General features: G+C 27.7%; 51 protein-coding genes and 1 tRNA gene (2 of these 52 cut by a window edge). 40 read left to right on the top strand and 12 right to left on the bottom strand.

Annotation, left to right across the window (positions count from 1 at the left end):
- From QMG63_RS00480 to QMG63_RS00465, 4 genes are all read left to right on the top strand, one after another.
- A protein-coding gene (locus QMG63_RS00480) for a type ISP restriction/modification enzyme (RefSeq protein WP_281860769.1) crosses the window boundary here: on the top strand, window positions 1-2,369 show its 3' portion. Its footprint begins 772 nt before the window's first position; the window shows 2,369 of its 3,141 coding nt (coding positions 773-3,141); its start codon lies off the left edge, out of view; the stop codon is at window positions 2,367-2,369.
- A gap of 53 nt (window positions 2,370-2,422) precedes the next feature.
- The gene (locus QMG63_RS00475; RefSeq protein WP_281860767.1) at window positions 2,423-5,569 is read left to right on the top strand and encodes a type ISP restriction/modification enzyme; all 3,147 of its coding nucleotides are present in this window, start codon (window positions 2,423-2,425) and stop codon (window positions 5,567-5,569) included.
- 221 nt (window positions 5,570-5,790) lie between these two features.
- Window positions 5,791-6,360: a tyrosine-type recombinase/integrase gene (locus tag QMG63_RS00470; RefSeq protein WP_281860765.1), complete on the top strand. Its 570-nt coding sequence runs from the start codon at window positions 5,791-5,793 to the stop codon at window positions 6,358-6,360.
- Between the two features lie 469 nt (window positions 6,361-6,829).
- A complete protein-coding gene (locus QMG63_RS00465) occupies window positions 6,830-7,381 on the top strand; it encodes a hypothetical protein (protein WP_345741244.1) in 552 nt (183 codons plus the stop codon).
- A gap of 310 nt (window positions 7,382-7,691) precedes the next feature.
- On the opposite strand, the gene QMG63_RS00460 is transcribed toward QMG63_RS00465, so the two are convergent.
- From QMG63_RS00460 to flgF, 9 genes are all read right to left on the bottom strand, one after another.
- Window positions 7,692-8,486 (bottom strand): PfkB family carbohydrate kinase, encoded by a 795-nt coding sequence (locus tag QMG63_RS00460; protein WP_281860763.1) that lies wholly within the window; start codon window positions 8,484-8,486, stop codon window positions 7,692-7,694.
- Window positions 8,483-9,499 carry a tRNA (adenosine(37)-N6)-threonylcarbamoyltransferase complex transferase subunit TsaD gene (gene tsaD, locus QMG63_RS00455; RefSeq protein ID WP_281860761.1) on the bottom strand — a complete coding sequence of 339 codons (1,017 nt, stop codon included), beginning with the start codon at window positions 9,497-9,499 and terminating at the stop codon, window positions 8,483-8,485. Before tsaD ends, QMG63_RS00460 begins: the two co-directional genes overlap by 4 nt.
- Window positions 9,465-10,376, bottom strand: coding sequence for a divergent polysaccharide deacetylase family protein (locus tag QMG63_RS00450; RefSeq protein ID WP_281860760.1), 912 nt, complete (start codon window positions 10,374-10,376; stop codon window positions 9,465-9,467). Before QMG63_RS00450 ends, tsaD begins: the two co-directional genes overlap by 35 nt.
- A 46-nt stretch (window positions 10,377-10,422) precedes the next feature.
- Window positions 10,423-11,226: a sigma-70 family RNA polymerase sigma factor gene (locus QMG63_RS00445; protein ID WP_281860758.1), complete on the bottom strand. Its 804-nt coding sequence runs from the start codon at window positions 11,224-11,226 to the stop codon at window positions 10,423-10,425.
- 112 nt (window positions 11,227-11,338) lie between these two features.
- Complete coding sequence (locus QMG63_RS00440; protein WP_281860756.1) at window positions 11,339-11,680, bottom strand: rod-binding protein; 342 nt, start codon at window positions 11,678-11,680, stop codon at window positions 11,339-11,341.
- A gap of 2 nt (window positions 11,681-11,682) precedes the next feature.
- The gene (locus tag QMG63_RS00435) at window positions 11,683-12,678 is read right to left on the bottom strand and encodes a flagellar basal body P-ring protein FlgI (protein WP_281860755.1); all 996 of its coding nucleotides are present in this window, start codon (window positions 12,676-12,678) and stop codon (window positions 11,683-11,685) included.
- Window positions 12,679-12,889: 211 nt separating this feature from the next.
- Window positions 12,890-13,528 carry a hypothetical protein gene (locus QMG63_RS00430; protein ID WP_281860754.1) on the bottom strand — a complete coding sequence of 213 codons (639 nt, stop codon included), beginning with the start codon at window positions 13,526-13,528 and terminating at the stop codon, window positions 12,890-12,892.
- Window positions 13,528-14,322 (bottom strand): flagellar basal-body rod protein FlgG, encoded by a 795-nt coding sequence (gene flgG, locus QMG63_RS00425; protein ID WP_281860752.1) that lies wholly within the window; start codon window positions 14,320-14,322, stop codon window positions 13,528-13,530. Before flgG ends, QMG63_RS00430 begins: the two co-directional genes overlap by 1 nt.
- A 12-nt stretch (window positions 14,323-14,334) precedes the next feature.
- Window positions 14,335-15,183 carry a flagellar basal-body rod protein FlgF gene (gene flgF / locus QMG63_RS00420; RefSeq protein WP_281860750.1) on the bottom strand — a complete coding sequence of 283 codons (849 nt, stop codon included), beginning with the start codon at window positions 15,181-15,183 and terminating at the stop codon, window positions 14,335-14,337.
- 261 nt (window positions 15,184-15,444) lie between these two features.
- Between flgF and QMG63_RS00415 the strand changes: the two genes are divergently transcribed.
- The 18 genes from QMG63_RS00415 to QMG63_RS00330 all read left to right on the top strand — a co-directional run bounded on the left by QMG63_RS00415 (window position 15,445) and on the right by QMG63_RS00330 (window position 29,938).
- Window positions 15,445-15,981 (top strand): DUF2147 domain-containing protein, encoded by a 537-nt coding sequence (locus tag QMG63_RS00415; protein WP_281860748.1) that lies wholly within the window; start codon window positions 15,445-15,447, stop codon window positions 15,979-15,981.
- 32 nt (window positions 15,982-16,013) lie between these two features.
- On the top strand, window positions 16,014-16,544 hold the full coding sequence (locus QMG63_RS00410; RefSeq protein ID WP_281860747.1) for an adenine phosphoribosyltransferase: 531 nt from the start codon (window positions 16,014-16,016) through the stop codon (window positions 16,542-16,544).
- A 126-nt stretch (window positions 16,545-16,670) separates the two neighbouring features.
- On the top strand, window positions 16,671-16,985 hold the full coding sequence (gene rplU / locus QMG63_RS00405) for a 50S ribosomal protein L21 (RefSeq protein WP_281860745.1): 315 nt from the start codon (window positions 16,671-16,673) through the stop codon (window positions 16,983-16,985).
- Window positions 16,985-17,317: a ribosomal-processing cysteine protease Prp gene (locus QMG63_RS00400; RefSeq protein ID WP_281860743.1), complete on the top strand. Its 333-nt coding sequence runs from the start codon at window positions 16,985-16,987 to the stop codon at window positions 17,315-17,317. Before rplU ends, QMG63_RS00400 begins: the two co-directional genes overlap by 1 nt.
- The gene (rpmA, locus tag QMG63_RS00395; RefSeq protein WP_281860741.1) at window positions 17,304-17,549 is read left to right on the top strand and encodes a 50S ribosomal protein L27; all 246 of its coding nucleotides are present in this window, start codon (window positions 17,304-17,306) and stop codon (window positions 17,547-17,549) included. Before QMG63_RS00400 ends, rpmA begins: the two co-directional genes overlap by 14 nt.
- Before the next feature lie 22 nt (window positions 17,550-17,571).
- A complete protein-coding gene (gene obgE / locus QMG63_RS00390; RefSeq protein WP_281860739.1) occupies window positions 17,572-18,555 on the top strand; it encodes a GTPase ObgE in 984 nt (327 codons plus the stop codon).
- Between the two features lie 85 nt (window positions 18,556-18,640).
- The gene (nadD, locus tag QMG63_RS00385; RefSeq protein ID WP_281860737.1) at window positions 18,641-19,213 is read left to right on the top strand and encodes a nicotinate (nicotinamide) nucleotide adenylyltransferase; all 573 of its coding nucleotides are present in this window, start codon (window positions 18,641-18,643) and stop codon (window positions 19,211-19,213) included.
- On the top strand, window positions 19,214-20,398 hold the full coding sequence (locus tag QMG63_RS00380; protein WP_281860735.1) for an LCP family protein: 1,185 nt from the start codon (window positions 19,214-19,216) through the stop codon (window positions 20,396-20,398). It begins immediately after the preceding gene.
- Complete coding sequence (gene rsfS, locus QMG63_RS00375; RefSeq protein ID WP_281860734.1) at window positions 20,373-20,723, top strand: ribosome silencing factor; 351 nt, start codon at window positions 20,373-20,375, stop codon at window positions 20,721-20,723. Before QMG63_RS00380 ends, rsfS begins: the two co-directional genes overlap by 26 nt.
- Window positions 20,724-20,832: 109 nt before the next feature.
- Window positions 20,833-21,123, top strand: coding sequence for a septation regulator SpoVG (gene spoVG, locus QMG63_RS00370; protein ID WP_281860733.1), 291 nt, complete (start codon window positions 20,833-20,835; stop codon window positions 21,121-21,123).
- 63 nt (window positions 21,124-21,186) lie between these two features.
- Window positions 21,187-21,258 (top strand) — tRNA-Gln (locus tag QMG63_RS00365).
- A gap of 28 nt (window positions 21,259-21,286) precedes the next feature.
- Window positions 21,287-21,835: a 50S ribosomal protein L25/general stress protein Ctc gene (locus QMG63_RS00360; protein ID WP_281860732.1), complete on the top strand. Its 549-nt coding sequence runs from the start codon at window positions 21,287-21,289 to the stop codon at window positions 21,833-21,835.
- An 11-nt stretch (window positions 21,836-21,846) separates the two neighbouring features.
- Window positions 21,847-22,413: an aminoacyl-tRNA hydrolase gene (gene pth, locus QMG63_RS00355; RefSeq protein ID WP_281860729.1), complete on the top strand. Its 567-nt coding sequence runs from the start codon at window positions 21,847-21,849 to the stop codon at window positions 22,411-22,413.
- A complete protein-coding gene (tilS, locus tag QMG63_RS00350; RefSeq protein WP_281860727.1) occupies window positions 22,413-23,729 on the top strand; it encodes a tRNA lysidine(34) synthetase TilS in 1,317 nt (438 codons plus the stop codon). Before pth ends, tilS begins: the two co-directional genes overlap by 1 nt.
- Entirely contained in the window at window positions 23,726-25,633 is a 1,908-nt protein-coding gene (ftsH, locus tag QMG63_RS00345; RefSeq protein WP_281860726.1) for an ATP-dependent zinc metalloprotease FtsH, read from the top strand. The genes tilS and ftsH overlap by 4 nt, the downstream gene beginning before the upstream one ends.
- 21 nt (window positions 25,634-25,654) lie before the next feature.
- A complete protein-coding gene (locus QMG63_RS00340) occupies window positions 25,655-27,145 on the top strand; it encodes a hypothetical protein (protein WP_281860724.1) in 1,491 nt (496 codons plus the stop codon).
- A 16-nt stretch (window positions 27,146-27,161) separates the two neighbouring features.
- Window positions 27,162-28,799, top strand: coding sequence for a S1C family serine protease (locus tag QMG63_RS00335; RefSeq protein WP_281860722.1), 1,638 nt, complete (start codon window positions 27,162-27,164; stop codon window positions 28,797-28,799).
- Window positions 28,800-28,831: 32 nt separating this feature from the next.
- Window positions 28,832-29,938, top strand: coding sequence for a thymidine kinase (locus tag QMG63_RS00330; protein WP_281860720.1), 1,107 nt, complete (start codon window positions 28,832-28,834; stop codon window positions 29,936-29,938).
- 7 nt (window positions 29,939-29,945) lie between these two features.
- Here QMG63_RS00330 and QMG63_RS00325 read toward each other — a convergent pair whose 3' ends face one another.
- The gene (locus tag QMG63_RS00325; RefSeq protein ID WP_281860718.1) at window positions 29,946-30,560 is read right to left on the bottom strand and encodes a hypothetical protein; all 615 of its coding nucleotides are present in this window, start codon (window positions 30,558-30,560) and stop codon (window positions 29,946-29,948) included.
- Between the two features lie 37 nt (window positions 30,561-30,597).
- The gene (gene tmk / locus QMG63_RS00320) at window positions 30,598-31,206 is read right to left on the bottom strand and encodes a dTMP kinase (protein ID WP_281860716.1); all 609 of its coding nucleotides are present in this window, start codon (window positions 31,204-31,206) and stop codon (window positions 30,598-30,600) included.
- Between the two features lie 72 nt (window positions 31,207-31,278).
- On the opposite strand from tmk, the gene QMG63_RS00315 reads away from it, so the two are divergent.
- From QMG63_RS00315 to QMG63_RS00305, 3 genes are read left to right on the top strand one after another with little or no spacing between them, the layout of a single operon-like run.
- On the top strand, window positions 31,279-35,667 hold the full coding sequence (locus tag QMG63_RS00315; protein WP_281860713.1) for a translocation/assembly module TamB domain-containing protein: 4,389 nt from the start codon (window positions 31,279-31,281) through the stop codon (window positions 35,665-35,667).
- Window positions 35,668-35,714: 47 nt separating this feature from the next.
- Window positions 35,715-38,147 carry an outer membrane protein assembly factor BamA gene (bamA, locus tag QMG63_RS00310; RefSeq protein WP_281862052.1) on the top strand — a complete coding sequence of 811 codons (2,433 nt, stop codon included), beginning with the start codon at window positions 35,715-35,717 and terminating at the stop codon, window positions 38,145-38,147.
- A gap of 35 nt (window positions 38,148-38,182) precedes the next feature.
- The gene (locus QMG63_RS00305) at window positions 38,183-38,701 is read left to right on the top strand and encodes an OmpH/Skp family outer membrane protein (protein WP_281860712.1); all 519 of its coding nucleotides are present in this window, start codon (window positions 38,183-38,185) and stop codon (window positions 38,699-38,701) included.
- A gap of 20 nt (window positions 38,702-38,721) precedes the next feature.
- Here QMG63_RS00305 and QMG63_RS00300 read toward each other — a convergent pair whose 3' ends face one another.
- Window positions 38,722-39,231: an STAS domain-containing protein gene (locus QMG63_RS00300; protein WP_281860710.1), complete on the bottom strand. Its 510-nt coding sequence runs from the start codon at window positions 39,229-39,231 to the stop codon at window positions 38,722-38,724.
- A 75-nt stretch (window positions 39,232-39,306) separates the two neighbouring features.
- Between QMG63_RS00300 and mutS the strand changes: the two genes are divergently transcribed.
- The 15 genes from mutS to QMG63_RS00225 all read left to right on the top strand — a co-directional run.
- Window positions 39,307-41,889, top strand: a complete 2,583-nt coding sequence (gene mutS, locus QMG63_RS00295; RefSeq protein ID WP_281860709.1) for a DNA mismatch repair protein MutS — start codon at window positions 39,307-39,309, stop codon at window positions 41,887-41,889.
- Between the two features lie 10 nt (window positions 41,890-41,899).
- A complete protein-coding gene (locus QMG63_RS00290) occupies window positions 41,900-42,505 on the top strand; it encodes a type I phosphoribosyltransferase (RefSeq protein ID WP_281860707.1) in 606 nt (201 codons plus the stop codon).
- 113 nt (window positions 42,506-42,618) lie between these two features.
- Window positions 42,619-43,050 carry a ribosome maturation factor RimP gene (gene rimP / locus QMG63_RS00285; RefSeq protein WP_281860705.1) on the top strand — a complete coding sequence of 144 codons (432 nt, stop codon included), beginning with the start codon at window positions 42,619-42,621 and terminating at the stop codon, window positions 43,048-43,050.
- A gap of 13 nt (window positions 43,051-43,063) precedes the next feature.
- Window positions 43,064-44,509, top strand: coding sequence for a transcription termination factor NusA (gene nusA / locus QMG63_RS00280; RefSeq protein ID WP_281860703.1), 1,446 nt, complete (start codon window positions 43,064-43,066; stop codon window positions 44,507-44,509).
- Between the two features lie 4 nt (window positions 44,510-44,513).
- The gene (infB, locus tag QMG63_RS00275; RefSeq protein ID WP_281860701.1) at window positions 44,514-47,072 is read left to right on the top strand and encodes a translation initiation factor IF-2; all 2,559 of its coding nucleotides are present in this window, start codon (window positions 44,514-44,516) and stop codon (window positions 47,070-47,072) included.
- A 24-nt stretch (window positions 47,073-47,096) separates the two neighbouring features.
- Window positions 47,097-47,459 carry a 30S ribosome-binding factor RbfA gene (gene rbfA / locus QMG63_RS00270; RefSeq protein ID WP_281860700.1) on the top strand — a complete coding sequence of 121 codons (363 nt, stop codon included), beginning with the start codon at window positions 47,097-47,099 and terminating at the stop codon, window positions 47,457-47,459.
- 6 nt (window positions 47,460-47,465) lie between these two features.
- On the top strand, window positions 47,466-48,311 hold the full coding sequence (truB, locus tag QMG63_RS00265) for a tRNA pseudouridine(55) synthase TruB (RefSeq protein ID WP_281860697.1): 846 nt from the start codon (window positions 47,466-47,468) through the stop codon (window positions 48,309-48,311).
- Window positions 48,312-48,617: 306 nt separating this feature from the next.
- The gene (gene rpsO, locus QMG63_RS00260) at window positions 48,618-48,884 is read left to right on the top strand and encodes a 30S ribosomal protein S15 (protein WP_281860696.1); all 267 of its coding nucleotides are present in this window, start codon (window positions 48,618-48,620) and stop codon (window positions 48,882-48,884) included.
- Between the two features lie 13 nt (window positions 48,885-48,897).
- Window positions 48,898-51,051 carry a polyribonucleotide nucleotidyltransferase gene (gene pnp / locus QMG63_RS00255; RefSeq protein ID WP_281860694.1) on the top strand — a complete coding sequence of 718 codons (2,154 nt, stop codon included), beginning with the start codon at window positions 48,898-48,900 and terminating at the stop codon, window positions 51,049-51,051.
- 8 nt (window positions 51,052-51,059) lie between these two features.
- The gene (locus tag QMG63_RS00250; RefSeq protein ID WP_281860692.1) at window positions 51,060-52,577 is read left to right on the top strand and encodes a hypothetical protein; all 1,518 of its coding nucleotides are present in this window, start codon (window positions 51,060-51,062) and stop codon (window positions 52,575-52,577) included.
- The gene (locus QMG63_RS00245; RefSeq protein WP_281860691.1) at window positions 52,552-53,841 is read left to right on the top strand and encodes an LptF/LptG family permease; all 1,290 of its coding nucleotides are present in this window, start codon (window positions 52,552-52,554) and stop codon (window positions 53,839-53,841) included. The genes QMG63_RS00250 and QMG63_RS00245 overlap by 26 nt, the downstream gene beginning before the upstream one ends.
- On the top strand, window positions 53,838-54,905 hold the full coding sequence (locus tag QMG63_RS00240) for an LptF/LptG family permease (protein ID WP_281860689.1): 1,068 nt from the start codon (window positions 53,838-53,840) through the stop codon (window positions 54,903-54,905). The genes QMG63_RS00245 and QMG63_RS00240 overlap by 4 nt, the downstream gene beginning before the upstream one ends.
- An 18-nt stretch (window positions 54,906-54,923) precedes the next feature.
- On the top strand, window positions 54,924-56,051 hold the full coding sequence (tgt, locus tag QMG63_RS00235) for a tRNA guanosine(34) transglycosylase Tgt (RefSeq protein ID WP_281860687.1): 1,128 nt from the start codon (window positions 54,924-54,926) through the stop codon (window positions 56,049-56,051).
- A complete protein-coding gene (murJ, locus tag QMG63_RS00230; protein ID WP_281860684.1) occupies window positions 56,044-57,567 on the top strand; it encodes a murein biosynthesis integral membrane protein MurJ in 1,524 nt (507 codons plus the stop codon). The genes tgt and murJ overlap by 8 nt, the downstream gene beginning before the upstream one ends.
- Window positions 57,564-57,671, top strand: the 5' portion of a protein-coding gene (locus QMG63_RS00225; RefSeq protein WP_281860682.1) for a HEAT repeat domain-containing protein. The gene runs 1,314 nt beyond the window's last position; only the first 108 of its 1,422 coding nucleotides appear in the window; it begins with the start codon at window positions 57,564-57,566; the stop codon falls past the right edge of the window. Before murJ ends, QMG63_RS00225 begins: the two co-directional genes overlap by 4 nt.

Genomic DNA, 57,671 nt, shown 5'->3' with positions numbered 1-57,671 from the left:
TTCCAAATAATTTTAGTTTAATAACAAGTATTTTAAGACTAATTGAAGATATTTCTATTGATTTTGAATATATAGATATTAAATGGATTTTAAATGAGCTTCTTAACATTATAAATTGTATTGACAGTAAATCGATCTTTAAAAGATTTTCTTTTATACAAAATGAAACAAAATCTTTTAAAGATCCTTATTTATACTTTTATGAAGATTTTTTAATTAAATATGATAAAGATCTTAGAAAAGGTAAAGGAGTTTACTACACACCTCATGCTGTAGTGGAATTTATTGTAAAAAGTTTGCATTTTATATTAAAAACTGAATTTAATTTATCAACTGGCTTTGCTAATAAAGATAAGGTGAGTGTATTGGATTTTGCAACGGGTACGGGCACTTTTTTACTTGAAACTATTAAATGCATTCTTAAAGAACTTAATAATACAAGTAAAGAACATTTCTACATAGAAAATCATATTCTTAAAAACTTGTATGGTTTTGAATATTTGATGACTCCTTATACAGTTGCTAATTTAAAAATAAGTCAATATTTAAAAGAAGTTTGTAATTTTAATTTAGATAATGAGAATAAGTTGAAAATTGTATTAACGAATACACTTGATAATACAATAAAGTCTCAACAACAAGTTATTCATGGCATTTTCAAAGCAATTAGTAAAGAAAATGAACTTGCAAATGAAATAAAAAATAAAAATATTTTAGTAATTTTAGGCAATCCTCCTTATAATTCAAAATCAAAAAATAATAATGAATTTATAAGACATTTATTAAATGACTATAAAAAAATAGATAATGAAACTTTAAATGAAAAAGCAATTACTTCATTAAATGATGATTATGTTAAATTTATTAGATATTCTGAATATAAAATTGAAACTTCTAATCAAGGTTTGCTTGGTTTTATTACTAATAATGCTTATCTAGATAATGTCACTTTTAGATTCATGAGATGGCATTTACTAAGAACTTTTGAAAAGATATATATACTAAATTTAAATGGTAATTTAAGAAAAAAAGATAGATTTGATAATGAAACTGATGAGAATGTATTTGATATACAAACCGGAGTTGCTATTGCGATCTTTATAAAAACAAAACAAAAAACAAATCCTAATGAACTTGCTACTGTACTGTATAAAAGCATAAAAAATACAAGAGAATATAAATATTCTTATCTAGAATTGAATGATATCGACACAATTGATTTTGAAACATTAAAACCAAGTCCTCCTTATTATTTCTTTGTTAAAAAAGATTTTAAAAATGAAAGTCTTTACAATAATGAAAATTCCATTTCATTAAAAGATATTTTTATTGAATATAGTATTAGCGTTCAGACTCATAAAGATAAGATAGCAATTGATTTTACCAAAAGCGAACTTTTAGATAAATTAAGAGATTTTGCTTATTTAAATGAAAACGATGCTCGTGTTAAATATGATATTCAAAAAGATTCAAAAGATTGGAAGTTAACAAAAGTACAACAATTCTTACAAAATACTAATATAGATTCTAAATATGTAAAAAGAATAACTTACAAGCCGTTTGATACTAGATTTGTTTACTATTCTGTAATCAAAGGCGGAGTTATTTCACGTCCTAGATATAACATAATGAAACATATTTTAGAAATTGATAATAACATTGCATTGATAACAAGTAGATTATTACACATTGATTTTAAACATGCTTTTATATCTAATATTCTGGTAGACATACATTCAATTTCTGATGCTTATTTATTTCCTTTGTATATAAAAAATAACAACACAATTATAAATAATGAGATTAAAGAAAATTTTAAAGACACATTTAGAAATTTTATAAATAACAAATACTGCAAAGCATACAATCCAAATGAAATATTAGGTTATATTTATGCAATTCTTTATTCAAATATCTATAGAAATAAATTTATTGAATTCTTAAAAATAGACTATCCAAAAATCATTTTTGTTAATGAAGTTGAAACATTTGAAAAACTAAGCAATTTAGGTTGCAAGCTGATTGATATGCATTTACTAAAAAATATTGACATACAAGCTAATGATATTGGATTACATTTTTCACAAGATAACAATAAACAAAATTTTAATATAAAGAAAATTAACTATAACAATGAAACTCAAGAGCTCTTTTATAATGAAAACAATGGTTTTAAAGGAGTGTCTAAAGAAGTTTTTGAATATACTATCGGTTCTTCTCAAGTAATTAAAAGTTATCTTAAATATAGAATGAAAAGAAGTTTAGATATTAATGAAATAGAAACTCTTGAAAAAACAATCAAAGCCTTACATTATACGATTGAAATACAAAATGAAATTGATACTATTCTTGTATCAAAGATCAATTAAGCTGGACGTTATAATCAAGAGTATAGGGGAATTCAGAATAAACAATGAATTATATGCAAGTTACTAAAGAATCAATGTTAAATGCGGTTTTTAATGAATATATAAAATCTTTAAAAGAGATTCCAAAAGAAAGTAAAACTGAGCATACTGATCGTTCTCATTTAGAAAAACTACTTAATGAACTTAAAGAAAATAAAGATATAAAAATACAACACGAGCCTAGAAGAGATAAGTCAGGGCTAGGAGCTCCTGATTTTCTTATTAAGTTAAATGATATTAATATAGGTTATGTTGAAGTCAAGAAAACCAATCAAAACTTAAATGAAACCTTGGCAAGCAAACAAATAGAAAAATATAAAGAACTTTCAAATAACATTTTATTAACAAATTATCTTGAGTTTATTTTAATAAAAAATGGCATTGTTACTTTAAGAGAGATTTTACTTTATGATATTGAATTAAGTAAAACTAGCAAATTGGATAGTATTAGAGTAGCTAAAGTTGATTTTATTATAAAAGAATTCTTAAGAAATTCTTATGAAAGAATTACTAATATTGAAAGTTTGGCAAGCTTACTAGCCATAAGAACTAAAACATTAAAGGATCTTATTAATGAAAAATTAGACATTTCTCTTAAAAAAAATAATCAAAATAGTTTAGTAAGTTCTTATCAATTCATTAAGACTGAACTTTATTGTGATACTTTAAATACCAGTGAATTCAGTGATTCTATATCTCAAACTATAACTTTTGGTCTTTTTTTATCAAAATTAAATGATCCAAATGATGCTGTTTTTATTGATTTTAATAATATAAAACAGTTCATTCCAAATAATTTTAGTTTAATAACAAGTATTTTAAGACTAATTGAAGATATTTCTATTGATTTTGAATATATAGATATTAAATGGATTTTAAATGAGCTTCTTAACATTATAAATTGTATTGACAGTAAATCGATATTTGAAAGATTTTCTTTTATACAAAATGAAACAAAATCTTTTAAAGATCCTTATTTATACTTTTATGAAGATTTTTTAATTAAATATGATAAAGATCTTAGAAAAGGTAAAGGGGTTTACTACACACCTCATGCTGTAGTGGAATTTATTGTAAAAAGTTTGCATTTTATATTAAAAACTGAATTTAATTTATCAACTGGCTTTGCTAATAAAGATAAGGTGAGTGTATTGGATTTTGCAACGGGTACGGGCACTTTTCTACTTGAAACTATTAAATGCATCCTTAAAGAGCTTAATAATACAAGTAAAGAACATTTCTACATAGAAAATCATATTCTTAAAAACTTGTATGGTTTTGAATATTTGATGACTCCTTATACAGTTGCTAATTTAAAAATAAGTCAATATTTAAAAGAAGTTTGTAATTTTAATTTAGATAATGAGAATAAGTTGAAAATTGTATTAACGAATACACTTGATAATACAATAAAGTCTCAACAACAAGTTATTCATGGCATTTTCAAAGCAATTAGTAAAGAAAATGAACTTGCAAATGAAATAAAAAATAAAAATATTTTAGTAATTTTAGGTAATCCTCCTTATAATTCAAAATCAAAAAATAATAATGAATTTATAAGACATTTATTAAATGACTATAAAAAAATAGATAATGAAACTTTAAATGAAAAAACAATTACTTCATTAAATGATGATTATGTTAAATTTATTAGATATTCTGAATATAAAATTGAAACTTCTAATCAAGGTTTGCTTGGTTTTATTACTAATAATGCTTATCTAGATAATGTCACTTTTAGATTCATGAGATGGCATTTGTTAAGAACTTTTGAAAAAATATATATTTTGAATTTAAATGGTAATTTAAGAAAAAAAGATAGATTTGATAATGAAACTGATGAGAATGTATTTGATATACAAACCGGCGTTGCTATTGCGATCTTTATAAAAACAAAACAAAAAACAAATCCTAATGAACTTGCTACTGTACTGTATAAAAGCATAAAAAATACAAAAGAATATAAATATTCTTATTTAGAATTGAATGATATCGACACAATTGATTTTGAAACATTAAAACCAAGTCCTCCTTATTATTTTTTTGTTAAGAAAGATTTTAAAAATGAAAGTCTTTACAATAATGAAAATTCCATTTCATTAAAAGATATTTTTATTGAATATAGTATTAGCGTTCAGACTAATAAAGATAAGATAGCAATTGATTTTACCAAAAGCGAACTTTTAGATAAATTAAGAGATTTTGCTTATTTAAATGAAAACGATGCTCGTGTTAAATATGATATTCAAAAAGATTCAAAAGATTGGAAGTTAACAAAAGTACAACAATTCTTACAAAATACTAATATAGATTCTAAATATGTAAAAAGAATAACTTACAAGCCGTTTGATACTAGATTTGTTTACTATTCTGTAATCAAAGGCGGAGTTGTTTCACGTCCTGTTTATAACATAATGAAACATATTTTAGAAATTGATAACAATATTGCATTGATAAGCAGTAGAATGTTGCCAAGTAATAACTTTAAACACGCTTTTGTATCAAATGAAATTATAGATAGACATTCTATAGGAGGAGAATCATATTGTATGCCCTTATATATAAAAGATAATAATATAATTACAAATAATGAGATTAAAGAAAACTTTAAAGATACATTTAGAAATTTTATAAATAACAAATACTGCAAAGCATACAATCCAAATGAAATATTAGGTTATATTTATGCAATTCTTTATTCAAATATCTATAGAAATAAATTTATTGAATTCTTAAAAATAGACTATCCAAAAATCATTTTTGTTAATGAAGTTGAAATATTTGAAACACTAAGCAATTTAGGTTGCAAGCTGATTGATATGCATTTACTAAAAAATATTGACATACAAGCTAATGATATTGGATTACATTTTTCACAAGATAACAATAAACAAAATTTTAATATAAAGAAAATTAACTATAACAATGAAACTCAAGAGCTCTTTTATAATGAAAACAATGGTTTTAAAGGAGTGTCTAAAGAAGTTTTTGAATATACTATCGGTTCTTCTCAAGTAATTAAAAGTTATCTTAAATATAGAATGAAAAGAAGTTTAGATATTAATGAAATAGAAACTCTTGAAAAAACAATCAAAGCCCTCAATTATACAATTGAAATCCAAAATGAAATTGATACTATTTTAAAAGATATTCTTCAATAAGATATAGAAAAGATCTAAAATCAAAGAAATAAGGATTTTTATAAGAGATTAATAGCTAGAAGAATTATGATAAATGCGAGTGCTGTTTTTTATATCATAAGACTCATATATCCAAAATCCTCCAACCCAAAAGATTCACATTATATATTTTTTTAAGATCAAAACTTTACACTACCTTAGTCTTTATTTTAAATTATTAATTATAACAAGGGGTTTATTATATGAGTAACGAGGTAAAAACCATAAAAAAGAAATATACAAGAAAAATTCCTAATATTTTAGAAAAAGATGAAATTAATCTATTATTAGATTCTTTCAAGATAACAAGTCGTATCCAATATAGAAATAAATTGCTTATAAAATTGATTTTGTCAACGGGGCTTAAAATCTCAGAAGCTATTAATCTTAAATGGATCGATGTTAATCAAAATTCGGGGAGAATTCGTGTTAAAAAAGAAAAGTTAAGCCAAAATAGAACACTTAGAATCAATCCTAAGTTTTTTGCTGAACTTAATGAAATGTATGCAAAATTCAAAATAGCTAAAAATATTTACTTATTTGAAAATAATAATGGCAAACAGCTTTGTATGAGAGTTATAAACAAAATGTTAAGAAATAAATCCATAAAACTAGGTTTTGAAAAACGGATTTATTTTGACCTTCTTAGATACACTTATTTAACTAATGTGTATAAAAAAACCCAAAATCTTAGAACTGTACAAAATATAGCGGGATATTCCAGCATTATGACAAGTACTATATATGCAAATATAAAATCTAAAAACTTATAATGATTGTTTGAATTTTTATTACAAAAAAAGATCAATTTAGTTGCACTTGTCCCCAAAAAGAGCTACAATTACTAAACATGAATACATTTAAAATAATCACAGAAAAGGAGAAGAGATTGTTTTGCATCCCTAGCAAGTTGCTAAAAGTAACAACCTACTAAGGGCATACAAAGCAATTCATTTAACCGTATGAAGATAATAAATGATAATTTAAATAAAATCAATCCCCTAAAAAAAACAAAATGCACTTCAATATCAAGGTCTTGATAATTTAATTAATAGTAAGAAAATAAAGCTGATTTTAATATCAAAAGAAAAAAGATTAAAAAAGCTATTTAGCATTGTTAAACATGAATCTACAAAACTACAAAATAAATTCAATTCATTAAATATTAAAGATATTAAGTATCTTACTGATGATCAAATAACAAAATTAAAGGTTGCAAAACAAAAAGATATTCTAAATATATTGAATTCTTTCTTAAGAAAGGAAGGTTATAAAGAAACTACAATAAATACCATAAAAAAAGATTTGCAATTATTTGTAAAACTAAATATCTTCAGTGTTAAAAGACTTTACCACACAAATGCAAGTAATAAGTATAAAGGTAGTATTGTTATATATCATTACAAACAAGATTCTTATGACCTATTAAAAGAATATATTAAAAATAATAAACTAAAAAAAGTTATTACAATCAAGAATGCATTTAATGAACTTGAAAAAAATAATGAAAACGAATATGACATTAAAGAAAAATTAAAAAATGCCCCTCGAAATGCCCCTGTTATAATAAGTAATTATAATAATAACAAGAATTCTATAGAGAACTCATTTACAAATAAATTATCAAAAAATACTATAACCACCAAGTCTAATATAGACTTGCAAGTCAATAAAAACCATGAAAGTCAATTTACTACCCAATTAACTAATAAAAGAAACAAAACAGCATGTATAAAAAGATTGTCAGTCTTTAATGAACTTGAAAAGCGGAACTTTAAGGAACTATCTAGATAATATAACTAGCAAGTTAATTAATGACCATAAAGTCCCTATAGAAGAAATAATCAAATTAAAACAACACTTTGTCGGTGTTAAAAATGGCTTTCAAAGTTTAAAAAACCACTTGCTAAATTGCAAAGACTTTCTTGATGATACCAATGATCAGGATAGATCAATACAAGAAAAAACATCATATTACTTTTACAGTGACCTTTTTAAATTTTATTGAATTTAAAAAAATATTAGGAGTTAATTTATATCAAATTGTGTTTTTTAAAAAATCACGGTTTGACTGTATTAAGAGAGAATCTTATATTGAAATAGGTTAGAAAATATTTTTTAAAAATTGCTCAATTTGAATACCTTTATTTTTAAGACTGCTATTTTCAATAGAATATTTGATTATTGAATGAATTACTTTAGTTGTTTTTTCTAGAGCATCTTCTATCTCTAATTTTTCCAGATATCCTATTAGTAGACTTGCAAATAAATCGCCTGTTCCACCGAAGTTTTTTTCTAATTTTTCTAAAAAGATTTCTGAATATTCTTTTGTTTTTGTATTATAAATAACATTTCCTATAAGATTTTCCTTTTCTACACTTGTAACTATGATTATTCCGTTTATTTCAAGATTTAATATTGCTTTTATTATTTCATCCTTATTGTTTATCTTTTCACTTTTAGCTAACATTTTCAATTCTGTGATATTAGGTGTTATGATGTTTGCATGTTTTATTAGGCTTCTAAATCCATTTACTATTTTTTCATCAAAAGTAGGGTAGAGTACACCATTGTCTGCAAATACAGGATCAATTATTATTTTTTCAAAATTGAGTAGTTTGAACATCTTTTCTATTATTTTTTGCTGGGTATTGCTTCCAAGAAATCCACTATAGAATATATCAAAGTTTTCGTTTTGATTTTTCCAAGATAAAATAAATTTTTTTAATTTATTTGTTAAATCTATTATTTCAAATTTTTTGTAATCTGTTGTTGCTGAGAGAACTGCAGTTACAAATGGACAAACTTGCATATTAAATGATGATATGACTGGTATGCATATTGTAAGTGATGCTCTACCTATAGTTGAAATGTCATGCATGGCTAATACGCGTTTCATACTGTCTTTCCTTTTGTATGTTTATAGTTTTCTATTCTTGAGTTTGCATCAATTTCAATTGGACTTGCCCCGTATTTTAAATACATAAGGTACCCAATTCCTGCAATCATTGCTCCGTTATCTGTGCAAAGTTCAATGGGGGGATAGTATGTTTCTATTTCAAGGTTTTTGATCTTTTCTCTTAAATAAAGATTGCTTGCAACTCCTCCAGCTATTATTAATTTTTTTATATTGGTATCTTTTATTGCTCTTTTAATTGGAATAATTAAATTTTCAAAAGCTATTCTTTGGAAGCTTGCAGCAATATTATTTTTTGTTATGTTTTCATTTTTGTTTTTAAACTTTTCAAGTTGATGTATACATGCTGTTTTAAGGCCTGAATATGAAAAATTATACCTATTTTCTTTTTTGTCAAAAATTGTAATTGGAAAATTAAATGCATATTGGTTACCGCTTTTGGCTAATTTTTCTATATTTGGTCCACCTGGGAATCCCATTTTATAGTATTTTGCTACTTTGTCAAATGCTTCTCCACAAGCATCGTCAAGCGTTCGTCCAAGTATTTCAATGTCATCGAAGTTATTTTGTTTTGCAAGTATTGTGTGTCCCCCACTTAATATTAGAGATAAAAATGGATATTCTATCTTTTTAATCATTAAAGGAGCATAAAGATGACCTAAAATATGATCAATGCAAATTAGAGGCTTTTTAAGGGCAATTGATAAACCTTTAGCAAAGTTTACGCCAACAATTAAGGAACCAATAAGACCAGGTTTAGATGTGACTGCTATTAAATCAATTTCTGATGTATGTATTTTAGCATTTGTTATCGCCTTTTGACAAACAGACATGATAAATTCCGTGTGTAGCCTTGAGGCAATCTCTGGCACTACACCATAATATTTTTTGTGTTCTTTTTGACTAAGTTTGATATTACTTAAAATCTTAACACCATTTTCTACTATAGCTGCACAGCAATCATCGCATGAAGTTTCTATTCCAAGCACTTTCATTTTTTTCCTCTTTTTGGTAAAGGTTGATTAAATTTTTAAATTCAAATTCTTTATTTAAGTTTACTGCTTCTTTTTTGAGTATTTTAAGAGTGTTTTTTGACCAAATATGTCCTATTACTTTAACAATTCCTTTTTTTCTAGCTATCTGTTTTGCTTTCTCAAGCGCTTTAATTACGGCTTTTTCATTATCTTTGTTATCAAGAAATACGTCTCTTTGCTCTACTGTAATCCCAATTTTTTTACCAATTTTTGCGGATATGCTTTTTTGGGTAGTTAGGCTATCGAAAAAGTATCTATTTTCTTCTTTAAGTTTGATTAGAATAATTTGCATTATATTCTCGTTTGCAGTAATAAGACTCCCCATATGATTATTCATGATCTTTGCATTGGAATATGTTTTAAATATCTTTTCAATTTTTGTTCGTATTGCAAATTCATTATCATTGATGTTTATGTGAAATTTTTCTATTGAATTTTTATATTTTGATTGCATTGGCAAATGAATCATTATAATTTTATTTTTACTTTTTAGTTTGTTATAAAAATTCATTGATTTTGGTAAAAAGGGAATAATTGAAAAATTTATGTTTAAGTCAATTTTTATAAATTCGTCTAACATAAATTCGTCATAGCCAACATCATCAATTATGAGATAAAATGCAGGTTTTAAATTTTTTTGTATTTTTATTAAATTTTCTTTTTTAATTTTTGCTAATTTGTTCTTAAAGTTTAGATTGAATTTTTTTGCATTTGATTTTATATATACAAGGCTAGAAAATAACATAATTATTGAGACAAAAGATGTAATAATAACAAATGATATTGTGATTTTTAATTTATGTTTCTTTAGAAAAATAGAAACATTGTTAATACTCATGTTCAGTAGCTTCTCATTATATCAAAATCTAGTATTAAGTCAATGTTTATTGATAAAGTTCTTCTTTGAGTTTTTTAAGTACCCTTTTTTCAATTTGTCTAACGGTTTCTGAGGAGATTCCAAGTTCACTGGAAATGTCTTTTAAGGTGCTTTTTTTATCACTGTTGTCTAAGTTATATCTTTTTATTATGATATATCTTTCCTTTTCATTTAGTTTGGTCTTTAGTATGTGATTGAGATGTCTTAGTGTTGAATTTTGTTCAAGGGTACTTTCAGGGTTAAAAGAATTGTCTTCATAGAGATTTAGTAGTGTAGAATTTTCTGAACCCTCGATCTTTTTATCAAGGGAATATTCTTTTTCAAGATAGGGAATGATTTTTATATATTGAGCAGTTGTTAAGTTAAATCTTTCCATTATGTCTTCTTTTTTTGGTGATTTTTCTTCTTCCATGAGATATTTATTTATTTGGAGTATTAAATTTTCTTTTCTGTATGGTACCTTTACAAGTCTTGTTTTGGTATTTAATGCTCTTTGAAGTGATTGTTTAATCCAAAATGATGCGTAAGTTGAGAATTTGGTGTTTTTACTTGGATCATATTTTTCAGCTGCTCTAATTAAACCTAGATTTCCTTCTTGTATTAAGTCTTCAACTTTTAATCCTTTGCCAGCATATCTTTTAATTATTTTTAAGACAAGACGTAAATTGGCATTTATCATTTTGTTTTTGGCTTTCAGGTCTCCTAGTTTAATTTGTTTTGCAAGTTCAATTTCTTCTTCGTGAGTTATCAGTCTGTGTTCTCTTACGGATTTTAAGTATATGTTTAAATCTTCATTGCTAAATATATTCACAATACTTCTCCCATTTTTGAAATTTGTATATCAACATCCCGCTCTCTTTTTTTGATGTGGTGCGAAAATCATGCAATTTAAAAAATAATTAATATTTTTTATTAAATATGAACTATTTTTTAAAGCTATTTACTTCTGCTATTTGCTTATAAATTAAATCAGCAAGCCTAAAACTTTTGGATTTGGCTATTTGTTTTGCTCTTTCTAAATAGAGCATATCTTCAAAAATTTCTTCTGTTTGACCCCCATTAATTAAATTATTTTCTTTTTTTAAAGAATTTTTCATACTCTTAAGCATTTGATTTATAAATATTGACTCAAATTCTACTGCAGCTTCATAGAGTTTATTATCATTTTTGTGATGATTTGTTTTTTCTATTTCGTCTTTTAGGATTTTTACCTGTTTTGTTTGATTTTTTGTTTCTAAGCATTGTAAATTAATTTTACTTGTCATATTTATTCCTCCAAAATTAATTCTCCATGTAATTTATTAATTTTTTTAGCTGCCTTAATCACTTTTATTAATTCTTCATTGTTAAGCGTATTTGAATTTTCTGATATAAATTCATTTAGTTTCATCTTTTGTATTTCTATTTTTATTTTTTCATTGCTTCTGTTGCTAAATAAGTTTTCACCATTTTTTTCAATTGAAAATATAAGGGGTCCTATTTCTGCATTTGTACTTGCTATAATGATTTTGTTTTGTTCACTTATTAGAACTTTAGGCATAGTTTTTATTTCTATTTCTTCAATTTCGCCTAGCAACCCAATTTCGTTGATTTCAATTTCTATGATATTTCCTGATTTTATATTATTTTTTATGTTTTTATTTGTTAGTTTTTTACTTATTGAATCTGCTAAGACATAATCCTTTTTTTTAAGAATTATATTGTAATTTGTATAATTTTTGTTCTCATGTATTGTTGCTCCGTTTAGTATATATCCTGTACCTTTTGATTTTTCGTTAGTTATTATTGGGCCTGAGGCTGTAGCTACTACCTTTCCTTCTTTATCTTTCAGTTCTGTTCTTAAAAGTATACCATTTGTTAAGTCTTTTGAATCTAACATTGATGCTATGTAAACATTGTGATTTGCGCCTTTAATCATGTTCCCATTTATTTTGACCGTTGTGCTTACTAATGCGATATTTTTGCTTCCTATATTTGTTAGATCTATTTCGTTTATGCCAATTTTATTTAAAGCCTTATTTAAAATTTCTTTTCCTTTTAGAGAATCTCCTTTATCAACAAGGCCTGCTACTATTCCAATTCCTGTTAACGTGTATGAATCTGTAGATTTAATTTCAGCGATATTTTTTAATTTTATTTGTTCACTTATTTGATTTATATTGCTATTTTCATTAGTAAAATTTTTTAAAGGTTGATTTTCTTCTGCGAATGAGTTTAGGACTATTTTTAAGTTTAAGATGGTTAGCATTATCAATAGTTTCATGATTTTGTTCCTTTTATATGGCAATATAGTTTACCTTTATTTTAATATTATTGCAATTGCTTTTGGTTTATATCATTTTTTCTTTGGGTTTATTTGACAATTTAAAACTTAATTATGAAATAAAGAGAAAATTTTCTATAATTTTTTTGTCATTATAATTGATTAGTAAAGTTAATGACAAAATTGTGAATTTACATGTTTGAATATGGTATTATCGTTGTTTTTGTATTTTATTTAGCTTAAGTTTTTCATTTTTTATTATATCTTGTAATACGATGTAGTTACTTTGATTTAATTCGTTTAAGCTTAAAGTTTCGTTGTTTTTAGTTGTGTTTATTTGATATTTAAAATAAACATTATATTCATTTAAATCTTCCCCCGTCTTTAAATCTGTTTTTGCAAATACAATTGGTTCTATTATGTCAATATACATATTTACTTTATTATGTTTCTTGTAATTTTCAAATTTTTTTGCATAATAAACCAAAGTTTTTTGTATTGGTATATTTTTATATGATATGTTTTTTATTGCCTTAAATTTTATATCGGTGGAAAATTTATCTTCTATATTGATTTCCGATTCATCAAAACTGAATTGTAATATGTAAATATTTTTGCTTGCTAGATTTTTTGTGATATGGCTAATCATTTCAAATATTATTTGTTTTTGCTTAAGATATGGACTTATGTAAATTTGTGATAAGTTATTATCATTGCACATTTTTGAGTATTCTTTTGAGAAAAAATATGTTTTACTAGGAGATATTGCAAAACAGGTATCATAAGGCATTATTTGTGATAAATTTATTGTAAATAGATAAAATGTAAATTTATTTATAAGTGTTTTCACTACCTTTTTAAGTTATTGGCAATCCCTAGCATATTATCTGAGGTTTGAATTGCTTTTGAATTTATCTCATAAGCTCTTTGTGCAACAATCATTGTTACCATTTCTTCTGCAATTGATACGTTTGACATTTCAAGAATGCCTTGTCTTAGTCTGCCCATTCCATTACTTCCTGGTGTTCCTGATATTTCTTCTCCAGAACCAATGGTTTCTTTAAATATATTGTTTCCAATTGCATTAAGACCTGCTGGGTTTACAAATCTTGCAATTTCCATTTGACCAAGTTCAATTGGATCAGGGCTTCCATTAATTTTGACAGATATTATTCCTTCTTGAGATATTGTAATAGAATCTTTTATATATTCTTCAGGAAAAGATATTTCAGGTAATAATTTGTATCCTTGATTTGTTACAAGATCTCCATTTGCGTCGATTTTGAATGAACCATTTCTGGTGTATCCGTAAGTGCCGTCTGATAAGAGAATTTTGTAAAATCCATCGCCTTCAATTGCAACATCAGTTTTTAAATTGGTGGCTTGCAGATTGCCTTGTTCAAAGATTCTGTGTGTTGCTGATACTTTTGTTCCATGTCCAACTTGATTGCCAAGAGGACTTACTGTATCCTCAGTTGCAGGAGTACCTGCTCTTTTTTGTGTTTGATATATTAAATCTTCAAATTCGGCTCTTATTTTTTTAAATCCTGTAGTGTTTACATTTGAAAGATTATTGGCAATTGTATCCACGTTATATTGTTGTGCTTTCATCCCACTGGCTGCTGTCCAGAGTGCTCTCATCATAAACGAGTCTCCTTAAAATTTTCCAATTTCGTTAATTAATTTACCAAGAAGTGAGTCCTCGGTTTGTATTATTTTTTGATTTGCTTCATAGGTTCTGTTGACTGTAATCATTGATACCATTTCATTAATGGCGTTTACATTTGAGCCTTCTAAAGTACCAGTTTCAATTTTGGGCCTTAAATTTATTTCGATATTTTTAGCTTGTCCAGATATTTCTGTACTCTTCCAGAGTGAACTTCCTTGTTTTTGTAAAAATCTTGTTTTTTCGAAATTTACAATCTTTAAGTTGTCAAGGAGTTCATAGTTTTCCCATGAATTTTCATATTCACTTACAAGCTTTTTGGGATTTTTTTCAAATGTTGAGTTATGAAATATTTGTCCTTGAGCTGTTATCTTAAAGTTGTTATCTTTTAGATATATGTATCCCTTCTCTCCAATTACAGGATATCCATCTTTTGTAACAAGTATGCCTTCTGGTCCGAGTATGAAAGAACCGTTTCTTGTATATCTTTCTCCTTCCGGTGTTTGAACAACAAAAAATCCCTCATCAGTTAATGCTAAGTCAAGAGGATTCCCAGTAATTTTTAGTGGTCCTTGTTCAAAAGAAGTATAAATTTCATTTTCTTCAACTCCTGTACCAAGCTTGCCAATAACAGGTGCTGTTTCTAGGTATCCTTTGGGAAATTTGTAAAGACCATCATCGTTGATTCGTCTAATTAACATTTCGGGGAATGCTTTTTGGACAGATAAATCTTTTTTGTATCCCGTAAGATCAATATTTGCTAAATTATTCGCAATAACATCTAACTTGTGTCTTTGTGCCATCATTCCGCTAGCAGCAGTATAAATACCTCTTACCACATTAAAACCTCGTTATTTATCGTTAACATTAGTACTAATATTATTACTAATGTTATCACTAAAATTAGTATATATCAATTTTGATCTCTTTATTGTTTTGTGTATTTTGATTTTTTAAGATTGAACTATCAATTTATATTGAGTAATTTAAGTTATATAAGTAAATTATTCCTTTTGCAAAAAGTATGAAATGAATGTATAATTCTTCTTTGTCATGATCTATTTAAGTTATTGGCTTGGATATTAATTTTAGGAGTTTATATGGGTAAGAATGTATTGAGAATTATTCTTTTATTTTATTTTTCATTTTTTGCATTTGCAGAGTCTGAAAAAACAGACAATAAAAAAGACGGTAGTGAGGTTTTAGGATATTGGGTTGGATATGATGATACTACGAATGTTAAAAATTCTGTAATTTATGTTTATAAGTATAATGATAAAGTCTATGGTAGAATTTTAAATGTAATAAAAGATGGAAAGGTGCACGATATTAATGATCCTTCTGGTTATAGGGTTGTAGGTTTTGAACATTTAAGTACCGAAGGTCTTGATTTTATGTGGGGGCTTAAATATATTGAGTCTTCTGGCAAGTGGGATAATGGTAAAATTATTGATCCCAAGAATGGTAAAATTTATAGTTCTGAAATGAGGGTAGATTCAAAAACGGGAAATCTTATTACCAAGGGTAAGGTATGGATTTTTGGTAGAAATAAGATTTGGACAAGAGCTAATGAAGATGAGATTCCGAAATTAGATGTAAAAGACATAGTACCAACTCCTCCTGTAGCGGAAGAATAAAAATAAATATTTAATTTTTTGTGGGAATCTTAATGAAAGATAAAACGGAATATTATGATAAGTTTATTATGAAAGTACCTAATTTCCCAAAGGAAGGTATACTTTTTTATGATATTACTAATGCTTTACTCAAAGCAGAAGTATACAAATCTTTAATTGAAGATGCGTATGCTTTTTATTTATCAAGGAACATCGATTACATTGCTGCTATTGAATCGAGAGGTTATCTTATTGGTGCTCCTTTGGCTTTAAAAATGGGATTGCCTCTTTTATTAATTCGAAAAGAAGGTAAACTTCCAAGGCAAGTCTTAAGAGAAGAATATGATCTTGAATATGGATTTAGCAGTATTGAAATACATAAAGATGATGTTAAACAATATTCAAATATTTTGTTAGTGGACGATATTTTAGCTACCGGAGGCACTTTGAAAGCAGCCACTATGTTGCTTAAAAAGGCGGGTGGAGTGGTATCTGATATCTTTTGCTTTATTGAACTTGTAAGTATGAATGGTAGAGATGCTTTACGGGAATATAGTTTGAATTCTCTTGTTAAGTATTTTTGATAGTTATTTAATAAATAATTTGTGTTATTAATTGAGTGAGATTAAATAAGTTAATTGAACTTCAATAATTGACTTTAAATTTCATTAAATTTATAATACTTAGCTGAACATTGAGAGGTGATTGTGATGTATGCGTTGTTGGAAATAAAAGGTAAGCAGTACAAGGCTGTTATGGGGGAGATGTTAAAGATAGATAAAATTGGAGCTAATGAAGGTGATAAAATAGAATTTAGCAGTGTGATGCTTGTAAACAAGGATGGAGATGTAAAGATAGGGAAGCCTTATGTTTTAGGATCTTGTGTGAAATGTACTTATATAGAAGATAAAAAAGATAAAAAAGTTATCTCTTATAGATATAGAAGAAGAAAGTCAAGTGAACGAAAGGTCGGCCATCGTCAATCCTATTCTTATATTTTAGTTGATGATATAGTTATTAGTTAGTGATTAATGTTTTAATAAAGACCCATAATGATATAATTATTTATATTTTAGCTAATGGGCATGCTAGAGGGAATAATTATGTTAATATAGTTTGTTCTTCCTTTTCTTTTATTTTAAGGACTTTTTTAAGTGTTCTTGATTGTGAGAAAGAAGATTTTACTGTGGACAATTCTTTAAGAGGTTGCTTAGAATTTGAAGCTTTTTTTGAAGATTTGGGTAGGCAAAATCTTTTTTATTATAGTAAATTTTTGATACAAGGTGTAAAGGACTTGTGCTTTGAATATCCTTGTGATATTAAATTGATTTTGGAGGAAACTAGTGGCAACAAGTAAAAGTGGTGGTAGTTCTAAGAATGGAAGAGATTCTGTCTCTAAGAGACTTGGTGTTAAGAGAAGTGGTGGGCAATTTGTGAGATCTGGAGAAATAATTGTACGTCAAAGAGGTACAAAATTTCATAAAGGTAAAAATTCTGGACTTGGCAGAGATCACACAATATTTGCATTAAAAGATGGTATAGTAGAGTTTAAAACTTCTAAGGGTCGAAAATATATAAATATTATTTAATATTGTTATAGTTGAGGTTGATTTGCATACATTTAAGGATTCTTTAAATATGACTGTGTCTTCAGGTAATGGGGGTGCAGGATGTGTTTCTTTTTTGCGTGAAAGATTTAAAGCCAAAGGAGGTCCTGATGGTGGTGATGGGGGTCGGGGTGGAAATGTAATCTTTAAGGTTAAAGCAGATCTTAAAACTTTATCTTTTTATAAAAATGGTCAAAAAATTGCTGCTAATAATGGTAAGCCTGGGATGGGTTCTAGGAAAAATGGGGCTTCTGGTGAAGATTTAGTTATTTTTGTTCCCCCCAATACCCGTATTTATGATGCTTTTACTGATTCTATGTTGTTTGAGCTTCAAAGTTTTGATGATGAAATTATTGCTTTAAAAGGTGGAAGAGGTGGCCTTGGAAATGTAAATTTTAAAAGTTCTACAAAACGAACACCAAGATTTGCTCAACCTGGAGAATCTGGTACTACTTTGAATTTGCGTCTTGAATTAGTATTGATAGCTGATATTGGACTTGTTGGGCTTCCTAATGCAGGTAAATCTTCTCTTATTTCTACAATAACTGCTTCAAAGTCAAAGATTGGAAATTACCCTTTTACTACTAAAGTTCCGCATCTTGGTGTTTTAAAATCTTCTTATAATGATTTGGTAATTGCTGATATGCCTGGGATAATTGAGGGTGCAAGTCTAGGGATGGGTCTTGGTTTTGAATTTTTAAGACATATTTCAAAGACCAAAATTTTGGTCTTTTTGATTGATGTTGCTAATAATGACTTTATGAGTACTTATAATATTCTTGTTAATGAGCTTAGTGTGTATGATGTTGGTCTTTCAAATAAGAAGCGAATAATTGTTGCTAATAAACTTGATTTAGAAGGTGCTATTGAAAATTTTAATCAGTTAAAAAGAACTTTGGATGATGAAAAAGTTTTAGGAATTTCTATTTATGATAATAGGGGAATAGATGAGCTTGTTAGTGAACTTTTTGCTTTATCGAGGATTTAAAGTCATTGTTTTTTTTAAAGTTCAAAATTAATATTGTTTAGACATTAATTAATGTAATAAATTAAATGTGTAACATGGGAAATTTATGAAAATAGCAATATTGGGTGGTACTTATAATCCTGTTCATGTTGGGCATATGTTTTTAGCAAAGGAAATAGAACATTTTTTAAATGTTGATAAAATACTATTCATTCCTACTCATAAACCTGTTCATAAGTGTGTTGAAAATGTTAGTGTTAAAGATAGAATTGCGATGCTTAAGTTAGCCATACAACATGAAAATAATATGTTTATCGATGAATGCGATATTATAAATGGAGGAATAACTTATACCGTTGATACCATTACTTGTATTAAGAATAAATATGTTCATGATGATATTTATTTGGTAATTGGAGATGATCTTTTTGAGAGTTTTGATTCATGGAAAAATCCAGAAAAAATAATTGAATCTGTTAATCTTGTGGTGGTTCACAGGCTTTATAGTGAAAGATTAGTTAGTAGGTTTGAACATACTTATATTGATAATAGAATATTTTCTATTTCTTCTTCAGAGATTAGAAATAGAATTGAGCAAGGATTACCTGTCGATTATTTGCTTCCCTTTGATGTTTTGCGATATATTAAGAGTAATAATTTATATGTTCAAGGTAAATAATTGAGAAAAGAATTATTTTTTTTAGTTTTAATTATTTTAATAGTTCTTGGTATTGTGATTTTTTTTGTTGATAGTTCTAAAAGAGAGCAAATATATTTTGAATTGAATACTAAGAGTAATATTAGTTTTTTATTTCTTATAGAAGATGATAATGACAATCTTTTAAGTATACAAGAAATTTTTATTAATATAAAAACAGGAAATGTTGGATTTTTAGATATTCCTGTTTATACAGGTTATGAGGACTTAAAGGGAAATGTATCTTGGTTTGAAGATTTATATAAAAAGAATAGCTTTAATGAATTTTTGTCTAAAGTATCTAGGCAGTTAAATCATGAACCTGATTATTATATTTGTTTTAAAAAGAATAATTTTGTGAAATTTGTTGACTATATTGGTGGAGTTCGTCTTTTTGTTAAAAATCCTGTTAAAATACATAGTTTACTACGTCCTATCTTAATACCTTCTGGTAATTCTGTTTTTGATGGAGATAAATCTTATGATTATTTAAGTTATTTCAGAGATATTGCTTCTTACGATGAAAGATTTGAGTTTTTTAAGGAATTTTTCAAAAAAATCTTGACACAATTTTCTGATTTTAAAGAAGAGTATGATTATTTTTCCAAAATGTATTTCATGTTAGATACGGATCTTTCTGAAACTGTATTTAAATATATTCTTGCTAATTATAAAATAAATAATGAAAAATTTGTTTTTATTAATATTAAAGGACAAGAGGAAACATTTAAGGATAATAATGATAATTTAATAAAAGTTGTTTTTCCTTATTATGGGGGAGCGGTTCTTAAGGAATCGATAGAAAATTTAAATAGAGATTTAATGGGTGAAACTAGAAGTGAAGAGGTAATTAAAGTTATTGTTTTAAATGGCACTAAGACTGTTGGACTTGCAAGGAATGTGGCAGATATTTTTAAATCTTTAAAATTTAAGGTTGTAAGATTTGGTAATGCAGATAGGCATAATTATTCTCATACTTTGATAATAAATAATTCAGATAATTTAGAGATCGCCATTAAGGTTGGGGATGTAATTGGAGCAAGAAACATTAAACCAATTTCTGAGCTTCGTGTAGATACTTTAGGATTTGATGTGCCTGATATGAGTCCTGATGTAATAATCATTTTGGGAGATGATTTTGATGGAAGATATGTTAAAAATATATGATGTTAAGAAATTATGTAAGATTATATCTGATTTTGGCGGAATTGATGTTTTAGGTATTAATGTTAGTTCTGTTTGTAATTGGGCTGATTTTTTTATTATTGTTTCATGCTCATCATTTAAGCAAATGGAAACTTTGTATAACGAAGGATTAATAACCTTTTTTAAGGAAAGGGATTTTAATTATTGTATTAAGGGTAAAGGTTTTGTTTATGATTGGACAATTATTTCATGTGAAGGTTTAGTTATACATTTAATGAGTGAAAAGGCCAGAGAATATTATGAACTTGAAAAGCTATGGGATCAAGGAAAAATTATTTATCCTTGAAAGTTATTTAAGGTTATTTAATTAAAAAAAATAAAAATATCGCAAGAATTATTTACAAAAAATTAAAAATATTCTAGATTTAAAACATGTATTTTAGGGAGGCCTAGGAGTGAATATTACAGACGTAAGAATTAGGAGAGTTGATAATAAAAATCCCGGTTCGAAGCTATTGGCATATGTTACAGTTATTTTTGATGATTGTTTAGTTTTGCATAATATCAGGGTTATTAGGGGGCAAAAAGGTGTTTTTATTGTTATGCCTAATAGAAGAACTAAGGTCGGAGAGTATAAAGATATTGTACATCCTATTAATCAAAATTTTAGAGAGATTTTGCAAAGTGCTATTTTTAAAGAATATGTAAAGGAAAATCCTTCAAGTCTTGAACTTGAATTAGGCTAATAAATATTATTGACAAAGTGTATTGTATTTTGTATCCTTTTGACTTATGGATAATTAAGTATTTGGGACGTGGACAAGTGGTAAGTCACCTGGTTTTGGTCCAGGCATTCGAGGGTTCGAATCCTTCCGTCCCAGTATTTTATATTAGGTTAGGAGTTTCATTGTGGATAGTAGTAGGATTTTAAAATATGAAAATCGAGTAGATTTTGGTTCTTTGTGTGCTCGTAGAATACGTGCAAAATCTGAAATACCAGCTGTTGTGTATGGGAAAAAAAGTGATGTCCTGCATATCAAAATTTCAAGTAATGAGTTTAATAAGAGATTTGCAAAATTTACAGATAATACTGTTTTAATTTTAAGTGACGAAAAAGTCGAGAGATGTGTTTTTATTAAAGATGTAAGCGAAAATATTGTTAAGGGCCTTATTTATCATGTTGATTTTTATGAGGTTGATAAGAATAGAGATATTGAAAGAGATATTACAATTAAATTTGTAGGGGCTTCCATTGGTGTTAAAGAAGGTGGTACTTTAAGTGTGCTTCGGACTAAAATCAAAGTTAAGGCTTTGCCTTTAGATTTGCCAGAATTTGTTGAAGTAGACTTGACCCCTGTTAAGAAGGGACATCAGATAACTTTTAAGGATATTGTACTTCCTGAGAATGTGAAACTTGCTGAAGAGGATGAAAATTTGTCGATTTTACTTGTAAAATAAAATTAAAAAATATGGATTTATTGATAGTCGGCCTGGGTAATCCCGGGTCTAATTTTTTTCATACTAGACATAATGTTGGTTTTGAGCTTATAGATAAATTGGTTGTAAAGCATGGTCTTTCTTTAAAAAAGGTAAAAAATTATGAATATTCTGATTTTAATTTTGAGAATAAACGGGTGGTTCTAATTAAACCTTTAACTTATATGAACTTGAGTGGTAATATTTTTCCTTCTGTTTTTGCTAAATTTTATATGAAAATAACTAATCTGTTGATTGTAGTTGATAATGTTGATTTACCTTTGGGAAAGTGTAAACTTAGAAAGGTAGGAGGTACTTCTATGCATAATGGACTTCGTTCTATTTCTGAGAGCCTTGGAAGTACTAAATATAGTAGACTCTATATTGGAATTGGAAATAATAATGAATCTAGTCTTAAAGATTTTGTTCTTGCAAAATTTAGCGATGGTGAGCTTAAGCGTATTAAAAATATATTTAATTTTTTAAGTGAAGAGATATTGAGTATTGATGAGTGTAATTTTGAGAGTAAAATTGCGATTATTAATTCTAGTAGTTTTTGATGTTTTGGAATAATATTTTAACAAAAGTAGAAAGTTTTTACTTTAAAAATTCTTTAAGCAAAGAAAAAGTAATAGTTGCTTTTTCTGGGGGAGCAGATTCTACTACCTTGTTATTGAGTTTAAAGGAATATTTGAATAATAATATTGTTGCACTTTATTTTGCTCATTATATAAGGTCAGATTTCGAGCAAAATCTGGAAATAGAACATATAAAAAACTTTTGTAATTTTCATAGCATTACTTTTCAAATAAAGAGGTGTGGTGTTGATATAAAGAGCAAGTCTAGGCAGCTTGGTATGTCAGTTGAGGAGTTGGCTAGAAAATATCGTTATGATGCTTTGTTAGAATCTTTTAGAGAAAATGGGGCAAGTTATATTGCTCTTGCTCATAATCAAGATGATCAATTTGAAACTTTAGTGATGAGATTTTTTCAAGGCTCGTTTTTGGATGGATTATCTGGTATTTCAGTTATCAATGGCAATATTATTAGACCTTTAATTGAGGTGTCAAGAGAGGATATTGAAAAATTTCTTTCTTTAAATAATATTGTTTATTCTGTTGATAGTACTAACCATGAAGATTTGTATTTAAGAAATAGAATTAGAAATAATCTAATGCCAGTTATTAGGAAAATTTTTAAGGGATATGAAAGGGGTTTGAAAAGAATATCTGATTTTTCAAGTGAGCTTGTAGGTTATTTTGATAAAGAAGATTATCTTCCCTTTAGTAAGGGTAATTATTATTATTCTTTTGATGCTATGACTTTTTTCAGGTTACCAAAGTATTTGGTCTTTAGGAATATTTTTAAGATTTTAAATTCAGAAGGTATTGTGTCAAATTTGTCATATGGCACTTTAGGTGAGATTTTTAGGGTAAATCTTGCGAATAAAAAAAGTAGAATATTACTTAAAACCAATGATTTTTTTTTAGAAAAACGTCAAGATAAGATTAACCTTATCTTTAAAGAAGCTGAAGAGATGCATGAGCCTTTTGATTTTTTTTTAAGACTTAATGAATATCATAGTTTATCTTTAGGTAAGATTTTGTTAGAATGTTTGGAGTGTGAAGATAATTCTATACTAACATTGAGATGTTGTTCTTATGAGTTTAGGCATAGATTTTTTAAAAGTAAGTTACAATCAAAGAAGTTCTTTTCTAAGTTTGTAAGATATAATCCACTTTATTTAATGTTGTTAGTGTTAGATGATAAGGTAATTGGCATTATTGATTTAAATACTTTAAACTTAATGTGGAGTGATAAGAGTATTCTTAAAAAAATTAATATATCTTTGTTTGGAGGATTTTTAAAGGAATGAATATTAACAATAATAATTTGAATAATAATGGTAAGTCTAATAACAAAAAGAAAAATAAGAATTGGATTTTAGTTCTTGTTATATTCTTTTTAGTTTTAGCAATATTCATGTCTTATTTTATGCGTGGCGGAGAAAATTATAAGAACGTGCCTTATAGTGCATTTCAAACTTATTTAGATAGTGGTTTAATTGAATCAGCTATAATAATTGATAAAAGTCAAATTCAATTTATTGTCAAAAATTCAAATTTAGGAAAATCTTATTTTTCTACTAGTATTCCTTATTTTGATATTAATTTGCTTTCTGAGCTTAAAGCAAAGAGAGTTGAGGTAAGTTCTGGAAAGAGTCAGTCATCTTTAATTGGTGTTATTCTTCAAACTTTGCCATGGATATTATTTTTTATTTTCTTTTTCTTTATATTTCGTCAAACTCAAGGTGGTGGAGGCAAGGTTTTTTCGTTTGGAAAAAGCAATGCTCAAAAGTATGAGGCAGGAAAGAACAAAGTTACTTTTAAAGATGTTGCTGGGCAAGAAGAGGCCAAGCAGGAACTTAGGGAAGTAGTTGAATTTCTTAAAAACCCTAAAAAATTTGAAAAAATAGGTGCAAGGATTCCAAAAGGCGTTCTTTTAGTAGGATCTCCTGGAACAGGAAAGACTTTGCTTGCCAAAGCAGTTGCAGGTGAGGCAGGTGTAAATTTTTTTCATATGTCAGGTTCTGATTTTGTTGAAATGTTTGTAGGGGTTGGAGCAAGTCGTGTTAGAGATTTGTTTGACAATGCAAGAAAAAATGCTCCTTGCATAATTTTTATTGATGAACTTGATGCTGTTGGAAGAAGTCGTGGAGCTGGACTTGGTGGTGGTCATGATGAGAGAGAACAAACGCTTAATCAGTTATTAGTCGAGATGGATGGTTTTGGGACATATACTAATGTAATTGTGATGGCAGCAACAAATAGGCCTGACGTTCTTGATTCTGCTTTGCTTAGACCTGGGAGGTTTGATAGGCAAGTAACAGTGACGCTTCCTGATATTAAGGAGAGAGAAGCAATACTGAATATACATGCTCAAAAGACTAAACTTTCAAAAGAAATTGACTTGCATATAATAGCAAGAGCTACTCCTGGTGTTAGTGGTGCTGATCTTGCAAATTTGATTAATGAGGGTGCTTTAATTGCTGCAAGGAATGATCAATCTGAGATTCTTATGCATGATTTGGAAGAAGCTAGAGATAAAATATTAATGGGTGTTGCTAAAAAGTCTATGACTATTACTGATAGACAGAAACTTGAAACATCTTATCATGAAGCAGGACATGCGTTGCTTCATTATTATCTTGAATATGCGGATCCTTTGCATAAGGTTACTATTATTCCTAGAGGTAGAGCTCTTGGGGTTGCTTTTTCTCTTCCTAAGGAGGATAGGCTTTCAATAAATAAAAATCAGATTCTTGATAAGATTAAGATATGTTATGGTGGTTATGCTAGTGAGCAGATTAATTTGGGTTTTACTACAGCTGGTGTGCAAAATGATTTGATGCAAGCTACTAATTTGGCAAAAAAAATGGTTACAGAATGGGGTATGGGGGAAGATGTAGGCCCAATATTTTTAGTGGATGATGAAGCTCCAATTTTTCTTCCAAAAGAATTTTCTAAGTCAAGAGCATATTCTGAGCATACTGCTGATAGAGTAGACAGGGAAGTTAAGAGGATTCTTGAAGGATGTTTAAAAGAAGCTTCAGATATTTTGATGAAGCATAAAGATCAATTAGTTAAACTTGCAGAAGCTTTAGTTGCAAGAGAAACTTTGACAGATAATGAAGTAAGAGAGCTTTTAGGATTTGAAATTGTTGAGAGTGAGAATGAAAAAAGTTTAAAAGAGTCTAAACTGGAGACATTGAATGGATAAATAAAATTTTGAAGGGGTCTTATGGTTGTCTTGAAAATTGTGTTTCTGTTTTTCTTTTTAGTAAGCTTGAATGATTTAAATGCTAGTTTAAATCATAGAGACAAAGATATATCAGACATTCTTTTTATTGAGGCTAAAGATTTTGATGGTACTCAAAGGGGACTTGATATGCTTTATGGTTCTCTTGAGTTTAATTTAAGAAACTCAGATTCTCTTTATGAACTTTCATTGAGAAATGATATTGCTCTGTTAGATAAAATTTATTTGTTAAGATCAGCAATAGATATTAATAATTTTAGGTTTGTAAAGCCTAGAGATTTGTATTATCAATATTTTTCATTGATTTTGAGTCAAAATGAGGATATTGATAAAAACAGAGAAATTATTACTATTTATGATAAATTGTATGGGGATCTAAAAAGTGATAAAGACTTGATTTACATGAGGCTTGAAGCTTCCAGTAAACTTGGGGATTTTAAGGGAAGTTTTAGTAAAGTATTAACAGATTCTTTTGCTATGTATAGTGATGATTTGAGGTTTTTTAAATGGTTTTTAAAAGAAGATAAGTTTTTTCCAAGTTTTTTTAGTAAACTTAAATTAAAAGAAGATTCTTTTTTTAGTAGTGATAATATTGATTTTATTTTTAAAAATACAACATTAAATGAGGCTAATTCTGTTGCTTTATTTACTTTTTTAAAAAATAAGAGCGAAAATTTAAACGGTCTTCAAAGTACGTATTTGCTTAAATATAGACTCTTGACACCTGATGAAGCTTATATGTTTTTTAAAAAAGCCGCTCCAAAAATAATAGGTGAATATAAAATGTTTTATGATCTCTTAAGAGATCCTAGTATACGGGATGAATTTTTAAGTCATTATAAGCATTTAACCGGTATGTATTTTGTAGATGATAAAAATAATGCCGCAGTATTTGAGAATGGAGTTTTGGTAAGTTTTTTTTCAAAAATAGTGAACTATTCTATGGATTTAAACTTAGGTGAAAATTATTTTAATAAAGTTTATTTCAAAGATAAAGTCCCTGTTCGTTATGAAAATACTTTGCTTGGTTATAAGGTTAATTATTCTGTTTATCCTTATGTCAATATGATTGAGGTTGATTATTCAGATAAAAAACATGTATATACTTTTGCTTTAGATTCTTTTCGGTATGAAATTTTTGATAATTATCTTAATTACAACTTTGATTATGTAGGTATTAATGAATTTTTAATATCTAATGTTCCAGAGATTTTTCTTCCCAGTATGTTAAGTTTAAATCCAAAACGAGTTTCTGTTTTAGATATTAAAGAAAATTTAATAGAGAAAAAAACTTTTAATAATTCTGATATTGTTGAAGTGAAGAATTACTTTTCTGGAAATTTGGTTTCAGTTTATAGAAAAATTAATGGGTCTAAAAAATTCAATTATATTGAAATTTATGATAAAGGAGTTTTGAAAGTTAAGAAAGTTATTTTAGATGATAGTTTTGATGTCTATCATAACATTAATTAGCTTTTAAGAGTTATTGATGCATAGAAAAATTTTTATTATTTTTATGTTAGTTTTTTCATGCAGTACAATAAAAGACATAGATGACAAACAAATTTATTATATGCCATCTAAAAGCATAAATAAACGTATTGAAGATAATGATTTTGAGATTGCTCTTTCAAGTTATTATAATCTAAGAAATAATGGTTTTGAAATGGATCAAGGTGTTCTAGGTTTAAGAGATAAAGCTTTAACCGGAATTCAAAATGAATATCTTAAATTTTGTAAGGAAGGAAATTATGAGAAAGCACTCTTTAAACTTGAAACTTTAAATTTGTTTGGTATGATGCTTGCAGAGAGTAGAGATCAATTGATTTTGAAGCATCTTGAGAGTGTAAGACACAAGGATCCGATGCTTGCGAGTTTCTTTGCAAAATATTATTCATTGGATAATACTTTTGATTCTTTGCAAAATTTTGTTATTAATGAAAAATCGCCTTTAAGGAATGTTTTGCTTGATACGGCTGTTTTAACAGTTTGGGTGGATATGGGTACTAAAATTGTAAACGGTCATAGGCTGCCAAATATTGCCTTAGGCTCTGCTTTTGTTGTTGATAGTCTTAAAGGATATGCTTTGACCAATTATCATGTGATTAGTTCTCAAGTTGATAATAATTATAGTGGGATTTCTAATCTTTATGTAAGACTTCCAAGAGGTAAGGGTGAAAAACTCCCTGCAACAGTCGTTTCTTATTCAAAGGAAATGGATCTTGCTTTAATTAAGGTATCTTTTAAATTAGAGCATCAATTTAATTTGAGTTATTCTTCGAATATTAATATTGGAGATAGAATTTATGCCATGGGTTCTCCTATGGGATTTGAGAAAACTATTACATCAGGAATAATTTCTGGACAAAATAGAAACTTATTATCTGTTGGCGATTCTTATCAAATTGATGCTGCCATTAATCATGGAAATTCCGGTGGACCTGTGGTAAATGAAAGTGGCGACTTAGTTGGACTTACATTTGCTGGCATTTTACATTCACAAGGTCTTAATTTCGTTATACCTTCAAAATGGGTTTTAAAGGTTTTACCATTTATGTATGAAGGTGGAATTTTGAGAAATAAGTGGTTGGGATTTACTTTTTTTGAAAGTTTAAAAGATTTAGAGATATCATATGTAGCTCCTAATTCTCCTGCAGATATTGGTGGGTTAAGGAGTGGGGATTCTATTCTTAGTGTTAATTCTTTGAAATTTGATAGCTTAAGAGAGCTTCAGTATTATATTCTGCAAAAAAAATCTATGGTTAAAATTAAGTATAGAAGAGATAATAAAGAGTATGAGAGTTATTTGTATCCACAAGATCGGCCGGACAATATTATTGAGAGTATTATAAAGGGTGATTCTTTTAAGAATTTGATGGGAGCTTTTTTGGGTTTAAATTTGAGTTTGGTTTCTGGAAGGGAATATAGAGTTGTTAAGGTTTTTTCAAATGGTCTTGGTGATGAACTTAATTTTAAAGATAATGATGAAATTTTTGTTTATGCTTCTAATTATATTAAGGATAAAAGAGTGTTTGTCTTACTGCTTTATGTTAAAAGACTGTTTTCAGGATATTTAGGAGCTCCTTTGCAACTTATTATTCCTTTTGATTCTATTGTATTTGTATAAAAAATCTTTTAACGTGTTTGGAGTTGATTTTTATGAGCTTTTATTTGAATTTAGTTAGTGGAAATACTAAATCTAAGCTTGATGATATTATATCTATTAGTCATTTTGATTTTAAAGCTAATTTAAATTTAATGCTTATAATTGGTCCTATGGGTAGTGGTAAGACAGAATATGCTGCTAAAATTTATAAGGATTCTCTTATTATCAAGAATAAATCTTCTAAAGTGTTAGATTCCATTACCAAAGGACGTAGAAACAGAGCTAATATATTTTTTATTAGAAATATTCTTGATAAGAAAAGGTTTAAAGATTATCCTAAAAATGTTATTCCTTATAGAGGTGGTGGAAGCGATAGAATTGATGGAGTTGATTTTGCAGGTAATTCTTTTGATGTAGGTCAATTAATAGACGATAATCCTGAATATGGAACCTTTATTATTGATGAAACTTGTTTTTACGAAGAACGTTTGGTTTTTATTTTAAATAAAATCGCATTAGATTCGAATGTATTATTTATACTTCCTACTTTACTTTATAATTTTAGGAAAGAGATATTTAATAATACTGCTAAACTCTTAATAGAATATTCAGATAAAATTTGTCGTCTTGGTGCTTATTGTGAGCATATTAATTGTATGGATGAATCTTTTTTAACATACAGATATTATTTTTATAAAGGAAAGGAAATAGCTGCACCTTATTTTGATCCTTTGTTAATTGTTGGTGGTGATGAGATTGTTGAGTCTGCTATTTATCCAAATTATGCTACAAGATGTTCTAGGCATCATTATCTTGTTGGTAGGGAGTATTTTTTTACCATTCTTAAACCTTTTGCATTGTTGTATACTCAAGGTGATAAAAAATTGCTTGAGAGAGAAATAATGGATTTGAGTAGTAATGTGAGGAATTCAAATTTTGAAAATTCTCTTTTGATTGAATCTGGGGGAAGATGTGATATTGTAGTTTTAGAAAATTTGTTAGGATTGCCTTTTTTAGCAGAAAGAGCTTTAATTACACTGTCATTAGAATGTAATATTCTTAATAAGGGAGATCTTAAAGAGCTTATTGATAAATTTTCTCTTAGTAAGGACTATATTCAAAAAGTAATTGTTTCAAGAGAGTATCAATGGATTTTTTAGAAAAATATTAATAATAATTTAGTCCTTTTTGAAAGAATTTTTTTGTTTGTTCAATACGTGTTAATTCTCTTTTGATTATATCATAGTAGTTAAGTTCTTTAGTTTCAATTCTATGATATTCATCTTCCCAGTTTGTTATTCCATCGCTTTTCATTTTAGTAAATTTATATTTTTGCAATTGTTTATGGTACTTTAAAGCTTCTGTATAGTAGTCAGCAGCTATTTTATAAAAAATTGTAGATTTATTTAAATTTTCAAGGATTCCTTTCTTTTTTGGGGTTTTATAAAAATATGTATATCTTGTGTCAAATAGATCTCCTAAATACAGATGTTGCTTAACAAGAAGTAAATTTACATGCATTTTAAATAGAAGCTTATATTTATCCCATTCTTCTCTTGTTTCTACTTTTGATAAAGAATAATTTGGATTTCCGAATGGACATTTTAATGCGTTTTGTAAAAAAAATATATTTTTTTTATAGCTATTGGGATTTCTTTTCATTTGTTCGTTAAAAATGACATACCATTGTTCAGCATAGAAAAATTTTGATGATGCATTTATATTGGTTATAATTAGAATTGAAAATATTATTAGACATAATATAAAATTATTATGGAACATGTTCTGTATCCTTATTCTTGATTTAATTATATTAATATTAAAATTTAATTAAATCAAAAATTTTTCTTGTACTTGTTTCTAAGTCTTTTTCATTTGAGTTTTCAATATATACAATATCAATTAGGTTGTCAAAAATTTTGAGCATTTCTGTATATCTAGAGTTGATTTCTTTGAATTTTGCTGCTTCAAACTCAAAGAGATCAGCTTGTATCCTGTTTTCTTGAATGCGTTTGTATGCAATACTTGGATCCGTTTTTATGAAGAAAAGTTTTTCAGGAAGTGGGAAGTCTTTGTTTAGTTTATATCCTAATTCTCCTTGATATGCTATAGATGAGAATAAATATCTGTCAGTTATTACTTTTGTTTTACCTTTATTTAATATTTCTATTATTCCATTATTTGTGTTATATAAATGTTCATATCTGTCTGCTACATACAAGTATGCTAATGATATTTTTCTTAAGGGATTTTTAAAATTAGTTAGTTGCTGTCTTATGAATTCTCCAATAACCCCTTGTGATGGTTCTTTTGTAAAATAATACCTCATTTTATTATTACAGAGTTTTTGTAGTTTTTGAATTATACTTGTCTTTCCACTTCCATCGATTCCTTCTATGCAATAGAAATTTTTTAGGATCTTATTCACAAAAATTGTCCCCTTAAATGGTTTGAGTAATTAGATACTTACTTAAGTATTATATAATATATATACATATATATGAATTTGTTTTTTATAAGAAATAAGATTACTCTATTTTTTATTTTTTCAATGATAGTCTTTGTATCAATTCTTATTATCTTTATTTTATTTATTCAAGCCCAAGTTTATTCTGCTAGATTTTTTATTATGAGTTACCTTGAATCGAAAACAGGCTTTAAAATCAAGTATGATAAAATTGCTCCTTATTTTTTATCTTCAATAAAAATAGATAATCTGGAGTTGAGCTTAAATGATAAAGATACAATATTGATGGATACTGTTAAAGTCAATTTGGATTTGTTTAAACTGCTATTAGGAGATAAAAACATTATTTTGGATGTTTTTGTAAGGGGAAGTACTTTGAATTTTGATTTAAATGATTTTAAATTTCTTAACTCTCAAAGCTCACATTCTCGTACATTGAAATTGGATGATGATAGTGCTAGTCATGCGATATTTGGTAAAATGTTTAATTTATTTGATAGTCTTCATATGCATTTAGAAGATATTAATATGAATTTTAGACTAACTTCTGATAAATTTCTGAAATTTCAGATTAAGAGTTTTGTATTAAAGACTATTGACGATGATTTTTTATTTAGTTTTATTGTTGATTTTAGTTCTCTTGCAGTTTTAAATCCCGATGTTAGTCATGAGAATATTCTTGATTCGACTTTTTATTTTGAAGGTAAGTTTAAAAAAGAGCTTGAAGATGGATATATTAACTTTAGTTTTTTAAAATTACATACAAGTTATTTTGATTTGCTTGAGCAAGGATTTCAAATAAATTATTCTAAGGGGAATATTGAAATTTTTAATATTCTCAGAGAGAATTTGGATTTTAATTTAAGATATGATTTTAATAAAAAATTTTTAAGATTGGATGCTTTGTTCTTTGATGTAAATCTTATAAATTGGATAAGTTTTAATGAAAATTTGAGTAATTATAAAGATTACTTTGATACAAATATAAATGCTCAACTAGCATTTTCTTATGATTTTAAAGATAAAGATTTACGGTATGCATTTTTATTAAATTCATCTTCAAATGCTAATATGGTAAACAAGGAGATTCAGGGATTAAAACTCCAAATTAAAGGGAATGAAACAGTTGTAGATGTACAAAATGCTTTTGTAAAACTTAAGAGAGGCTTTATTGGTTATAAAGGCTATTATTCTTTAAAAGATTTAGTACCAGTAGGAAGGCTTGATTTTCACTCTGCAAAGATTTTTAATTTTAATGATATTAATGGGCATTTAAATTTTAGTAAGATAAATCAAAATTTTTGTGTAAAATCTGATGATTTTAGGGTTGGCAGGCTTAAAATTAGAGATTTGAATATGAAAACGAGTTTTGCTCAGGATCGTATCTATGTTAATTATTTATTAAGTTTTGCTAACAATAATTCTAAAATTTCATTAAAGGGTGATTTTAATAAGGAAAATTTTAATATTAATTTAGGTGTTAAAGATTTTCCTATGCTTTTTTTGAAGGATGTTCTTCCAGAAACGTTTATTACTAAAATTATTCCTGAATATTTTTTGTCGGGTAAGTATTTAAATTTGACTTCAGATTTTGATTTAAATACCGTCGATTATACTAAAAGTAAGTTGAATATTCTTAATTTTATAGTCTTATCAAAATTAGATGATTTTAATTTAATGTTTAATGCAAGTGGAGAGAAGAATATTTATAAGGTAAATTACTTTAATTATAGTAATGGGAATTATAATGTAAATTCTAATTTTTTGATACAGTTGTTTGATGATAGTTTTAGGATAGATACTGAGTTTAATTATTTGAATAGAAATTATCCTTTACATTTTGAGTTGAATTTTAAAGATAGGTATGCTAACTTGAAATTATCACCTAATTCGCAAGTCAGTTTAACTTATTCTGATTCATCTATAGTTTATTTTTTTGATATTAATGATTTTTGTCTTTATAATGGAGATTCTGAAATTTTTTTCAATGTTAATTCTTTAGGAAATTACCAAATAGTGAATGATGATTTAAATGCCAAAATTACTAAGTTTAAATTAGATAAGATTGCTGGTAATCCTGCTTATAATTTTAATTTTAGCTTTGAAGGTTTATATAAAGATAAACAAGTTAGTCTTTCGAGTATTAGATTTATAAATGGAGTTTCAAATTTACAAGGTCAAGGACATTTTAATTTAAATGATAAACTTAGTGGTAATTTGAACTTGTTTTCACATGTGAATTCAGAGCGTTATTTTTTTGGTGTTGATTCTAATGAAGATGGTAGTTATTTTGTTGGTAGATTTCAGGGATTCAATTTCAGTAATTTAAAATTTTTTTCTTTCTTAAATGGAAATATTAATGGTAACTTTATACTGAGTTTTAAAGGTAGTGATTTATTTAATTATTCTCTTAGTGCTTATCTTGAAACAAATGATCTGTTTTTAGTAGGTGTTCCTACATATTGTTCTTTGAATTTGGGATTGGTTGATAATAATCTTAATATTTATAATATAAAGGCGAGTCAGAATGAAAGAGAAATTCTAACAGGTAATTTTAGATATGATATTAAGAATTCTATTGGGATTTCTAATTTAAGTGTTAATAGCAAGCTTTTTTCTTCAAAGATAAATGCTAGTTTTCAAAAATTTGAAAATAAAACAGAGGAAGAATTTGGTATTTTAAAGAGTGAAACTGATGGAGAGATTGCTTTAAGAGATTTAAGATATAAAGACAAAGATCTTTCTGATCTTACAATTGAATTTAAAAATAATTTTGAAAGATTTATCATGTCATCGATTGAATATAATTTTATTAGTTGTTTGTATGAATATAATGATGGTAATTTTGATATTAGGTTAAATGATTATTTACCTTTTAGTTTTGTTGCCTCAGGTAACATTTTGGGGGATAAAATTACTGGTAATATTCAAGACATTAAATTTGACTCAAAGTTAATTACAAAAGATTTGTTGGGTTCAAAAACTTTTTTTAATATTAAAGAGCATTTTATTCTGTATGAACTTAATGTGATTGGCATGTTGGACATTGATGGTGATTTATATAATCCAAATCTTAATGGAAAGTTTGAAGTAGTACATGGTTTAATAAGCAGTGAATATTTAAAAATGTCTAGACAATATGGAAAGAGTAGAATTTTAGAATTAATTAATGTACCAGTTATTATTAAAGACAATAATGTGATTATTAAGAACAAATTTAATTTAGACTATTATTCTGATGTCAATGTCGCTGCACATTTAAATTTGAACTTTTTAAGTGATAGTATTGTTGATTATTATAAGATAGATATTGGTGTTTTTGGTAGCTCTGGGGTACCTATTAAATTTGATAAAGTAACTATAAATTTTGTTGGACATGCTTCAGGTGATTTTTTTATTGAAGGTAATTCTGACGAGATTATGTTTAAAGGAGATTTAAATGTTTCAAATGCTTGGATTTATTTACTTGAAAATTCGATTGTCGATCTATTGACAGATCCTTATAAGAGATCAAAAAAAGTTGGAGCATCTGATGTTAGCTCTAAGGGATTAGATGTTGTTACAGAACTTAAAATTAATTTTGATAGTAATGTTGTTTTTCATTGGCCAGATAATAAAATTTCCTTCTTGAATGCTATTATTGCAAGAGGAAATAAACTTGAGGTTAAATCTGATACTAAAACGGATGATTTTATCCTTAAGGGAGATTTAAATGTTGCAAGTGGTTCTTTCAATTATAATAATAAACAATTTGTTTTCAGGGGTGGGGCATATATATCTTTTAATGAAAATAAGAACAAATTTGATCCGTGGGTAAAAGCAGAAGCGACAAGTGTTATTAAAGATGGTAATGAAAATTTGTTAATAACAATGAGCATAAATGGTCCTTTGAGTTTGTGGAATCTTAGTTTTTCATCTTATCCTGTGCGAACTGAGCAAGAGATCAAATATCTTTTATCAAGTGCAATAATTGGGGGTGAACATGGATTACAATCAGCGGGCACAAATACAGCTGAAATGGCACTTGGGTTAGCTAGTGATATTCTTATTGATCTAATAATACAACCTATTGAAGATTATATACGTTCTGTATTAAAATTAGACTTATTAAGTATAAAAACGGATATATTAAAGAATGCTATTGGTGTCTTGGGTAGTACAACAACTTTTGCAGGTGTTCTTGATAAAACAAATGTTAAAGTGGGTAAATATATTATTGATGGTGTTTTTGCTAAGGCGGGATTTGGGTTTTTGAAAGAAGAAGTAACACCATTGTCTCAGAATTTAAATTTTAGTATTAATTTTGGTCTTGAACTTGATTCACCGTTTTTTTTTGTTGATTATATTTTTGATTATAATTTTATGAAACAGGGTCACGGAATAGGAAATCAAATATCTATTTTTTGGAAATTTAAATACTGAGGTTATGTGAGGGATGTGGGGTGCAGTTATTTAGAATCTTTATTGTTATGTTCTTGTTCTTTTTTGTATTTAATTTAGTGTATTCTCAAGAAAATTATAAGGATAAGGTTATAAAAAGTATTGATTTTAATGGGCTTAAAAATATAAGAGAAAATGACTTTGCCTCTATTTTAAATGCTTATTTGGGTCAAGCTTATTCTGATGAACTTTTTGATAGGTTGCAAGTTGACCTTTATGCTCTTGATTATTTTGAAGGACTTATTAGACCTGAGTTTAGAGTAGAAAATGATAAACTTGTAATTACATTTTTTGTGAAAGAGAAATCCTTAATAAAAACTGTTACTTTTATTGATGATAGTGGAGTTTTTTGGAATAGTGAACTGCGTGATAAATCAGATGTTAAGGCAAAAGAGGCTTTAAATCTTGCAAAAATTAAAAAAAGTGTTCTTAAATTTGAAGAAATGTACAAAGATGCTGGATATCTTGATGTTACTGTTGAATTTGATATTAAAGAGAAAAATAGTTTAGTAGACATTGTGTTTAAAATTAATGCTGGTCCTAAGTATGTTGTTAAAGAGGTTTCTTTTGAAGGAAATTTGAACTTTAAGAGTCGTATTCTTAGAAAATATTTAGTATCAAAACCTGCATCTTTATTTTTTGATGGCAAGTATTTAAAATCAAATGTTGATAAAGATAAAATGAAACTTGAGTCTTATTATAAGAATAATGGATATATTAATGCAAAAGTTGTAGATAGTATTGTAGATATACGCATTCCCAGTGATGCTAAAAAATTGGAAAGAGAAGTTTTCTTAAAATATTTTATTTCAGAGGGTAATGTTTTTAAATTTGGTAAATTTGAAATTACTGGTAATTTAGTTTTTAAATTAGAAGAATTGCAATCCCTGATTACCTTTAAGGAAGGAGATGTTTTTGATGATTCAAGGTTTGAGCAAGATTTTGCAAAAATTAGGGAAAAGTATTATTCCGATGGTTATATCTTTACAGAGATTGTTCCTTCTTGGACGATAAGAGATGAATTTGTAGATTATTCTATTAAGATATTAGAAAAAGAGAAAGCACATATTGAATCTATTACTGTCTCAGGTAATAAAAAGACAGCTTCACATGTAATCTTTAGAGAAATTCCGCTAATTGAGGGTGATATTTTTAGTTTGGAAAATCTTCGGATGGGATTGCTTAATTTACAAAGACTTGGCTATTTTGGAAATGTGATACCCGATGTTGTTCCAAGTAATATTGAGGGTTTAATGAAGATAAATTTTGCTGTTGAAGAACGAGAGACAGCAAGTTTTAGATTTGGTATGAATTTTGGTGCGGTGAGTAATTCTTGGCTTCCATTTTCAATTTTTGGACAGTGGGAGCAATCTAATTTTTTAGGTGAAGGGTATTCTCTTTCTGCAAGGCTTAATCTTGCTTTTTCAGAGCAAAGTTTTAGGTTGATGTTTGAAGATAATTGGTTTATGCAGACTAGATGGACTCTTGGAGGATTTTTTGATTTTTCACATTCTATAAATACAGCGTATCAGGATATTAATGGACCTATATTTACGGACAAAAAAGAAGTTCCAGATCCTTTTGTAAGTTGGGAATCATATAATAGTTCTAAAAATTTTTCGGATTTTAATATTATGAATTATTCTTTAGCTAAATTTAGTATTAGTGGGTTTACTGGTTATACTTTTTCTAATTATCTTGGAAAGCAATCAATTGTTGGATCTGCACAAACTGCCTTAAAATATGTGTATTATGATGATAATGTTAACAGACCCTCAAATTATTATTTGAGAGATAATTATAATACTATTAGGTTTGAAAATTCTTTTGGTATTAGTGTTGCATGGGATACAAGGAATTCTCAGTCTTTATCTAATAATGGTTTTTTGCTTAAGCAGCAATTTGATCTTTTTGGTGGATTTTTGTTTGGACAAAGTCATTTTTCAAAATCCACAACAATTTTTGAAAGATATTTCTCTCTTTTAGGCTATCAGGATGTTTTCACCCCATCTTTTGATTTAATTTTAACTTTGCGGAGTGTTTATTCAAATATTTTACCACCACTTGGGAATGGTTTTGAGATAGAAGTTCAACCACATCACCTTATAATTATTAGTGAAAACTTTATGATTGCAAGGGGATGGGGAACTTTGAGTAATATTTATAGTTCGTTTGTAAATACTCTTCAGTTATCAATGCCTTTGATTAAGAATATTTTAGTTTGGGATGTTTTGTTTTTAGATATGACTTCATATTCTCTAGAAGGGCAAGAAAATTCTTTGTTTGTTCCTTTTAGTAATTTTATTTTTAGTTGGGGTTTTGGAATTAGAAGTGTATTGCCTCAAATGCCTTTGTCTTTTGTAATAGCTTATCCATTTCATTTTAATAATGAAGGTGTTAATAGATATTATAATTATTTTGGAGGATTTAAATTTTTCTTAGCCATTGATATGAGATACTGATATAATTTAGTTAGCTTTTTGTAGGGAGGATTTTTATGGCTTGTATAGTGTTTTTGTTTGCATGTTTTTTTCCATTAAATCTTTTTTCAGTTAATGTTACAAAGGTGGGTATTGTAGATTTTGAAAAGGTTGTAATTAAATTTTTAAGTCCTCAATTAAAATCTAATCTTGAGCAATTGAAAAATCATTATCAGGAAAAAATAGATAGCTTGAATTCTGAGATTAAAGATTTAAGGAAAATATATGATGAATCTGTTAGTATTCATAATTTAGAGAGTGCTAAATTTTATGGTAATCAATATAACTTGAAGATTGATGAGCTTAAGAAGCTTAAAAGCTTGGCTAAGAGTAATCTTGAGCAACAAAAACAGATTAATATAAACAGTTTAAATAGTGATGGATTACTTTGGAGCAAAATACTTAATGGTATTCAATATATTGCAGAGACTAATGGTATTTCTTTGGTTATGAAAAAAGATAATCCGTATATTCTTTATTACAATAGTACGGTTGATATAACAGATGATATTATTAAGTATTTAAGTGAACAATAGTATATTATTAAAATTGCTTTTTAACTGTTGTTTTCTTTTTTTAGTCTTTTAATTAGAGTGCAAAATTCTTTTTTGTTGTCTCTATTTAGACTTGAAAGTAAAATATGCGATTTTAACATTGATTTAAATATTGTATTTTTATGTGCACTGAAACAAAAATATTCTTTCATGTCACTTTTTTGTAATTTTTCTTCTCTATTTTCTATTTTTAATATCTTTTCAAGACCAAGAGATTGTAAATTTTTAAGTGCTTCTTTGCTAGAATTTATTATTTTAAAGGTTTTTTTGTGTTCATTGCTTTTATTATCAATGTATATTAGTACTCCCATAAAAGTTGAATCTAAATATTTTGTTTCCGATAAATCTATGTATAAATTATTAATTTTATCGTTATTATTTATGAATATATTTTTGATAAATATTTTAAAATTGACAGAATATAATGCAGTAAGTCTGTTAATTAGTTTTATGAAAACACAATCATCTTTACACACATAAAAGACATTGCTTTGAGAAGTATCTTTTTTCATTGTTCATTCTTTTTGATAATTTTAAGTATATTGTAAAGTTTTAATAATATCAATTATAATTTTGGTATTATTTATATGAAAAAAGATGTTACGCCAATGATGAGGCAATATTTGAATATTAAAGATAAACATAAAGACGCTATTTTGTTTTTTAGAGTAGGTAGTTTTTATGAAATGTTTTTTGATGATGCTTTTGAGGGAAGCAAGCTTTTAGGATTAACTTTGACTAAAAGAGAAAATGTTCCTATGTGTGGAGTGCCTTGTCATGCAAGTAAAGATTATATAAAAAAATTGATTTTGCTTGATAAAAAGGTTGCGATTTGTGAGCAAGGATTGCAAACTGATCCTAAAGGACCTTTAGAAAGAGAAGTTGTTGAAGTTATAAGTCCTGGAGTTGTAATCGATGAAGATTTTTTGCAAGATGATATTAATAATTATTTGATAGCTATTAGTGATTATAAGGATTATTATTCATTTTCTTATATAGATTTGTCGACATCTAGACTTGGAATAATCCTTTATGAGGGAACTTTTTTAGAAAAGTTAAGACGGGATATTGAGAAATATTCTCCAAAAGAAATAATAGTTTCAGAGGGTTTTTATTATGAATATTTAGAAAAACTTGCTCTTGATCGATTTTTAGTTAATAAAATTCCTCATTGGCATTTTGACAAGGAGATTGCTATAAAATCACTAAAAGAGCATTTTAATGTTCTTAGTTTGAGTGCTCTTGGATTTAAGGAGGATGAGCCTTATTATATTTCATCTTTTTTAATAATAGATTATATAAAGAATAATTTGAAAAATTTATTAATCAATATTGACACAATTCATATTAATAATGATTCTGGATATATGTTTATTGATGATGTTACTCAAATAAATCTTGAACTTGTTAAAAACAATAATGATCTAACATCCCGCTATTCTCTTTATTCAGTATTAAATGATTGTAAAACTTCCATGGGGAAGAGACTTTTAAGAGAATATATATTAAATCCACTTTTAGATATTGTTGCAATTAACAATAGATTGGCTCATGTAGAATTTTTAAACAATAATATTAATTTGAGTATGAAATTGAGAGATACTCTTAGTAATGTTTGGGATATTGAGAGAATAATTTCAAGACTTCAAATGAAAAAATATGTTAAAAAAGATTTTTTATTGATTAAGGAATCTTTAACAGCATTTTTTTCAGCAAAGAAACTCCTTAATGAACATTCTTTTAGTTATTGGATATTTGATGTTAATGATGAAAATAATATAAGAGAAATTTATTCTTTAATTGATTGCTCCATTTCAAATGATCCAGATGAGCTTATTCAACATGGGTATAATTTTGAGATTGATCGTTTAAAAGAAATTAAAAATAATGCAAGCAAGTATGTTGATGATTATCTTAATTTTGAGAGGAATTTTAGCAAAATTAATAGCCTTAAAATTAGGAAAATTAATGTTCGGGGTTTGTTTTTTGAGGTTACAAAGAGTTATTATGGACAAGTTCCATCTCATTTTATAGAAAGTCAGACTTTAAATTCTGTTAAGAGATATAAAACTAACAAACTTATTGAACTTGAAAGGGATATTAATGATGCTGAGGATAATTTATTGGCTCTTGAGCAAGAAGTATTTGATGACATAGCTTTAAAAATTGTTAAGCATAGTATGGTTATTAAGAAAGTTGCTAAATTTTTTGCGTATATCGATGTAGTTTCTAATTTTGCGTATTTGGCTAAAAAAAATGAATATGTAAGACCCTCTTTAACTAACAATAAAGAAATTATTCTTGAGTGTTCCAGACATCCTGTTGTTGAGCATTATATGAGGGGAGTGGAGGCTTTTACTAAAAATTCTGTAAAGGTTGACAATGATAAATATTTTTGTTTGATTACTGGTCCTAATATGGCAGGCAAATCGACTTATTTACGTCAAACCGCTTTAATTGTTTTAATGGGACATATTGGTTCTTTTGTTCCTGCTGATCAGGCCATCATAGGAATTACAGATAAAATTTTTTGTCGAATCGGAGCAAGTGATAATATTTCCAAAGGTGAATCTACATTTTTAGTAGAGATGAATGAAACAGCTAATATTTTAAGAAATGCAACTCAAAATAGCTTGATAATTATGGATGAAGTTGGTAGGGGTACTAGTACTAATGATGGACTTGCTATTGCGTATTCAATTGTTGAGTATATTTTAGAGCATATCCAAGCTAGAAGTTTATTTGCAACCCATTTTCATGAGCTTTCAGCTATTAAGCATGAGTCTTTTTTTAATCTTTCAATGAAAATTGAAAGACAAGGTGATGAACTTATATTTTTAAGAGAGATTGAGGAAAAACCTTCTCTTAATTCTTATGGTATTTATGTTGCTCGCATAGCAGGAATACCTTTAAAAGTTATTAAGAGAGCTAATGTTATTCTTAAAAGTTTGACTAGTCGAGAGCATTTGTATGTGCCTGAATTTTTTACTTCAGTTACTTCTGTTATTAATGATAGTGAAGAAGCAATGAAAGAAGATTTAAGTTATGACTCAGAACTTAATGATTACTTAGAACTTAAAAAATTTATTTCTAAAATAGATGTCAATAATATTACTCCTTTTCAAGCAATGAATTTATTAATTGAAATAATTTTAAAGACTAAGGTATAGGAGCATATGAGTGTGGAATTGGGGTGTTTTAAAAAGCATATTTCTTCCCTTTTGTTCTTGTTGTCATAAAAATTATGTTTACTTAAATGCTCTTTGCAAGGATTGTATTGAGTTTTTTCATTTCGATGTTAAGCTGAGAGATGATGTTTGGTATTTTTTTGACTATAAGAATGAATATAAGAACTTGGTTCTTACTTACAAGAGAGATGGACAAAGATTGCTTGGTCGGTTTTTTGCAAATGGGATTTTATATTTTTTGATGAGTATTGATTTTGATCTTGTTGTTAGTATTCCTTGTAGTTTTAAAAGAAAAATTTTTTATGGTTTTGATCATATGGAATATATTGGAAATTTGTTAAGTAATAGTAAAATAAATTATATCAATGTTTTTAAGCGAGGATTAGGCAAGAGTCAAAAGCTATTGCGTGGAGATTTAAGGCATAGTAATTTGGAGAATAAAGTTAAATTAAAATTGAGGTATAGAAATATTAAGTTTAACAGGGTTGTACTTATTGATGATATTGTAACAACAGGAGCATCTATGACTTTTTGTAAAGATATTCTTATAAGACATGGGGCTTTAAGTGTGATAAAATTATCAATTGCTAGAGTTTAGTTGATTATTGTTTTCTTGACATTTATTGTCGTTAATGTTATTCTTAGGCTATATTGATTATTTTATTTAATAAGGTTCTTTTAAAAAGAGCCTTATTCTTTTTAGGAATATGATTGGTCAAAATTATTGATAATAGTGAAGTTTACAATTTAATAAAGAATGTAACAGATCAATTAGGAATTGAAATTATAGAAATTAATTCTTTCAAGAAAAGAGATAAAGGGAGAATTCAAATAGTTCTTTATAAGGGTGATAATTTTGGAGTTGATGCTCTTTGTGATTTACATAAAATGATTTTATTGAGTTTAGAAGTGGTCCTTAAATATAATTTTAGTTTAGAAATTTCTACGCCTGGGATAAATAGGAAAATTAAGAGTGATAGAGAGTTTAAAATTTTTGAGGGCAGAAAGATTAAGTTAATGTTAGATAATGATTTTGAAGAAGGTTTTATCTTAAAAGCAGAGGCAGACGGTTTTATTTTTAAAACAGATATTAAAGAGATAAGAATTCTTTATAGTGATGTTAAGAAGGCTAAATTATCGTGAAGGAGTCTTGGATATGATAAAGGGCACTGGTCAAATGATTGCCAATATTGCTAATGAGCGAAGAATGAGCATAGATGCTATTCGAAAGACGGTTAGGGAATCTATAATGATAGCTTATAAGAAGTATTTTGGGACGAGTGAGAATGCTTTAATTAAGTTTGATGAGAATACTGGAGATTTGATAGTTTATTCTAAAAAAAGGATTGTAGAGGAAGTTCAAGACGATGTATTTGATATATTGAAAGACGATGCTCAAGAATGTGAAGTAATAGAAGATGGATATGCATATATTGAGATTGATCCAAAGATTTTTGATAGACTTTCAATTCAAGTTGCTAAGCAGAGAACTAAGAACGATTTGCAGGGGATCGAAGATAATGAACTTTATTTAGAATTTAAGCACAAATTGCATAAAATTGTTATTGGATATGTTCAGCAAAATAGGAATGGAGATCTTTATGTAAATCTTGGGAGTACAGATGGTGTTATTCCTAAAAAATATCAATCCCCAAGGGAAGTTTATGGGCTTAATGATAAAGTTCGAGTTCTTGTTTACAGTGTAAAGAAGGGAAAAAATGGAATAGAGGTAGTCTTATCAAGGACTCATCCTAAATTTATTGAAGAACTTCTTACTCTGGAGATTCCTGAGATTGAGGAAGGTCTTATTAAGATTCATAAGATAGTAAGAGATCCAGGTTATAGAACTAAGGTTGCTGTTTATTCTGAGAAAGAAGAGATTGATCCTGTAGGTCCTTGTATTGGGCAAAAAGGTGTTAGGATTCAATCAATAATTAAGGAACTTGAAGGTGAGAAAATAGATATTATTCCTTATTCTAAGGATATTAAAGAATTTATTAGAGATGCCTTAACCCCTGCTAAAATAGATAATGTATATATTGTTGATGAGGATTTGCATAAAGCTTTGGTGGTTGTTAGCGATGAACAGCTCTCGCTTGCAATAGGTAAAATGGGACAAAATGTTAGACTTGCAAATAGATTGCTTGATTGGGCAATTGATGTTAAAACTAGTAGTCAATTTGCGGAAATGAAAGCAAGTGGAGAGTTTAAACAAGAAACTTTTGAGATGTTTGATAAAATTATTCAGGATAATGTTCCGGAAGATGAATTTGAAGAAATAAACAAAATTAGTGAGCTTAAAATTCTTGATAATGATATTGTTGATAAATTGGTTGAAGCAGGTTTTGATGATATTGATAATTTTTTGGATGTTAGTGGAGAAAAGCTTTTTGAGTTGGGAATAGGTTATGAAAAGCAAGAAGAAATAAATAAGATACTAAAGGAAGGGATGGTAATAATTTCTAATGATGATGACTTTATTGAAGGCATGAAAGATGAAGAAGAGTTGCTTTGTCCTGAGTGTGGGGCTGTTATTAATGAAAATATGACTTTTTGTCCAGGTTGTAAGATAGGGCTTAGTTTTGAATTTGAAGAGGAGTAATAGTTTGTCAGAAAATATTGATGATGATCGCAGTGAAGATGAAAAAAAAATTAAAGTTGTTAAATTACGAAAAAAAGTAGTAAAGGTTGTAGCCCATACTGATAAAAGTTTAAATAAATCCAAAGATAATTTTGTGGACCTTTCAAATTCAAGAGGAAATCAGGATTCTAATAGAGGATATTCTTATGGTGGTAAAGACAGGGGAGTTAGGACTTCTTCTTTAAATGTAGATAAGGATAATACTGGTGGTCAGCAACAAGGTAACAGGGGTTATTTCAATAGGAACAATGTTCATAATAGAGATAATAGAGGATATTCTTATGGTGGTAAAGACAGGGGAGTTAGGACTTCTTCTTTAAATGTAGATAAGGATAATACTGGTGGCCAGCAACAAGGTAATAGGGGTTATTTCAATAGGAACAATGCTCATAATAGAGATAGTAGAGGATATTTTGGTAGTAAAGACAGGGGAGTTAGGACTTCTTCTTTAAATGTAGGTAAGGATAATACTAGTAACCAGCAACAAGGTAATAGAGGACATTTCAATAGAATTAATACTCATGGTAGTAGTGGTTCGCAGACATTTAGACGAGTAATAAGAACTAAGGTTATCTCTAGTGTTGCAATTTCACCTTCTGATTCTGATAATAAGGGTCTTAATAGAAAGCTTGGTGAGAAGAAGAAACAGCAACAAGAAAGTCAAAAAGGTTATAAGAGAAAAAAGGAAGAAATTGAGAGCAAAACAATAGAACAAAAAGTTTTTGATCAGCTTCAAAAAAAGAAGAAAGAAAATCTAGCAAATCCAATTCCTAAGTCAATTGATATTATGGGAACTATTACTGTTGCTGAACTTGCAAGAAAAATGAATTTAAAATCCTCAGATTTAATTGCTAAGTTGATGACTTTAGGTGTAATGGCAACTATTAATGAGAAGATTGATTCTGATACTGCTACTATTTTGGTTGAAGAATATGGCTCCAAAATTAATGTTGTGTCAATCTATGATGAAACAGTTATAGAAGCAGAAGAAGATGATGAGAGCAAGAGAGTTGCAAAACCCCCTATTATTACAATAATGGGACATGTTGATCATGGAAAAACTAAACTTCTATCAGTGTTGCAAAATATTGATATAAATCAAACAGAGTTTGGAGGAATTACACAACATATTGGTGCTTATACTATTAATTATAATGAGCATGAAATAACATTCTTAGATACTCCAGGACATGAAGCTTTTACGATGATGAGGAGTCGAGGGGCACAGGTTACAGATATTGTTGTGCTTGTTGTTTCTGCTGTGGATGGAGTAATGCCGCAGACTGTTGAGGCTATTAATCATGCAAAGGACGCAAAAGTGCCCATTATTGTTGCAATCAATAAGATTGATTTGCCAGATTCAAATCTAGATAGAGTTAAACATCAGCTTTCAGAGTATGATTTGGTTCCTGAAGATTGGGGTGGAAATACAATTTTTGTTGCAATTTCGGCTCTTAAAAATATTGGTATTACAGAACTTCTTGATATGATTATTCTGCAATCTGAAGTAATGTCATTGAAGGCAACCCCAACTAAGAGGGCTATTGGTAGAGTACTTGATGCTAGAGTTGACTTAGGTAGAGGAGTAGTTTGTTCTGTGATAATTGAGGATGGAACTCTTTCTATAGGAGATTCTTTTGTTGGAGGAGTCTATCATGGTAAGGTGAGAGCATTAATTAATGAGAGGGGAGTAGCTGTTAAGAGCGTTGGTCCTGCAAAAGCTGTTAATGTTTTTGGGTTTTCATCAATTCCTCAGGCTGGTGATCCATTCCAGGTTACAAAAACAGAAAAAGAATCCAAATTAATTAGTTCTAAAAGACAAGATCTTAAAAAATATGAAGATGCTAAGAATGTAAAAAAAGTTACTGTGTCAAATCTTTATGATTCAATTAAGGATGGAGCACTTAAGGAACTTAAGATAATTTTAAAAGCGGATGTGCAGGGCTCTGTTGAGGCTTTAAAGCATTCCCTTGAAAAATTAACTAATAATGAGATTAGAGTAAAAGTTATCCATTCATCGGTAGGAGCAATAACTGAGACTGATATTAGTTTTGCATCAGCAAGTGAAGCCATTATTATTGGTTTTCATGTACGCCCTGCATCAAAAGCACAATTGTTAGCCGATCAAGAAAAAGTTGAAATTAAAAAATATAATATAATTTATGATGCAATTAATGATATTAAATCAGTTCTTGAAGGCATGTTAGAACCAGATATTGAACAAAAATTTATTGGATTTGCTGAAGTTCGTGCTGTTTTTAATATTTCTAAGATTGGGGTAGTGGCTGGATGTTATGTTTCACAAGGATGCATAAAACGGGATGCCGTAACTAATGTTATGAGAGAAGGATTCCAGGTGCATTCTGGTAAAATTTCTTCATTAAGGCGAGCTAAAGAAGATGTTAAAGAAGTTAATGCACAATATGAATGTGGAATTATGATTGATAATTATTTTGATATTAGGGAAGGAGATATAATTGAGGCATTTGAGATTAAGAAAGTGAAGCGACGCTTTGAATCTTAAGCATCTACTTTATTGTTTTTATGTATGGAAAAAGAGATAAGAAAATCAAGACTTGAGAGTTTATTAGTTCAAGAGATTAGTAATTTAATAGTATCAAAAGGAATTAAAGATCCTAGGGTTCATGAATTTTTAACTGTTGTGAGAGTTGAAATTTCAAATGATTTAATAAATGCAAAGGTATTTATTGGTTCTATTAAAGAAGGTGCATCACTTGAGAATGCTATTAAAGCATTAAATAATGCTAAGGGATTTGTTCAAAGAGAAATTGTTAAACGTATTAGAGTTAGAAATACTCCAAAATTGAATTTTTTAAGAGATGATACTATTTCTAAAGCTTTTTATGTTAATAAGATAATTGAAAATTTAAGTTTTAGTGAAGAACAATAAAATTAAATGAATGGGATTGTTTTATTAAATAAAAGAATTGGAATAACATCTTGTAATACCCTCTATCCTTTAAAGAGATATTTGTCTACAAGTCGGGTTGGACATACAGGTACTCTTGATAAGTTTGCAAGTGGTTTGTTAGTTGTTTTAGTTGGAAAATACACTAAACTTTCAAATTATATTATATCTTTAGATAAAGAATATATATCAGAGTTTGAGTTTGGAATTGAAACTGATACTCTTGATCCTAATGGTAGAGTAGTAAATACTACAAATTATATTCCAAGTTTAGAGAAATTAGTTCTTGGCATTAAGTCTTTAGTAGGTGAGATTTATCAAATTCCACCTAAGTTTTCTTCAGTGCATGTTAAAGGAAAAAGAGCTTATAAATTAGCTCTTAGTGGAGAGTCTTTCAATCTTAAGTCTAGGAAAGTTAATATATATGATATTCAGATCTTGAATTATAATGTTGATTCTCGTGTTTTGAAGCTACAAATAAAATGCTCTAAGGGAACTTATGTTAGGAGTATAGCAAGAGATTTGGCATTGTCTTTGGGCTCATATGCTTATGTTAAGAGCCTTGAGAGAATTAAGATTGGGGATTTTAGATTAGATAGTGCTTGTTTTTGTGAAGATTTCACTAGCAATTCTTTAATGAGTTTAGAATCTTTAGGGCTTTTTGAAAAATTTTATGTTGATAATAGTATGATTAAGCTTGTCAAGAATGGTGTTTATATCAGTGTTATGATTAATGTTGGTGAGTTTAAGATTTTGAAGTCTAGCAATGAAGATATATTAGCAGTAGTTTATGGCATTGGTTTAAATAAATATAAGTATGTTATTATTTTTTGATGGTTGGTTTTCGGAAAATAATTAGTAGTATAAATCTTTTTAAGAATAATACTATTAGTTTTATTGCAGTACTTTTTACAAGTGACAATAAAATAGAAAATATTTTAAAGAGAGGGTTTAATATGCTGAAATCACGATTAAAAATTAGCTTAATTGATTTTATTGGTATTTTATGCAACTTGGTAAAAAAGTCTTTGGTTTGTTTTTGTTATTTGAATGAAAAAATATTATAATTTACTTTGAAGATTTAATTATAGCAAAAAGGTCTATTTTAGGCTTTGCTATGATGGTATAGGAGTCACTTTTATGGTTAGTAAAGAACAAAAACAAAAAATAATTACAGAGTTTGGTAAAAATCCAAATGATACAGGTTCAGTTGAAGTGCAAGTAGCGTTAATTACAGATAGAATAAGGTATTTAACAGAGCATTTAAGGATCAATAAAAAAGATCATAGCTCTAAGAGAGGTTTATTAAAGTTGGTTGGGCAGAGAAGAAATTTGTTAAGATATTATCAGAAGAAAAATTTGGAAGCTTATAGAACCTTAATAGCTAAACTTGGAATTAGAAAGTAATAAGGGGTTGATTTTGAGAAAAATTTTGAAGTTGAAAGTAGGAAGGGAAGATTTAATTTTAGAGACAGGTTTATTGGCTAAGCAAGCAAATGGTACGGTTCTTGCTACTTATGGTGGTTCTACTGTTCTTGCTACGGTATGTTGTTCAGATTCAGCTCGTGAGAATTTGGATTTTGTTCCTTTATCTGTTGAATATAATGAAAAATATTATGCTGCTGGAAAGATTCCTGGAGGATTTATTAAAAGAGAAGGTAAACCAAAAGACAAGGAAGTACTTGTTTCTAGATTAATAGATAGACCTATGAGACCGCTTTTTGATAAGAGATTTGGTAGAGAAATTCAGGTTGTTCCAACGACTTTGTCTACAGATCAGATGAATCCTCCTGATATTGTTGGGATGAATGCTGCTTTTGCGGCTGTTTTTTTGTCAGATATTCCGTTTAATGGTCCAATTGCGGCTGTTAGAATAGCTTATTTGAATAATGAGTTTATAGTAAATCCTTCTTTTGATGAAATACAAGATTCTATTCTAGATATTGTTGTTGCGGGCAGTTTGCATGGTATTACAATGGTTGAAGGTGGTGCTAATGAGGTTAGTGAGGAAGTATTGCTTGCTGCGATAGATAAAGCTTATGAATATATTAAACAAATTTGTAATCTTCAAAAAGAATTTATACTTATAGTAGGTGAGAGGGAAAAATTACCACTTGCTTATGAGGAAAGGGTATTTGAATTTAAGGCTGAACTTAAAGATTTTATTTACTTTGAACTTAAAGATGCTTGTTTTGTGAAAGGAAAGCTTAATAGAGATAAGGCTATAAAATTAGTTAAGCAAAAAGCCTATGAACATTTTTCTTCTGTAAGTCAGGTAAATGAAGAGAATGAAACTCTTTTTTATAAAGCTCTTGATGATTTTGAGCAAGAAATCGTTAGGAGATCAATCCTGGAGAATAATCTTAGGACTGATGGTCGTAATCCTACACAGATAAGAGATATTGTTGCTGAAGTTGATCTTTTAAAAAGAACGCATGGTTCTGCTCTTTTTACAAGAGGTGAGACCCAGGCATTGGCTGTAACGACTTTAGGTACAAGTATTGATGAGCAAATAATGGATGATATTGATGGTGATAAGCGTCTTAATTTTATGCTTCATTATAATTTTCCTCCATTTTCTGTTGGTGAGACAGGTAGACTTATGACTGGCAGACGAGAGATTGGACATGGTCATTTAGCCCAAAGATCTCTGGAAGCTATGTTACCTAAGAAAGATGATTTTCCATATACTATTAGAGTAGTATCTGAGATATTAGAATCAAATGGATCCTCATCAATGGCTACAGTGTGTTCTGGGAGTATGTCTTTAATGGCCGCTGGTGTTCCTGTTAAGGAGCAAGTAGCAGGAATAGCTATGGGACTTGTTAGTGAGGGGGATAAGTATGTTATCTTAAGTGATATTCTTGGAGAAGAAGATCATTTGGGTGATATGGACTTTAAGGTTGCAGGAACTAAGAATGGAATTACTGGTTTTCAGATGGACATTAAGATTTCAAATGTTACAAAGCAGTTGATGAAGGATGCTCTTGCACAGGCACGAATTGGAAGAATGCATATTTTATCTATTATGGATTCTGTAATTTCAAGATCAAGAGATGATATATCTGTTAATGCTCCTAAGATTATTCAGTTACAAATTGATATTGATAAAATTTCTCTTGTTATTGGATCTACTGGTAAGACAGTTAAAGCGATTACAGATGAGTTTGAGGTTAGGGTGCAAATTGAGCAAGATGGTAAAATTACTCTTTTTGGGACTGATAACTTAAAGATGCAAAAAGCAAAGGCAAGGATAGAGAGTATTGTAAGAGAACCTAAAATTGGTGAGATTTATGAAGGGATTGTTAAAAAGATTAATAGTTTTGGGGCCTTTATTGAGCTTACTCCTATCAAAGAAGGATTTTTAAGTAATCGACCAAAATCAAGGGATGATAGATATGGTGATATGAGGCATTCCAGATATGATAGTGGTAGACATTCTAGATATGGTAGAGATAGTAGGAATACATTTGCTATTCGTCCTCCAAGATTAGAGGAAGGACAAATGGTTAAGGTTCGAATATCTGATATTGATAAGTTTGGTAAGATTGAACTTGAATTAGTTAGAGATTAGTAAATGTTATGAGATTTGTAGATCATATAAATAATATTTTTAAAAATAAGCTTATTTTTGTGAGCTTATTTTTGTTTTTTTCATGTTTAACTAGTAAGGATATTGATTTATCTCCTAATTTTATCGAGGATATGCAAAAATTAAATGTTGATGAATTTGATATTGAGGAGTTAGATCTTAATAAAAGAAGTCATTTATTGGGCCTTAGAGATGATGAATTTTTTTTCTTAAGTGATGCTTTTTTAAAAGAGGATAATTCTTATTTTAAAAATGCTAGAGAGAATTATGCTCGAAAAAATTTTGGCATGACCAGTTACTACTTGAATAAAATAGTAACTGATGAGAAAAATTATGATAAAGAATTAATTGCTAAAGCCCATTTATTTTTTGGTTATATGAATTATAACATAGGCTCTTATGATTTAGCTGAATATCATTTTGATAATTTTTTAAAAAATTATCAAAATTCTCATGCTAGTCTTAGGGTTGCTGAATTAAAATATTTTGTTAAGGATAAAGTAGGTGCAATCTCTGCATTAAAGGATATTGATAAAACTTCTCTTAAGTCAGGCTATGATCTAGGAATTTATAATTTCTTGAATAATAAATTTAGAATAAATTATTTAAATTTAGAAGCTTTAGGATTTTTAGATAATAGTATTTTTGATATGTTTGTTTTAGGGAGTAATATTTTTGTTTCAAACATATTTGGTGGTCTTTTAAGATATGATGTTAAGAATAATAAATATAAGGTTTATATTAAAGATAAAAAAAGTATCGTTTTAAATGGACTTAAAGGGTTTGCAGATCATAAAGGAGTTATATACGTTGGTGGAAATAATGCTCTTTATTATATTGATGATTTGGAAGGAGCTATTAAAAAAGTTAAAATACCTTTAAATGTTAATTTAAATAGCATACAAGTTTTACTGAGTGCTAAAGATGGAATTTTTGTTGGTACTCTAGATGCTGGACTATGGTTTTACTCCGATGCAGGTGATTGGACTTATATCAAACTTGGTTCTAATAAGATTTCATCACTATATTTAGATGTTCGGGAAAATTTATTATTGGTAGGAACAATGGATAAGGCTATTTATAGCATTGATCTAACTAATTTTAATAAAATTAAACATTTAAATTTTTTTAGCAAAATAGATAGTGAGAGAAATATTAATTTTATAAAGAAGCATGATGATGTTTATTACATTGGAACTTATGGAGGAGGTCTTTTTAGATTAAGTTTAGATAATAATACATATGTAAAATATAATGTTAACAATGATCCTAGCATTGGGTATTTTCTTGATATGGAAATTAGGGATAATAAGTTATTATTTGCAACTTTTGAACATGGTTTATTAATTTATGATACAGTAAATGATAGTTGGGATTATTTAGGACCTAGTGATGGACTTATTAGTTTAAATTTAGTAAAAATTTTAAATTTTGATGATTATGTTGTGCTTGGGACTTTAAATAATGGTTTGGTTTTTGTAAATGAGAGTATTAAAAAACAATTATGAATCTTACATAATTATTGAATTTTTTAAGTATTTCTTAATTACTTTTTTGTTTTTTTTCTTTGTATTTTTCATAAACCAAATACTTTTTTTTATGAGAATACTTCTTCAAAATTATGTTCCTTTTTTAAAGGCTTTTATTTTTGTTATATATTCACTTCCTATGATAATTGCTCTTTCACCTCCCTTTGCGGCTTTAATCTCAGTAATACTTACCATTTATAGATTTAAACTTAATAATGAAATATTGGCTTTTAGATCAATTGGAATATCTATTTTTGATTTATTAGTTCCATTTTTTAAATTAGGAGTAGTTATTGCATTGATTTCGTTTATTACAAATGATTTTTTACTTCCCCTTGGTTCTATTGGTAGATTGAGAATTTTTAATGAAATTAAACAAGAAATACCTCATTTGATATTAAAGCCTTATTCAAGCAAACAGTATGGAGATTTAATATTTGTATCAGGAGAAAAATCTGAAACTGGGTATAAAAATGTTACTTTTTTTGATAATACTAGACTTAAAGGTTATGACAGAATATTTATAGCACGGGAACTTAATATTCAAAAAGAAAATTATCAGGTATATTTTATTTTGAATGATGTTTTATCAATTGCTTTAACAGATGATGAGAGTGGGTTTTATGATTATTTTTATGCTGATCGGATGAAATATTCAATTGATCAAGTAACGTTTAGTGATAGTTGGTTATTAAGTTATATTGCACCATCGCAGATGAGTATTAGAGATGTTATGAAACTTATTGTTAAACAAGATAAATTAGTTAAAGAATTAAATATGAAAAATGATTTAGAGGAAGATCTTTTGTATTTAAATTTTTCAAATATTTATTTGAATTATTTATATGATAAAAATAGTTTTTTAGATGAAGAATCTGTTCTTGAAAACTTAAGTTATATGCATAATTTAAGTTTAAATTATAACCCTTATGAAGATCTAATTGTTAAGAGAAATTATGCTCTTTATTGTTTGGAATTTTATCAAAAAATTAGTTTATCATTGTCTGTTTTATTTTTTATCTTTTTGGCTTTTGGTATGGGGATGTACTCAAATAAAAAATATTCTATTATTCTTGAACTTGTGATTTCAATTCTTATTTGTGTTTTTTATTGGGTAATGTTTATTGGTGGAAAAGTTTATACTGTCCAGTATTCTTCAAATCCTTTTCTTATTACTGTCTTGCCAAATGTGATGTTAATTTTTGCAGGTTTGATACTTTTTTTGAGACTTTTAAAGAAATGAAAGTAGATAAGCTTTTTGTGAATAATATATCGTTGACTTTTTTGTTTATGAATTTTCTTTTTGTGATCTTAATTGTGCTTATCGATTTATTTACCAATCTTTTTAATTATCTTGATCATAATCTTAGTATTAGTGATATTGTTTATATTTATTATCTTTATTTGCCAAAGTGTTTTTCAGATGGTTTGGCTTTGTCTTTTCTTTTTGCTGTTTCTAATCTTATTGGTAATCTTTCTATGAGAAATGAAATAATAGGACTTTTTAGTTGTGGTATTTCTATTTCTAGAATATTAAAATCAATAATTGTGCTTAGTATTTTTATCTCAGTAATGCTCTTTTTTTTTGATAATTATTTGGTTATAGATACTATTGCTAAAAGGGATGCTTTTCTTAAAAATAGTGTTGGCAATCAAGGTGCAAATGATAGGAATATAATCATTAGGGATTTTGCAAGAGAAATTTACAATATTAAGCATTATGATATCGAGAATGATACTATTGCTGACTTGATGATTATTTTAAAAGATCAAAATGATAATTTTAAAAAAAGGTATGATATAAGTAAGGCTGAGTGGATTGATTCTGGATGGCGGCTTTATGGTGTTAGAGAATTTTCTAAGGTCAAACGAGATGTGATAGAAAAATTTCATGAAGTTCTTGATGGCAGGGAGATTATTAATTTAGAGCCTGAATATATTAAAATAGTTATGCTTTCGTCAAAAACGTTGAATTTTTCAAAGCTTATTAGCTGGATTAGAGTTCTTAGGAAAGAAAAATTAGATTATTCTGAAGCTTTATTTGATTTGTTAAGCAGAATATTTTTTTCATTTAGATTAATACTTCTTAGTTTTACTGTGAGTTTTGTAGGGCTTGTTTTGAAAAAAAATATTTTTATATGGAGTTTGTTAAATAGTATTGCATTTGCAGTTGTGTATGTTATGTCAATTATGGTTTTTAGTTTTTTAGCAGATCTTGGATATTTACCTATAGCAGTTGCAAGTTCGTTACCCACTATTTTGTTTACTATTATTAATTTTATTATTTATAATCTTGTGTGTAAGTAGTAGGTTTTTTTGAATTTTATGTTTAGTATCATTAAAAATGACAAAAATTCTAATGCAAGACTTGGTGTGCTTGAACTTCCTCATGGGAAGGTTGAAACTCCGTGTTTCATGCCAGTTGGTACTTTGGGTGCAATGAAAGCTTTAAAGCATGATGTACTTGAAAAATTGGGATGTGAGCTTATGCTTGCAAATACTTATCATCTTTATTTAAGACCCGGCATTGATGTGATAAAAAAATATGGAAGTTTACATAATTTTACAGCCTGGGATAAAAATTTTTTGACAGATTCTGGAGGATTTCAAGTATTTTCTTTAGCTAATTTTAGAAAGATTGAGGCTGAGGGAGTAGATTTTAAATCGCATATTGATGGTTCTAGGCACTATTTTACACCTGAGAGTGTATTTAAAATGCAAGAAATTTTTGAGAGTGATATTATTATGGCGCTTGATATTTGTAGTTCTTATGGAATTGATTATAGCGAGGCAAGTTTGTATACAAATATTACAACCTCTTGGGCTCGTCGTACATTGCGTGCTTATGAGAATAGAAAAGAAGGGTATGATGGTCTTTTATTTTTAATAACCCAGGGTAATTTTTTTAAAGATTTGAGAAAAAGAAGTACCGAGGCGATTTTAGAATTAGATAGTCCTGGTGTAGCAATTGGTGGAATTTCTGTTGGAGAACCGAGAGATAAATACTTAGAAATTCTTGAATATAATTCTTCATTAATACCTAAGGTTAAGCCAAAGTATGTAATGGGAATTGGTACTCCTCACTATATATTAGATGCAATATATTATGGTATTGATATTTTTGATTGTGTTAATCCTACAAGAATTGCTAGGCATGGTTCACTTTTAACTGATAATGGAATATTGCGTATTAAGAGGGCTGAGTTTAATTTTGATACTTGTCCTGTTGAGTGGGATTGTTATTGCACTTTATGTACAAGGTATTCAAGAGGGTATTTAAGACATTTAATCAAATCAGAAGAAACTCTTGGAGTGATGTTGGCCAGTGAACATAACATTCATTATATGTTTAGACTTATTAAAAAGGCTAGAAATGCAATTATGAATGGTGATTTTACAAAATTTAGAAAGCTTTATTTAAGCAAATATGATGAAGGTAATTTAAATGAATAAAGATATTCTCTCAACAGTTATTGTTATGGTTTCGATTTCTTTTTCACGTATAATGGGTTTTATTAAAATTAAGGTATTCTCTTACTATTTTGGGGCAAGTCTTGAGTCAGATATTTTTAATTATGTTTTTAATATTCCAAATAATTTAAGGAAAATTATTTCAGAAGGTGCAATGACTTCAGCTTTTATGCCGGAATTCACTCATGAGAGGAAAAAATCTAGTAAACATGCTATTGATTTTTTCAGACGAGTTATCACTTTTAATATTATAAGTATTAGTCTTATTATTTGTGTTATGATCCTTTTTTCTCGACAAATTATGTATTTTGTATCTTCTTATAGAGGTAGTCATTTGGAATTGGCTAGTTGTGTATTTAATTATTTAATACTTTATGTTTTACTTATAAGCTTAGCATCGGTATTTTCGTCGGTTTTAAATTCTTATAAGTTTTTTTTTATTTCATCTTTTTCTCCTGTTATGCTCTCTTTTAGCATTATATTAAGCATATATTTGTTTTATAAGCAGTATGGAATCTATAGTGCTGTTATTGGAGTAATTGTTGGTGGGATTTTGCAATTTTTAGTTCAGATGATCAATTGTATTTATATTGGTTTTACATATAGACCAATGTTTAACTTTAATGATTCTTCATTTTTAAGATTTTTAAAAAGATGGACGTATATGATTATGTCAGCTTTAGTGACAATTGCTACTCAGCAAATTTCATTTGCTTTGGCATCAGTTCTGGATATTGGAAGTGTTTCTGTTTTAAGTAATGCAATTGTTTATTATCAGCTTCCTGTTGGAATTTTTTATGTCTCTATTTCTACAGTTATTTTTCCTAAAATGGCAGAATATGCCTCTTTAGGAAATAATAAAGGATTAAATTTGATTTTGAATCATGGAATTGATATTTTGATTTTTATTTTGATTCCAATGTCATTTTTAATGTATATTTGGGCTGGTCCTATTTTAAATTTATTACTTACAGGGGGTAAATTTTCCGTATATGACACTCAAAGAACCGTTAACGTACTACAATATTTTTTAATTGGATTACCATTTTCTTCAATTTTTGGATTGTTTCAAAAATATTATTTTTCGATACGTAACTCAAAAATTCCGCTTTACTTTAATCTTCTTTTTGCTGTTATTGATATTACAATCTCAATTTTTGGTATTAACTTTTATAAAGTGGTAGACATTTTGCCTATTGCACAATCAATTTCTTTTGCTTTATGTGTAGTTATTTTTTATTTCGTTGGACTTAAGGGGGGGATGAAGCTTGAATTTGTTAGATCTTTAGTAGCGCTTATTAAGGCGTTTATTTCCCTTATTCCCTTATATTTATTTTATACTCTTTTTAAAAATTTTAAATGGGATGTAGGATTTAATTTCAATAATTTTTACTTATTAAGTGTTGCAGGTGTAATTAGTATTGTTATTTTAATACTGTGTTATTATTTGCTTGGTGTTAATAAGGTTTTTAAGTTTATTAGTAGGGAGATTTTATGAGGTATTTAGAGCTTGTTTTTTTCTTTTGTATAGTGCTTGATATTTCTGCTATTAAAGGAACAATATTGTCAATTAAACCTTTAGTGTCCCAGGATCATAAGATC

Origin of the sequence: Candidatus Borrelia fainii, assembly GCF_027925085.1 — a bacterium.
Classification (GTDB): domain Bacteria; phylum Spirochaetota; class Spirochaetia; order Borreliales; family Borreliaceae; genus Borrelia; species Borrelia turicatae.
This window is presented reverse-complemented; position numbering and strand designations above follow the sequence as displayed.

Coding starts and splice junctions, on each gene's coding strand:
- QMG63_RS00475 (WP_281860767.1), top strand. CDS start 2,423: ATGCAAGTTACTAAAGAATCAATGTTAAATGCGGTTTTTAATGAATAT.
- QMG63_RS00470 (WP_281860765.1), top strand. CDS start 5,791: ATGAGTAACGAGGTAAAAACCATAAAAAAGAAATATACAAGAAAAATT.
- QMG63_RS00460 (WP_281860763.1), bottom strand. CDS start 8,486: ATGAAACGCGTATTAGCCATGCATGACATTTCAACTATAGGTAGAGCA.
- tsaD (WP_281860761.1), bottom strand. CDS start 9,499: ATGAAAGTGCTTGGAATAGAAACTTCATGCGATGATTGCTGTGCAGCT.
- QMG63_RS00450 (WP_281860760.1), bottom strand. CDS start 10,376: ATGAGTATTAACAATGTTTCTATTTTTCTAAAGAAACATAAATTAAAA.
- QMG63_RS00440 (WP_281860756.1), bottom strand. CDS start 11,680: ATGACAAGTAAAATTAATTTACAATGCTTAGAAACAAAAAATCAAACA.
- QMG63_RS00435 (WP_281860755.1), bottom strand. CDS start 12,678: ATGAAACTATTGATAATGCTAACCATCTTAAACTTAAAAATAGTCCTA.
- flgG (WP_281860752.1), bottom strand. CDS start 14,322: ATGATGAGAGCACTCTGGACAGCAGCCAGTGGGATGAAAGCACAACAA.
- QMG63_RS00415 (WP_281860748.1), top strand. CDS start 15,445: ATGGGTAAGAATGTATTGAGAATTATTCTTTTATTTTATTTTTCATTT.
- QMG63_RS00410 (WP_281860747.1), top strand. CDS start 16,014: ATGAAAGATAAAACGGAATATTATGATAAGTTTATTATGAAAGTACCT.
- rplU (WP_281860745.1), top strand. CDS start 16,671: ATGTATGCGTTGTTGGAAATAAAAGGTAAGCAGTACAAGGCTGTTATG.
- nadD (WP_281860737.1), top strand. CDS start 18,641: ATGAAAATAGCAATATTGGGTGGTACTTATAATCCTGTTCATGTTGGG.
- rsfS (WP_281860734.1), top strand. CDS start 20,373: ATGGAAGATATGTTAAAAATATATGATGTTAAGAAATTATGTAAGATT.
- pth (WP_281860729.1), top strand. CDS start 21,847: ATGGATTTATTGATAGTCGGCCTGGGTAATCCCGGGTCTAATTTTTTT.
- tilS (WP_281860727.1), top strand. CDS start 22,413: ATGTTTTGGAATAATATTTTAACAAAAGTAGAAAGTTTTTACTTTAAA.
- ftsH (WP_281860726.1), top strand. CDS start 23,726: ATGAATATTAACAATAATAATTTGAATAATAATGGTAAGTCTAATAAC.
- QMG63_RS00340 (WP_281860724.1), top strand. CDS start 25,655: ATGGTTGTCTTGAAAATTGTGTTTCTGTTTTTCTTTTTAGTAAGCTTG.
- QMG63_RS00335 (WP_281860722.1), top strand. CDS start 27,162: ATGCATAGAAAAATTTTTATTATTTTTATGTTAGTTTTTTCATGCAGT.
- QMG63_RS00330 (WP_281860720.1), top strand. CDS start 28,832: ATGAGCTTTTATTTGAATTTAGTTAGTGGAAATACTAAATCTAAGCTT.
- QMG63_RS00325 (WP_281860718.1), bottom strand. CDS start 30,560: ATGTTCCATAATAATTTTATATTATGTCTAATAATATTTTCAATTCTA.
- QMG63_RS00315 (WP_281860713.1), top strand. CDS start 31,279: ATGAATTTGTTTTTTATAAGAAATAAGATTACTCTATTTTTTATTTTT.
- bamA (WP_281862052.1), top strand. CDS start 35,715: ATGTTCTTGTTCTTTTTTGTATTTAATTTAGTGTATTCTCAAGAAAAT.
- QMG63_RS00305 (WP_281860712.1), top strand. CDS start 38,183: ATGGCTTGTATAGTGTTTTTGTTTGCATGTTTTTTTCCATTAAATCTT.
- QMG63_RS00300 (WP_281860710.1), bottom strand. CDS start 39,231: ATGAAAAAAGATACTTCTCAAAGCAATGTCTTTTATGTGTGTAAAGAT.
- mutS (WP_281860709.1), top strand. CDS start 39,307: ATGAAAAAAGATGTTACGCCAATGATGAGGCAATATTTGAATATTAAA.
- nusA (WP_281860703.1), top strand. CDS start 43,064: ATGATAAAGGGCACTGGTCAAATGATTGCCAATATTGCTAATGAGCGA.
- rbfA (WP_281860700.1), top strand. CDS start 47,097: ATGGAAAAAGAGATAAGAAAATCAAGACTTGAGAGTTTATTAGTTCAA.
- truB (WP_281860697.1), top strand. CDS start 47,466: ATGAATGGGATTGTTTTATTAAATAAAAGAATTGGAATAACATCTTGT.
- rpsO (WP_281860696.1), top strand. CDS start 48,618: ATGGTTAGTAAAGAACAAAAACAAAAAATAATTACAGAGTTTGGTAAA.
- QMG63_RS00250 (WP_281860692.1), top strand. CDS start 51,060: ATGAGATTTGTAGATCATATAAATAATATTTTTAAAAATAAGCTTATT.
- QMG63_RS00245 (WP_281860691.1), top strand. CDS start 52,552: ATGAGAGTATTAAAAAACAATTATGAATCTTACATAATTATTGAATTT.
- QMG63_RS00240 (WP_281860689.1), top strand. CDS start 53,838: ATGAAAGTAGATAAGCTTTTTGTGAATAATATATCGTTGACTTTTTTG.
- tgt (WP_281860687.1), top strand. CDS start 54,924: ATGTTTAGTATCATTAAAAATGACAAAAATTCTAATGCAAGACTTGGT.
- murJ (WP_281860684.1), top strand. CDS start 56,044: ATGAATAAAGATATTCTCTCAACAGTTATTGTTATGGTTTCGATTTCT.